The following is a 56,604-nucleotide window of genomic DNA, read 5'->3' as shown; positions in this document are numbered from 1 at the left end:
GCTTTCAGGCCGGCGACTACGCACAGCTCAAGGGCGAGCCCGCGGAGGACGACGGCGGCCGCGTCACCTTCACTAGGCTCACCGCCTCCTGAGGGACGCTCTGCGTCATCCTTGCTTCAGGCGCCGACAGCGGACGAAAGCGATACCGGCCATCGGCGCTGCCAGCGCCAACGGGGCGCCCAAGGAAGTTCCGAGGGAACCGCCCGACAGATAGGAAGCGGCAAAACATCCGGCATACAAGATCACGAACACCACGATGATCTGAAGCATCGCTCGACGAACAGTCGGCACGTCTTCGCCCTCGCTCACTGTCGCTGCCTGGTGCTTACGGCAGCGACGCTTCTACTCCGGTAAGGGTGTTCGCACCCGCTTGAGTGTGCCCCCGGCCTCCCGGTTGAAGCCTGTGTCCACTCCGGCGGTCGAGGTGACCGACAGGCGCAAGAGGCCGTTGTGGAAGAGCAGGCGTCCCGGAGCTTGCTCCGCTCGCTCGGGTCCGTGGAACCGTACGGGCCCCGGTAGGTCTCGGCGCCGACGGTCAGCGAGGTCGGTCGGGAGTGGTCGGACCACCTCTCGGCGGTGCGGGTGCCCTCGGCGGTGGGGGCGGCGGCCTCGTTGCGTGCCGATGACGAGACCCCGGACCCACCACCGCGGTGCGCTACCGGTCCGGCCCGGAGCCGTGCTGTTCCCATCGGTCCCAGTGCAGGACGTGCTCGCGGGGGATCCGCCGGGCCGGCCTGAAGTCGGTGCCGATGGTGTAGGCGAGCGGGAGGAAGGCGGCCAGCATGATGTCGTCGTGAGGAACGCCGAGGATCTCGGCGAGTTCCCGTTCCAGCGGTCCTTGCGCTGTCGTCCAGGTGGTGCCCAGACCGCGTGCGCGGGCGGCCAGCATGAAGCTCCACACCGCCGGCAGGATCGAGCCCCACGTCCCCGCCTGCTCGGCCACCGGAGCGCCGTCGGTACGTCCCTCCACTCCGGGGATGACGAAGGCGGGCACGCGGTGGATGTGGGCGGCCAGGTGGCGCAGTCCGTCGAAGACCCGTTCCGTGGAGTCGGCGTGGTAGTTCATGCGCCAGGCGTCGCGTTCGGTCAAGGGGTGCCCGGTGGTCAGCGGCAAGGCACGCAGGAAGATGTCGGCCACGGCACGCCGCTGGGCCTCCTCGGTGACGACGAGGAAGTGCCAGCGCTGCCGGTTCCGGCCGGTCGGCGCCTGGGTCGCCAGGTCCACGCACTCCTCGATCAGGGAGCGCGGGACCGGGCGGTCGAAGTCGAGGCGTTTGCGTACGGCGCGGGTGGTCGACAGCAGTTGGTCGGGGGTGAGATCCAGGGTCATGGCCGGTCCTCTGTTCCGGTGGTACGGGTCGACGGTCCTCTGCGAGGCCGATCAGCCGATCAGATGGGGCCCGCCGAGCCGGGCAACACCGCGGTGCGCGGCGGCACCAGGGCCGGCCGCTCCTGGTCGGCGGGCATGACCACAGCGGACCTCAGCCGGTCTCCATCTTCACACAGATAATCAGCAGCAAGATGATTGAAGAGCATACGAATCTCATAGGTGCCGCGCAAACAATCTGGGCGAAGACGATTCCTTGGTACGGTCGGTCGAGACGCACCCCCGCCGTGCCCGCAGACCCGCAGAGAGGTGGACCGCATGCCGCCCAAGGCCGCGGACCGTGAGGCCGCGTACTTCCCGAGACTCGCCGCGGAGCGCCTGGACATCGCCCTGTGCCGGGCCTCGGCCGCGGTCGCCCGCGCCGCGGAAGCCCGGGCCGGCGAATCCGGCATCGGCGTCGGGCAGCATCTGGTGCTCAAGATGCTCGCCGAGGTCGGCCCCAGCTCGCAGCGCGTACTGAGCGACCAACTGCGGATCGACCGCAGTGTCATGGTCGGCATCTGCGACAGCCTGGAGAAGGCGGGGCACGTACGGCGCGAACGCGACACGGACGACCGCCGCGCCTACGCGGTCACCCTGACCCGCTCCGGCCGTCGGCTCCTCGCCCGCGCCGAGGACGCGGTACCCGAATTCCTCGACGACACCTTCGGGAACCTCACCCCGGCCGAACGCGAGCGGCTCTCCACCCTGCTCACCAAGTGCCTGGGGCTGCGCTCCTGAGGCGCTTCGCCCCTCATCTCGGGGCCGCGCAAGCGATCTCGCGAGTTCGGCCGCCCTATGCTCGACGGCCGCTTGCTCCCGGCCGAGCAGTCAACCGAGCAGTCGACCGAGACGCGCGCGACGGTCAGCGCTGACCGCTCAGATCCCGGGCCGCGGAGCGCGGTCGGAGGACGCTAGCCGTTCGGCTGCGCCGCGACGGTACGGGAGGCGGACCGGAAACGGCCCGGCGGTACGCCTCGTTGGCGGCGGAAGGCGCGGCTGAAGGCGTAGACCGAGGTGTAGCCGACATCCCGCGCGATCTGTTCGAGGGGATCATCGGTGTCACGGAGGCGGCGTGCGGAGAGGTCGAGGCGGCGCCGGGTGAGGTAGGCGGCGGGCGTCTCGCCCAGGGTGGCGGGGAAGCGGCGGGCCAGAGTCGCCCGCGAGACGGCGGTCGCGCGGGCGAGTTCCGTGGTCGTCCAGGCGCGGCCGGGTTCCGCGTCGATCATGGCCATCGCCGTACTGACGACGGGGTCGCGCAGTGCGTGCAGCGGGGATGCCGAGCCGCCGTCGTCGCGTTCGAGCCAGTCGCGCAGGGCCTGCACGAGGAGCACATCGACGAGACGGGCGAGGACGACCTGGCTCCCCGGGCCCGGCGAGGTCAGTTCGCGGCCCACGAGGCGGACGGTCTCGGCGAGCCCTCCGCCGTCGCCCCGGCCGCGGAGCAGGACGGTCTCGGGCAGCGCCGCCAGAATGGACGCGGAGGCCGTGGGGTCGTGCGAGAAGTGCGCGCAGAGGATGTGCGTGTGCGCCTGCCCCTGCCCCATCCGCACCGTGCCGTCGCCGGTGAGGGTGTAGCCGTCGGAACGCTCCGGTGAGGTGCGGGCGAGTGCGTCGGGGTCGCCCGCGAGGGCGTGGGCGCGACCGCTCGGGAGCAACAGGACGTCACCGGCACGGAGTTGCAGCGGTGCGAAGCCCTCGGGGGCGACCCACACCGCGCCCGAGGTCACCGCGTGGAAGGCGGCCCCGGGCCCCTGGACCGACCACCAGCCCCAGTCGTCCCCCGCGGCGATGCGCGCGCCGAGCACACCGCGCACCACCTGCGCGTCGATGAGTCCGGTCAGGGCATCCATAGTGCGCACACGCTAACAGGAGGAGCTGTGATGAGCTGTACGGATATCTCATTGAGCAGATCTGTCATTGAGACACGCATTCGCGAATCCTACGGTGGTGGTCATGAAGATCGAAGGAAGCATCGCACTCGTCACCGGCGCCAACCGCGGCCTCGGCCGGCACTTCGTCCAGCAGCTCCTCGACCGGGGCGCCGCGAAGGTCTACGCCGCCGCCCGCAGGCCGGAGACCGTCGACGTACCCGGCGCGATCCCGCTGGCGCTCGACATCACCGACCCGGCCGCGGTGGCCGCCGCCGCGGCCGGCGCCCCCGATCTGACCCTGCTGGTGAACAACGCCGGCACCACCACGGGCAGCCACCTCGTCACCGGCGACCTCACGACGATCAGGCAGGAGATCGACACGAACTTCTACGGTCCGCTGGCGATGATCCGCGCGTTCGCACCGATCCTGGCCCGCAACGGCGGTGGCGGCATCCTCAACGTGAACTCCCGCCTGTCCTGGCTCTCGTACCCCGGCGCCGGCGCCTACGCCGCCTCGAAGGCCGCCGCGTGGAGCATGACCAACGGGGTACGCCTGGAACTCGCCGGGCAGGGCACCCAGGTCACCGGCCTCTACCTCAGCGCCACCGACACCGACATGATGGCCGGTTGGGACATCCCCAAGAACGACCCGGCCGACGTCGTGACCGTCGCACTCGACGGCCTGGAGGCTGGCGCACCGGAGGTGCTCGCCGACCAGGAGACCAGGGAGACCAAGGCCGCACTCGCCACCTGAACCGAGCCGAAGACCGTCAGATCACGGCCCTCCCCCACCTCAACTCCGGCTTTTCCTCGCGAGGTTGACGTACGGGTATCCCATCCCGGGTTGCGCACCGCGCTGGTCACCGTCGCCGGATCGATGTCAGGCGACTGCCGCACCGTGCCGGGTGAGCCAGAAGTCGAGGAGGGCGGAAGCCGCTTCAGCGGGTTTGTGCACATTGGGGGAATGCCCGCCGCCCTCGATCCGGACGTACCTGGCTCCCAGTTGACGGGCCATCCGCTCCACGCCGTCAGGGTCCCATGTCTCGTCAGGGGTGCCGGAGATCACCGATACGGGAACGCTCATGCGGGCCAAGTCAGCCGTAGCGTCGGTCTCGTCCAGCATGTGTTGCGCGACAGCCGCCAACTGGATCGGGCTGTTGCTCATCCATCTGCGCTCGAGGAAGCGTTCGACATGCTCGGGCACGGACTCGTTCTTGCTTCGCACCAACGGCCAGATCTCGGCCAGGGACATCGATTCCACGGCGGAGAGCAACAGGCGCAGGCGTTCCCGCTGCCAAGAAGAGACTGCGCCGGGACCGAAGTTCATCAGGGTGACCGACGCCCATAGTGAGGGATCCCCCTGGGTCGCGATGACCGCCGCGCGCACAAGACTTCCCCCGTACGAATGACCCAGCAGATGCACCGGCCCAGTGCCCAGGGAACGAGCAACAGCTACCAGATCACGGGCCAAGTCGTCCCGGGAGTGCGAGGGCGCCGGGGAAGCATCGCCGGTCTCGTACTGGCCTCGGCAGTCCAGGGCCAGTACACGTACACCGTCGGCGCTCAGGGCGGGCAGCATGGGGAGGAAGTCCTCTTTGCTGCCCATGAAGCCAGGTACGAGCAGGGCCGTCCCCCGCACCGGGTCATGCCCGGCAGGTGGAACATCCAGGGCGGCGAAGACGCCCCGCTCCGTGTGGAGACGCACCGGACGCGCATGGTCCGGGGTCTCCAGGCTCAGCAACTGACTCATGAACAGCATGATAGGTGCGGCCCCCGCGCAGATGTTGCCACCGCTTTGAGCGACGGCAACACACAACCTGTTTGCCTCAAGGCGCAGTTCGCGGATACTTCTACCCTTCGGATTCTCCGCGTGGTTCAGGCACCCTCGCCTGCGATTCATGGCGGTGCCAGCCGCCGAAGCGCCCGAGAGCCTTCCAGAACCTCTTCTCACTGTTGCGCTCGGTCTGCCGGGTGGACTCCCAGGTGAGGATCTCCCGCCCGTAGACACCCCGAGCCAATTCGTTCACGTCGCTCTCGATAAGGCGCAGGTGTTTCCCCAGCCTCTGGATTCCGTCGTTGCTGTCCCGCAGGTACAAGTAGGCGACCAGGAGCACCAGCCCGACAAGCAGGATTCGCCACAACCCGAGGCCACTGCCGAGAGTTGCCGCGATGGCGGTGGCCGCGCCAGCGTATCCGGCCAGTTGTTGTCGGGCTCCGATCCTCTGGACCACTTCAGACCGCAGGGATTCGTACTCCTTCATGCGAAGACCGATGATCTCGACAGCCTTCTCGTGCTCACTTGTGCTCGCGCCCACGGCACCCCCTTGTCGCCGTGCATAATGCCCATTCCCGAGGACGGCCACGCCTACTCCGCAGCTCTGAGAGAGGTGAAAGCTTTCCCTGACCCTGCTAGTCATTTTGTCTTACCGGATCAACACCGCAGGGGCGTCGCCGGCGACCGTCGGGAGGCCAGGATCAACAGTGCCGCGATCGACCGGACGCCAGCACCCGAGCACAACTACAGATCGAAAAGATCGCGAAGGAATGTCGCCGCTGCCAACTGGAAATCCGCCGCGCATTCTCCGTTCGCGAACTTCACTGTCCGCCTCGGATCTCTTCCGGGGAACCCTCCAGTGCTCCGTACCCCTCGGAAGACAGCCGTACTTGCTCGGTGAACCAAAAGCAACGAGGACACATGGTCACAAAGCTCGGCTACGAGCCGCTGCGCCGCCACAGCCGCCGAGGCAGCCCTCGGGCCCCCACCTGGCCCCCAGGAATGGCCAAGGGCCGGTTTCGGAAATCTCCGAAACCGGCCCTGAACTGCGACTGTCTCCAGTCGGGACGACAGGATTTGAACCTGCGACCCCTTGACCCCCAGTCAAGTGCGCTACCAAGCTGCGCCACGTCCCGGCCGCATGTCCCGGGCGGCTCGCGCTCGTGATCATGCGTGCAGAACTTTACCCCACCTCGGGGCCTGGCTCCGAATTCGGGGCCCGCCGGGGTATCGGCCCCGCGCCCCTCGCGCCGCCACCCGCGACAATCGGAGCATGAGCCACACCCCGGACCGCCCCCGTGACCGTGACCCCGAGGGCCGTGCCCGCAGCGCGCGGCCCCGTGACGGGCTCGGCCGGCCGCTGCCGTACGGCGCCGAGGGGGTCGCGCGGCAGCCGGAGGGGCTGGTGCGCACGCCGGAGCAGACGGTCGACGAGGCGCAGGGGCTCCTCGACAGGGGCCGCCCCTTCCACGCGCACGAGGTCTTCGAGGACGCCTGGAAGTCGGGACCGGCCGGGGAGGAGCAGCTCTGGCGCTCGCTCGCCCAGCTCGCCGTGGGGCTGACCCACGCGGCCCGCGGCAACCGTACGGGCGGGCCCAGGCTGCTCCGCCGGGGCGCCGACGGGCTCGCCGAGTGGGCGGACCGCACCGGGACCCCGGAGCCGTACGGGCTCGCCCTCCCCGGACTCCTCGACTGGGCACGGGAGTTGGCCGACCGTACGGAGCACGGACAGGCCCCGGTGGACGCGGGGGCCGAGGCACCCCGGCTGCGCTGAGCCACCCGGCAGCCGCGGAAGAAGTGCGGAAGAACCGCGGAGAACACCGGCCACCGTGTCCACCGGGGCCCGCCCGTCACCGGAGCGGACCGCCCCGCATGCAGGGCCCGCCGGGCGGTGTGAGGCTGGCTGCTGTGACGACGACGGAGGACGCCCCGAGCGCGGCGGAGCGCGGGCCCGCCGCAGTGCCGGCGCCTCCGGTGCTCGACGCCCGGCGGCGGAACATCGTCTTCGGGACGGTCATGCTCGGGGTGCTGCTCGCCGCGCTGGACCAGACGATCGTGGGCACCGCGCTGCCGACGATCGTCTCCGATCTCGGCGGCGCCTCGCACATGTCCTGGGTGGTCACCTCGTATCTGCTCGCGGAGACGGTGTCGACCGTGCTGGTCGGCAAGTTCGGGGACCTCTTCGGGCGCAAGCTCGTCTTCCAGGTCTCGGCCCTGATCTTCATCTCGGGGTCGTTCCTGTGCGGCCTGGCCACCAATATGCCGCTGCTCATCGCCTGGCGGGCGCTGCAGGGCATCGGGGCGGGCGGTCTGATGGTCACCGCGATGGCGCTGATCGCCGATGTGATCCCCCTGCGGGAGCGCGGCAAGTACCAGGGCGCGATCGGTGCCGTCTTCGGGGTGGCGACCGTGGTCGGGCCGCTGCTGGGCGGGCTGTTCACCGACCATCTGACCTGGCGGTGGGCCTTCTACATCAACGTCCCGCTCGCGATCCTGGTCGTCGTGGCCGCCGCCCGGACCATCCCGCATCTGCGCTCGGCCGTCCGGCCCGCGATCGACTACCTCGGCATCGCCCTGGTCGCCGCCGGGGCGAGCGCGCTGATCCTCGCGACGAGCTGGGGCGGCAACGAGTACGGCTGGGGTTCGCCGGTCATCCTCGCGCTGTTCGCCAGCGGGCTGCTGGCCCTCGCGCTGTTCTGCCGGGTGGAGACCCGGGCGGCGGAACCGATGCTGCCCATGCGGCTGTTCGCCAACCCGGTGGTCGCCGTCTGCTCGGTGCTCAGCTTCATCGTCGGCTTCGCCATGCTGGGCGCGCTGATCTTCCTGCCGACCTATCTGCAGTACGTGGACGGGGACTCGGCGACCCTCTCCGGGGTCCGCACCCTGCCGATGGTGATCGGCCTGCTCATCGCCTCGGTCGCCAGCGGCAACGTGGTCAGCCGCACCGGGCACTACCGCAGCTTCCCGATCGTCGGTGCCCTGGTGATGTGCCTGGGCCTGTTCCTGCTCTCGCTGATGGAGCGCGGCACCGGCGCCTGGGCGGCCTCGCTGTACATGTTCGTCCTCGGTGCCGGGATCGGCCTGTCCATGCAGGTGCTGACCATCGCCGTACAGAACACCGTGGACTACGCCGACCTCGGCACCGCCACCTCCGGGGTCACCTTCTTCCGTACGCTCGGCAGCGCCTTCGGCACGGCGGTCTTCGGGACCATCTACGCCAATACGCTCGGGCCCAACCTCGAACAGGGGGTGGCCGAGGCGGCCCGGGCCTCCGGGACCGGGGCGGGGCGGATCGCCTCGGCCGCGCGGAGCCCGGAGGGGGTGCACGGGCTGCCGGACGCCGCCGCGGTGCCGGTCATCGACGCCTACGCCGACTCCGTCCACACCGTCTTCCTGTGGACGGTGCCGGTCGCCGCCGTGGGGTTCTTCGTGGCCCTCTTCCTCAAGCAGGTCCGGCTGCGGGACACCGCACGCGTCGGCGGCAACGACATGGGCGAGGCCTTCGCCCAGCCCTCCGGGCCCGGTTCGGCGCCGCTGCTCGAACTCTCCGTGGCGAAGATCCTGCGCACCACCCGCCCCGGCACGCTGCGCAGTGTGCTCCGGGGCGCCGACACCCGGCTCGATGTCGCCGGGGCCTGGGCGATCATGCAGGTCGAGCTGTTCACGCGCCTGGTGGGGCACGCGAGTCTGGGGCTGATCGCCGCGCGCCGCCAGCTGCCGCCCGAGGTCCTGGTGCCGGTCTTCGACCGCATGGTCGAGGAGGGCTATCTGACCCGGGACGGACTCCTCTTCGCGCATACCCGGGCGGGCGCGCGGGAGGCCAGGGTCCTTTCGGAGGCCTGGGCGCAGTGGCTCGGCGGGCAGCTGGAACACGACATGCCCCGGCCCGACGACCGGCAGCTGCGCGCCGCCGTCGACACCATCGCCGGGCGTCTGCTCGCCGAGGACCTCGCGGCCGCCCTGCCTCCGCACGAACCCTCGTTCGCGGGGTCCAGCAGCAGCCGCTGAGCAGAAGGGGCAGGGCTGCTCGGGAGCCGCCACGCAAGGGGCCGGGCTTCTCGCCGTACGGCCGAACCGGTACGGGGCTGCCCCGCACGGCCGAGCAGGGGCGGGGCCGCTCACGCACGGCCGAGCGGGGGGCGGGGCCGCTCCCGTACGTATGCGCCCCGCCCCGGAGTTCAGCCGCGTTCGACGAGTACCGCCGAGCCCTGGCCGACGCCGACGCACATGGTGGCGAGGCCCTTGGCGGCGTCGTTGCGGCGCATCCGGTGCAGCAGGGTGGTGAGGATGCGCGCCCCGGAGGAGCCGAGGGGGTGGCCGAGGGCGAGGGCGCCGCCGGTGGGGTTCACCCGCTCCGGGTCCACACCGAGGGTGTCGACGCTGGCGAGCGCCTGGGAGGCGAAGGCCTCGTTGAACTCCGTCTCGTCCAGGTCGGCCAGGGACCAGCCGGTGCGCGCGAGCGCCTTGCGGGTGGCGGGGACCGGCCCGATGCCCATGACGTCGGGGTCGACCCCGGCCGAGGCCCCGGCCACGTACCGGCCGAGGGACTCCAGGCCCAGTTCCTCCAGGACCTCCTCGGAGACCAGGAGCAGACCGGCAGCACCGTCGTTCATCGGCGAGCTGTTGCCCGCGGTCACGGTGCCGCCCTGGCGGAACACCGGCTTGAGCGAGCCGAGTTTGTCCAGGGTGGTGCTCTCGCGGATGCACTCGTCGGCGTCCACCACCACCCCGTCGGGCCGGGTGACGGGGAGGATCTCCGCGTCGAAGAGGCCGTTCTTGCGGGCGTCGGCGGCGCGCTGGTGGCTGCGGAGCGCGAAGGCGTCCTGGCGTTCACGGCTGATCGCGTAGCGCTGGGCCACCTCCTCGGCCGTCTCACCCATGGCGAGGACGCCGTGCAGGTCCTTCATCCGCGGATTGGTGAGCCGCCAGCCGAGCCGGGTGTCGAAGGTCTCCATCCTGTGCGGCAGCGCCTCGTCCGGGCGGGGCAGTACGAAGGGGGCCCGGCTCATCGACTCGGAGCCGCCCGCGAGGACGACCTCGGCCTCCCCGCAGGCGACCATGCGCGCGGCGCTGGTCACCGCCTCCATGCCGGAGGCGCAGAGCCGGTTGACGGTGGCGCCCGGCACCGAGTCCGGCAGGCCCGCGAGCAGGGCCGCCATCCGGGCGATGTTGCGGTTGTCCTCGCCGGCCTGGTTGGCGGCGCCCCAGTACACGTCGTCGATACGCGCGGGGTCGAGTGCGGGCACCGAGGCGAGGAGCCCCTTGATGAGGCCCGCGGCCAGGTCGTCGGGGCGTACGGAGGAGAGCGAACCGCGCAGCTTGCCGATCGGGGTGCGGCGGGCAGCGGCGAAGTGGACGGGACGCACGAGGGGGTCTCCTAGTCGACGGTCCGAAGGCCCGGGCGTCCGGTGGGGCGCCGGGTACGGAGGGTGGCGTACCCCTCCGCGCGGACGAACAGTCATTAATTAGCACTGGTAGTTTAGGACTATAGTCCGCGACCGACACGGGCGGAAGGCCCGGTTCGGCACCGCCAACCCGCCCTGCCGCACCGGGAAGCCGCCGGAAAAGGGGTGCGCGACCACCACCGCGAGTGCGGTATGGTTTCTGTGCGCGTTCGGCCAGGGGAAAGCCCAGGTCAGACGAGCAACGGGACGTGGCGCAGCTTGGTAGCGCACTTGACTGGGGGTCAAGGGGTCGCAGGTTCAAATCCTGTCGTCCCGACATATGTCGGAGGGCTTCGTGCCCGGATCAGGGCTCTGCTCTCACTTCGGTGAGGCAGGGCCCTCGCTCGTTTCCGGGTCCCTGTCGCGCCCCCTCCCCGGGAGCGCACCGGAGAGGCCGCGGGGAACCTGCCCGTTCGGACCCGGGCCGTGCCCGCCTGCTGACCGAGAGCCCCGGGCCGGGAGCCGACGGGGTGTGAGTGGGCGCGGCCGGGAATGCTCTCCCGGACCGGAACACCCGCCGAGCACGGGGGGACGCGCCTTGGTGCGAGACGCATGGACCACCATCGAGCTGGACACCGCGCAGGCCGCCGCGGCCCGCGAGTTGACCGCCGCGCTGGCACGTGAGCATCCCGCACCCGACGACGAGGACTTCCTGCGCACGGTACGCGGCCGGGCCGCCGCCCTGCCGCCGCACCTGGTGCGGGGCCTGACCCGGCTGCGGTACGACGACGGGCCCCCGGCGGTGCTCGTCCGCGGCTTCCCGGTGTCCGGGGACGTGGGGCCGACCCCCGCGCACTGGCGGGAGCGGGACCCCGGGGCGACCCTGCTCCAGGACTACTGGCTGGCGCTGCTCGCCTCGCTCACCGGGGAGCCGTTCGGCTGGTCGACCCTGCAGGACGGGCGGCTCTTCCACGACGTCCTGCCCATCCGCGGCGACGAGCGGGCGCAGACCGGGCACGGCAGCAGCGCCCTGCTCGAATTCCACACCGAGGACGCCTTCCACGAGCACCGCTGCGACCATCTGCTGCTGCTCGCCCTGCGCAACCCGGACCGGGTCCCGACGACCCTCGCCTCGGTACGGGACGTGCGGCTCACGTCGGGCGAGCGGGAGGTGCTGTTCCGGCCCCGGTTCCTGGTACGGCCGGACGCGGAGCACCTGCGGCACATGGACACCGAGGAGGCCGCCGCGTACGAGCGGCCGGTCGCGGTGCTCTTCGGGGACCGCGCCGACCCCTCGGTGCGGATCGACCCGCCGTACATGGCGGCGCTGCCCAGCGACCGGGAGGCGGCCGCGGCGCTGGAGCGGCTGCGCGCCGGACTCGCCGCGCGCCTGGCCGAGGTGGTGCTGGAACCGGGCGACGCGCTGGTCGTGGACAACCAGCGCTGTGTGCACGGCCGGGCGGCCTTCCGGGCCCGGCTCGACGGCACCGACCGCTGGCTGCGGAAGCTGACGGTCACCCGGGACCTGCGCCGCTCGGCGGGCCGGCGCACCGGCACCGCCTCCCGGGTGCTGCTCGGCTGAACCGGCCCGGTCCGGCCCGCGCCCCCTGTGATCGGCCCTCCCCCACCGCGACCAGACCCCCAAGGAGATCCCCGTGCGCATAGCGCTCGTCTCGGGTGACGGACTGCCCCTGTCCGGCCTGCTCACCGTCTTCCGCAACATCCTGGAGACCGGCCGCGAACTGGGCCTGGTGGACGGGCAGGTGCCGACCGACCTCGGCTACGCCTGGCGGCCGGACAAGGAGGGGTACTTCCCCGCGGGCGGCCCCCGGCCGCTGCACTCACCGTGGATGGAGCCGACGCGCCACCGCCTGCGGGACGGACTGGACGACGCCGAGCGCGGCCGCCGCCTGCTGGCGGTACGGGACGCGGTGGCCGCCTGGGACACCCTGGACGCCGGGGCGCGGGCGGAGACCAGGCGGCGGACGGCCGCGCTCACCGCCCCCTTCGAGGAGTACTTCACCGCCTGGCTGGCGGAGCACCGGCCGGACTGGGTGGTCGCGATCAATATGACGCTCTCGGACGGGGTGCCCGCGACGGCGGGGCTGCACGCGGCGGCAGGGACGTACTTCGCGGACCGGCCGGGCGGTGTCGTCTTCTGGGACCACGACCTCTTCGGCAGCTGCGCGATCCGCGATCCGGACACGGGGGCACGGGTCTATCCGCCGGAGCCGAACGAGCTGACCCCGCTGCCGCAGGACACACCGCACACGCGCTGGGTGGTGATCTCGGAGGGGCTGGCGAAGGAGACCGCGGGCTACCCGACGGACGCGGCGCCCAGGGTCCTGTCGAACCTGCTGCCCCGGGTGCCCGCGGGGGCGCCGGAGGAGCGGCACCGGGAGTTCGCGCGGCAGCAGGGGCTGGCGGAGGGGCGCCCGCTGCTGCTCGACCCGGTGCGGGTGTTCCAGGTGAAGGGGGTGGACGTGGCGGTGCGGCTGCTCGCGGAGATGAAGGAGATGGCGCGCGCGGCGGGCGATCCGGTGCCGTATCTGCTGGTCTTCGGCGGGCTGGACGAGGACCCCCGGTACGCGCGGGAGGTGGTGGCGCTGAGCGAACGGCTCGGGGTGGCGGAGGACGTGCGGTTCCTGGACGGGGTGCCGCTGTCCAGCTTCCGGGACGACGAGGGGCGGTGGCGGCTCGACGAGGTGGATCTGCTGCGGCTCGCGGCCTCGCGCGCGGGCGGTGTGGTCTTCACGCCGGGGGTGAGCGACGTGGAGACGATGGGCCTCGGGCCCGCGCTGGCGGCGGTCGCGGGCATGCCGTGTGCGGTGACGGAGTACGACGTGTTCGCCCCCGTCTACGGAGAGGGCTTCGGCCGGGTGCGGCTGGGGACGGGCGAGGCGGAGCTGCGCGCGGGCGCGGCGGCCTTCTGCGAGGTGCTGCGGCGCCACCGGGCCGGGGACCCGGCACTGCGCGCGGAACTGGCGGCGAACCGGCGGGCGGTGGAGGACCGGTTCCCGCGCGAGCCCTGGGAGCGGTTCTGGCGCGAACTGGCGGAGGACGTCGGGGAGTAGTCCGGGGCCGGGCACGGGGTGAGGGCCCTGTTCCCCCCCATCTGTGGGAGGGAACAGGGCCCTCAGCGGTGTCCGGGGCTGAGTCCGGGCCGAGCCGCGCGGGCCGGGTCGGCCGTGCGGCGCGTGGCGGGACAGCCGGGCCGCGCGGGCCGTTCCGTCAGATCAGTACGTTCTTGTGGAAGACGTTGGCGTAGCGGTTGATGTTGCCGACGCTGGTGCGGGAGGCGAAGCCGAAGCAGAGGCGGACCTCGCCGCCGGAGGTGCGCATGATGGCCATGCCCTCCGGCTCGCGGTAGACCAGCGACTTCCCGGCCTTGGTGAGGAAGCGTTCGACGACCTTGCCGGTGTTCAGATCGATGCTGGTGACATAGGAGTTGATGTCCGCCGCGTCGGCGTGGCCGGTGCCGTCCAGGGTGTAGAGGTAGCTGCCGAGGACGGTGTAGCCCTGGAAGGTCACCGAGCCGTTGCCGAGCGTGGGCTGGGTGATCTTCGCCAGTTCCTTGGTGAAGGTGCCGTTCTCCACATCGATGCTGGAGAAGTCGTACAGCCGGAAGGTCATCTTGCCCGATTCCTTGCGGCGGACCAGGATGCGGCTGTTGACGGGGTCGGTGGCGCAGGTGATCGTGTCGCTGCCGGTGAAGAACTTCTTGATGCCCGAAGGGGCCGCGCCGGCCACGAACTTGAAGCGGGCGAGGGCGGTGCCCCGGCCGCTGTCGTCGCTGCTGTCCGCGTCGCACTCCACCCATACGTAGGAGTCCTTGCCCACCGGCTCGACGCCGATCGAGACTCCGTGGCCCGCCTTGTCGAGGTGCATCGAGCCGACGACCTTGCCGGACTCGTCGAGCTGGTTGATGCAGAGGTCGTCGCCCGAACTGCCGTCGCGGATCTGGACGATGAACAGCCGCCGGTTGACGGCGTCGAAGGCCATGCCCTGCATGGCGTGGTGCGCCTCGTCGAGCATGACGCCGCGGAAGACGTCGTAGGAGGGCTCGGAGAGGTCGAAGCGCTGGGAGGCGGGCACCGCCGCCCGGGCGCTGCCCGCGGTGAGGGTGCCGAGCACCCCCGCGGAGAGCAGTCCCGCACCGCCCGCTCTGAGGACTCCGCGCCGAGAGAACTTCGCCTGTGCCATTCCGGCTCCCCGTGACTGTGGCTCGTGGTTTCCTGGGCGGTTCAAGATCCTGGCACGTGCGAGACAGCCTGTCAGCGGGTGCCGGAATCCCGGGGAGAGGTCCGACCGGGCGCCGTATGCCCGGTTCTGACGGTGTGACACATGGCATGTCCATGAAAATTTCTGGGTGGCGCGGTGTGCCCGGCCGACCCTCGGGAATGGTGCCAGCGAGGCCGCCCCGAAGCTGCTGCCTCCCGTACCGCGTCCCCCCACACACGCGAGGATCACCACGTGCCGCCCCTCTCCCTTCCGCTGTCCGGCGCCCGTATCGCCTCGGCCGTGAGCGCCCTCGCGCTCCTCGCCGCCACCCAGGCCCTCGGCCCCTCCCCCGCCCGGGCCGCCGCCCCGCGGGCCGAGGTCTGGGTCACCACCCCCGACGGCGGCCGGAAGCTGGCGCACGCCGCGAGCCTCGGCTTCGACACCTCCCCCGGCCCCGGCGACATCAGCATCGACCCCGAGGACAAGGAGCAGCGCTTCACCGGCGCCGGAGCCTCCCTCACCGAGGCCTCCGCCAAGCTCCTCGGGCAGCTCCCCGAGGAGCGGCGGGACCAACTGATGGAGGACCTCTTCGCCACCGGCGAGGACGGCATCGGCCTCGACTACCTCCGCCAGCCCCTCGGCGGCAACGACTTCGTCGCCCGGCTGCCCTACTTCTCGTACGAGGACACCAAGGGCTCCTTCTCCATCGCCCGCGACGAGAAGGAGGTGCTGCCGCTGCTGCGGCAGGCCCGGAAGATCAACCCCGGGATCCGCATCATGGCCTCGCCCTGGTCGGCCCCGGGCTGGATGAAGGAGAACGACAGCCTCAGCGGCGGCCGGCTCGCGCCCGAGCACCAGGAGGACTTCGCGGACTACCTGGTCCGCGCCCTCAAGGCGTACGCGAAGGCCGGTGTCCCCGTCCAGGACCTCACCGTCGCCAACGAGCCGCTCTTCCAGGCGATCTACCCCTCGATGCTGATGTCCTCGGGGCAGCAGACCGCGCTCTTCGAGATCCTGGACCGCAAGCTCACCGCGGCCGGTCTGGACACCGGGCTCTGGGCCTTCGACCACAACTGGGACCACCCCGAGTACGCCCTCGACGTCCTGCGCAGGACCGCGGACATCGAGCGGGTGCGCGGCGCCTCCTTCCACTGCTACGGCGGCCGGCCCGAGCAGCAGCTGGACGTGCGCGAGGCGGGCGAGCGGGTGCTGTTCACCGAGTGCTCCGGGACCGACGGCGAGGACGGCGTCCAGGACTTCTCCCGGGCGCTCGGCTGGCAGACCGCCAACTGGCTGATCAGGACGCTGCGTTCGGGCGCCGAGACGGTCGTGCTGTGGAATCTCGCCCTGGACCCGGAGGGCAAGCCGCACTTCGGGTACTGCCGGGGCTGCAACGGCGTGGTGCAGGTGGACGGCGAGAACGTGCACAAGAACGCGGAGTTCTATGTGCTCGGCCACCTCTCGAAGTTCGTGGACCGGGGCGCCCGGCGCATCGGCTCCACCAGCGAGGGGTCCGGCGGGGTGCAGACCGTGGCCTTCCAGAACCCGGACGGCAGCCGCGTCTGCCTGGTGCTCAACGGCACCGGGAAGAGCCGGAGCTTCACCCTCACCGACGAGGGCAAGTCGCTCTCGTACAAGCTGCCCCGGGGCGCGGTGGCCACCTTCGCCTGGCCCGGCGGGAAGGGCTGAGGCAGCGGGAGAGCGGAGCGGCCGAAGGGCCCGGCGGCAAGGACGCGAGGGCCGCGGACACCCGGGGGTGTCCGCGGCCGTCACCGCTTCGTGCGGGCCGGTGCCTCAGGCGAGGGTGGCCAGCGCCTGGTTGAGGGTCGCGGAGGGGCGCATGACCGCCGCGGCCTTGGCCGTCTCGGGCTGGTAGTAGCCGCCGATGTCGGCCGGGGAGCCCTGCACCGCGAGGAGTTCGTCGACGATGGTCTGCTCCTGCTCGGCGAGAGTCTTGGCGAGCGGGGCGAAGGCCTCGGCGAGCTTGGCGTCCTCGGTCTGCTTGGCCAGCTCCTGGGCCCAGTAGAGCGCCAGGTAGAAGTGGCTGCCGCGGTTGTCGATGCCGCCCAGCTTGCGGCTCGGGGACTTGTCCTCGTTGAGGAAGGTCGCCGTGGCGCGGTCCAGGGTGTCGGCGAGGACCTGGGCGCGGGCGTTGCCGGTGGTCTGCGCGAGGTGCTCGAAGCTCACCGCGAGGGCGAGGAACTCACCGAGGCTGTCCCAGCGCAGGTAGTTCTCCTTGACCAGCTGCTGGACGTGCTTGGGCGCGGAGCCGCCGGCGCCCGTCTCGAAGAGGCCGCCGCCGTTCATGAGCGGGACCACGGAGAGCATCTTGGCGCTGGTGCCCAGCTCCAGGATCGGGAACAGGTCGGTGAGGTAGTCGCGCAGGACGTTGCCGGTGACCGAGATGGTGTTCTCGCCGCGGCGGATGCGGTCCAGGGAGAAGGTGATCGCGTCCACCGGGGACTTGATCTCGATCTGCAGGCCCGCCGTGTCGTGCTCCGGCAGGTACTGCTCCACCTTCGCGATGAGGTTGGCGTCGTGGGCGCGGCCCTCGTCGAGCCAGAACACGGCCGGGTCGCCGGTGGCGCGGGCGCGGGTGACGGCGAGCTTGACCCAGTCCTTGACGGGCGCGTCCTTGGTCTGGCACATCCGGAAGATGTCCCCGGCGCTGACCGTCTGCTCCAGGACCGCCTTGCCCGCGCCGTCGAGGACCCGCACGGTGCCGGTGACCGGGACCTCGAAGGTCTTGTCGTGGCTGCCGTACTCCTCGGCCTTCTGCGCCATCAGGCCGACGTTCGGGACCGAGCCCATGGTGGCGGGGTCGTAGGCGCCGTGCGCGCGGCAGTCCTCGATCACGGCCTGGTAGATGCCCGCGTAGCTGCTGTCGGGCAGCACCGCGAGAGTGTCCGCCTCCTCGCCGTCCGGGCCCCACATGTGGCCGGAGGTGCGGATCATGGCCGGCATGGAGGCGTCGACGATGACATCGCTCGGCACGTGCAGGTTGGTGATGCCGCGGTCGGAGTCGACCATGGCCAGCTCGGGGCCCTCGGCCAGCTCGGCCTCGAAGGAGGCCTTGATCGCCGCGCCCTCGGGCAGCGACTCGACGCCCTTGAGGATGCCGCCCAGACCGTCGTTGGGGGTCAGGCCCGCCTCGGCGAGGACCTTGCCGTACTCGGCGAAGGTCTTCGGGAAGAAGGCGCGCACCACGTGGCCGAAGATGATCGGGTCGGAGACCTTCATCATGGTGGCCTTCAGGTGGACGGAGAAGAGCACGCCCTCCGCCTTGGCCCGGGCGACCTGCTCGGTGAGGAACTCGCGCAGCGCGGCCACCCGCATCACGGAGGCGTCCACGACCTCGCCGGCCAGTACCGGTACCGCCTCGCGCAGCACGGTGGTGGAGCCGTCGTCCCCGGCCAGCTCGATGCGCAGGGCGCCGTCCTCGGCGATGACCACGGACTTCTCGGTGCTGCGGAAGTCGTCGGTGCCCATGGTGGTGACGTTGGTCTTCGACTCGGGGCTCCAGGCGCCCATGCGGTGCGGGTGCGCCTTGGCGTAGTTCTTGACCGAGGCGGGGGCGCGGCGGTCCGAGTTGCCCTCGCGCAGGACCGGGTTGACGGCGCTGCCCTTGACCTTGTCGTAGCGGGCGCGGATGTCCCGCTCCTCGTCGGTCTTCGGGTCGTCCGGGTAGTCCGGCAGCGCGTAGCCCTGCTTCTGCAGCTCGGCGACGGCGGCCTTCAGCTGCGGGATCGAGGCCGAGATGTTCGGCAGCTTGATGATGTTCGCGCCCGGCGTCTTCGCCAGCTCGCCCAGCTCGGCGAGGGCGTCGTCGATCCGCTGGCTCTCCTGGAGCCGCTCCGGGAAACTGGCGATGATCCGCCCCGCCAGAGAGATGTCACGGCTCTCCACGCGCACTCCTGCCGTGGAGGCGTATGCCTCGATCACCGGCAGGAACGAATACGTCGCCAGGGCCGGGGCCTCGTCAGTGTGCGTGTAGATGATGGTCGAGTCAGTCACCGGGTGCTCCGCTCCACGTCTGCAACATTGCTCGACATCAAGATATCCCCTGCCGGAGCGACCTCTCGTCGGACCCTGCCCCGAGCGGCGCCCCATGGACCCCTGGCGCCCGCGCAGGCGCCGGTGAGCTGCGGTTTCACGAAATCATTCCGCCGTGGGGACGCCCAGGCCCGGGTGGGCGTCGAGCAGGGCGGGCCCGGCGGCCTGGCGCCAGGAATCCGCCAGGATGTCGTACAACTCCTGTTCGTCCTCCAGGGCGGCAAGGCGGACCCGGATCCAGGCGAAGGAGGCCTCGTGGTCCGCGATCCAGAACTTCTCCGGTTCGGCGCGCACCAGCTCGTTGCCCTCCTCCTTGGGGCAGCGCACCGCCATCGAGGTCTCCTCCTCGGGCAGGGTGGCGAACATCCGCCCGGAGACCCGGAAGGTGGGCATGCTCCAGGCGACCTTCTCGACCGTGTCGGGCAGCGAGAGCGCGATACGGCGCACATCCTCGGCGTCAGGCATGGAAGGAACCGTAGCCGCCGCCACCGACAATGCCCCGCCGCAAGGCCCCGGGTCAGCGGACGCTGTCCCCCGCCGCCTCGCCGAGGGCCCGCAGGACCGGCCTGATCAGGGGGTGCTGCTCGGCCCCGCAGCGCACCGCGGCGAAGACCCGGCGGGTGGGGGCGATCCCCTCCACCGGCCGCACCGCCACGCCCCGCAGATCCATCCCGTGCAGGGCCGAGCGCGGGACGAGGGCGACGCCCGCGCCCGCCGAGGCGAGGGAGACCACGGCCCGGAAATCGTCCGAGGAGTGCTCCATCTTCGGCTGGAATCCGGCGTTCTCGCAGGCGAGGACCACCACGTCGTGGCAGGGGTTGCCCGGGTACGGGCCGATCCAGGACTGGCCGGCGAGTTCGGCCAGCGGGACCCGGCCCGCGGTGCACAGGGCGTGTCCCGCGGGGACCACCGCGTCGAAGGGCTCCGCGTAGAGCGCGACCCGGGTCAGGCGGGGGTCGTCGGCGCCCGGGCCGCCGCGGTACTCCACGGCGACGGCCACGTCGACCTGCCGGTCGAGGACCATCGGCAGGCTCGCGTCCCCCTCGGCGTCGCGCACCCGGACCCGGATGCCCGGCGCGCTTCCGGCGAGCCGTACCACCGCGGGGGCGACGACCAGGCCGATGCCGGTGGCGAAGGCCGCGACGGTGACGGTGCCCGCCTCGCCGGAGCCGTAGCGGGCCAGTTCCGCCTCGGCGCGTTCGAGCTGGGCGAGGACGGTGTTGGTGTGGCTGAGCAGGATCTCGCCCGCCGGGGTCAGCCGCACCCCGCGGGCGCTGCGCTCCACGAGGCGGTGGCCGGTCTCCTGCTCCAGGGCGGTGAGCTGCTGGGAGACGGCGGAGGGGGTGAGATAGAGCGCGGCGGCCGCGGCCGTGAGGGTGCGGTGGTCGGCCACCGCACGGAGGATGTGCAGCCGCCGCGCTTCGATCATGCCGCCGATTCTCCCAGGGGGGCCGCCTCCAGTTCCGCGCGGGCCGACACGAAGGCCTCGACGGCCCGGTTCACGTCCTCGGTGGAGTGCGCCGCGGAGAGCTGCACCCGGATCCTGGCCTGACCCTGCGGGACCACCGGGTAGGAGAAGCCGATCACGTACACCCCGCGTTCCAGGAGGAGTTCGGCCATCCGTCCGGCGACCGCCGCGTCGCCGATCATCACCGGGGCGATGGCGTGCTCGCCGGGCAGCACGTCGAAGCCCTCCTCGGTCATCCGGGTGCGGAAGAGCGCGGTGTTCGCGTTCAGCCGCTCGCGCAGCTCGCCCGCGGACTCCAGGAGGTCGAGGACCTTCAGGGAGGCGGCGGCGATCACCGGGGCGAGGGTGTTGGAGAAGAGGTACGGGCGCGAGCGCTGGCGCAGCAGGGCGACGATCTCGGTGCGCGCGGCGACATAGCCGCCGGAGGCGCCGCCGAGGGCCTTGCCGAGGGTGCCGGTGAGGATGTCGACGCGGTCCATGACGCCGTGCAGCTCGGGGGTGCCGCGGCCGCCCTCGCCGACGAAGCCGACGGCGTGCGAGTCGTCCACCATGACCATCGCGTCGTAGCGCTCGGCCAGGTCGCAGATCTCGCGCAGCGGGGCGAGGTAGCCGTCCATCGAGAAGACGCCGTCGGTGACGATCAGGCGGCGGCGCGCGTCCCCGGCCTCCTTCAGGCGCTGCTCCAGCTCGCCCATGTCGCGGTTGGCGTAGCGCAGGCGGCGGGCCTTGGAGAGGCGGATGCCGTCGATGATGGAGGCGTGGTTGAGGGCGTCGGAGATGACCGCGTCCTCCTCGCCGAGCAGGGTCTCGAAGACGCCGCCGTTGGCGTCGAAGCAGGAGGAGTAGAGGATCGTGTCCTCCTGGCCGAGGAAGGAGGACAGCCGGCGTTCCAGCTCCTTGTGCACCTCCTGCGTACCGCAGATGAAGCGCACCGAGGCCATCCCGTAGCCCCAGCGGTCGAGCGCCTCGTGGGCGGCGGCGAGGATCTCGGGGTGGTCGGCGAGGCCGAGGTAGTTGTTGGCGCAGAAGTTGAGCACCTCGCCGGGCTGCCCGCCCGCGGTCACGGCGACGGCGCGGGACTGCGGGGTGGAGATGACGCGCTCGGGCTTGTGCAGACCGGCCGAGCGGATCTCGTCCAGGGTGGCCCGCAGGTCGGCGCGTACGGAGTCGAACATGTGGCTGTCTCCAACGGTGAGGTGGGGTCAGGAGGTCCAGTCGAGGATGACCTTGCCGCCGCGTCCGGCGGCCGCGTCCTCGAAGGCGGCCTCGTGGTCGCGGAAGCCGTAGCGGCCGGTGATGACCGGGGAGAGGTCGAGCCCGCCCTCGATGAGGACGGTCATGGCGTACCAGGTCTCGAACATCTCCCGGCCGTAGATGCCCTTCAGGGTGAGCATCGAGGTGACCACGCGGGCCCAGTCGACCGCGAACTCCTCGGCGGGCAGGCCGAGCATGGCGATCCGGCCGCCGTGCGTCATATTGGCGATCATGTCGCGCAGGGCCGAGGGGTGGCCGGACATCTCCAGGCCGATGTCGAAGCCCTCGCGCAGGCCGAGCTGCCGCTGGCCTTCGGCGATGCCGGACTCCGCGACGTTCAGGGCGAGGCTGACCCCGATCTTGCGGGCCAGTTCGAGGCGGTCCTCGCTCACATCGGTGATGACGACATTGCGGGCACCCGCGTGCCGGGCCACCGCGGCGGCCATCAGGCCGATCGGTCCGGCGCCGGTGATCAGGACGTCCTCGCCGACGAGCGGGAAGGAGAGCGCGGTGTGCACGGCGTTGCCGAAGGGGTCGAAGATCGCGGCGACATCAAGGTCGACCGGGGCCCGGTGCACCCAGACATTGGAGGCGGGCAGCGCCACGTACTCGGCGAAGGCGCCGTCCCGGCCGACCCCGAGCCCGACGGTGGCCCGGCACAGATGCCGCCGGCCGGCCAGGCAGTTGCGGCACTTCCCGCAGACCAGGTGGCCCTCGCCGCTGACCCGGTCGCCGACCGCGGTCTCGGTGACGTCGCGGCCGGTCTCGACGACCTCGCCGACGAACTCGTGGCCGAGGACCAGCGGGGTGGTGATGGTCTGCTGGGCCCAGCCGTCCCAGGACCTGATGTGCAGGTCGGTGCCGCAGATCCCGGTCCGCTGGACCTTGATGAGCACCTCGGACGGCCCGATCACCGGCTCGGGCACGTCCATGAGCCACAGACCGGGCTCGGCCTTCTCCTTCACCAGCGCCTTCACGTCACGGCTCCTGTCGTACGGCTCACGGCGCGCGGGCACGAAGAGGACCTGGCCGTGGACAAGGGGTGGGGTTGCCAGCACGGGGCACGCTAGTCGCGGCGTGCCGGAACGTCCGTTGCGGCTCGCGGCGCGTGCCCGGCCGGCAGGGGAAAATCTGCCGTACGGCGGCGGCCCCGGTCCATCGAGGATTTCTTAACCGGCGTTGCAGCTTTCCTACACCCCGGCACCCGGGCGCCTCGGCACCCCGGCCCCTCGACGTCCGCCTGCCTCAGATCCCGTGGTCCCGGCTGAGGATCCGCTCGGTCAGCTCCGCGGCCATCGCCTTGATGACCGCGAGGCCCTGGCCGCCCCAGCGGCGCGGGGCCACGTCGAGCACGCAGACGGTGCCGAGCGCGAGCCCGGAGCGGTCCAGGAGCGGGGCGCCGAGGTAGGAGCGCACGCCGAAGCCGTCGACCACCGGGTTCTGCGCGAAGCGCGGGTAGTCCCGTACGTCCTCCAGGGCCAGTGCCCTGCGGCGTACCACCACGTGCGGGCAGTAGCCGTGGTCGCGGCCGAGTGAGCGCTGGGCGAAGACGTCAAGGGAGGCGGCGGCGCCCGCGCGGGCGGAGGGCCAGTGCAGTCCGGCGAGGAACTGCCGCTCCGCGTCGAGGAAGTTGACCATCGCCCAGGGTGCCGAGTGGGCCACGGCCAGGTGCTCGGCGAAGCGGTCGAAGTCCGGTTCGGCGCGCTCCAGGAGGCCGAGGGCGCGCAGCCGTTCGGCGCGTTCGGCGCCCTGGCCGTCCTCGGGGGTCAGCAGCAGGCGTCCGGTCGGGGACCCCGTCATGAGCGGACGCCTTCGGGGGCCGAGGGCGCGTGCGCGAGCAGGTGCCCGACGAGAGCGAGCAGGGTCTGGACGGCGGAGCTGGAGATCCGGGCGTCGCAGCGCACCACCGGCACCGCGGGGTCCAGGTCGATGGCGGCCCGGACCTCCTCGGGGTGGTAGCGGTGCGAGCCGTCGAACTCGTTGACGGCGACGATGAATCCGAGCCCGCGCTCCTCGAAGAAGTCCACCGCGGCGAAGCACTCCTCCAGGCGGCGGGTGTCGGCGAGGACGACCGCGCCGAGCGCGCCGGTGCACAGCTCGTCCCAGAGGAACCAGAAGCGCTCCTGGCCGGGCGTGCCGAAGAGGTAGAGCACATGGCGCCGGTCGAGGGTGAGCCTGCCGAAGTCCATCGCGACGGTGGTCTCGCGCTTGCGCTCGATGCCCTCCAGGCTGTCGGTGGCGGCTCCCGCGCTGGTCAGCAGCTCCTCCGTGGACAGCGGGTCGATCTCGCTGACGGCGCCGACGAAGGTGGTCTTGCCGACACCGAACCCGCCCGCGACAAGGATCTTCAGTGCCGTCGGGAACGGGTCAGAGCTGGCGTCGTAGTCCATCGAGCACCGCCTCCAGGAGGGACCGGTCGGAGTCAGTCGGGGTGTGGTGGTGGGCCGGCGCCCTGGTGGTCAGGGCGCCACAGTCGACGAGGTCGGACAGGAGCACCTTGGTGACCGCCGCGGGCAGCTTCAGCTGGGCCGCGATCTCCGCGACCGAGACGGGCGCCTCGCACAGGCGCAGCGCCTGGGCGTGCTCGGGGCCGAGATAGCCGAGCGGGGTCGAGCCGGTGACCATGACCTGCGAGAGCAGGTCGAGCGCGGCGGTGGGACGGGTCCGGCCGTTGCTGATCGTGTAGGGGCGTACGAGGCGCCCGGCCGCGGCGTCCCGCCAGGGCCCGTCCTGCACTCTGGCCACGGCTCAGGGCCTCGGGGCGCCGGGCCGCGCGGCGCTGTGCCGCGGCGCGGTCGCCAGATACGGGCGGACGCTCTTGACCAGCATCGCCATCTCGTAGCCGAGGACGGCGGGGTCGGCCTCCCGCTCGGCGAGTACGGCGAGACAGGTGCCGGCGCCCGCGGAGGAGACGAAGAGCAGCGCGGTGTCGAGTTCGACGACGACCTGGCGCACCTGGCCGCCCTCGGCGAAGCGCACCCCCGCGCTGCGGCTCAGCGAGTGCAGCCCGGAGGCGAGCGCGGCCAGATGGTCGGCGCTGTCGGTGTCGAGTCCGTGGACGGACTTCACCAGACCGTCCGAGGACAGCAGGACGGCGCTGCGGGTGCCCGGCACGCGCTGCGCGAGGCCGCTGAGCAGCCAGTCGAGATCGGCGCTGCGCTCGCCGGTCGTATCGCTCACCATGGTGGGTCGGCTCCTTGCGGGGTGGGCGGGCTCGGCGGCCCGGCAGAGGCGGTTCGTCCGGCGGCGGCAGAGGCCGTTCATCCGGTAGCCCGGCGGGGGCGGTTCATCCGGTCGGGGCGCTCCCCCGCCGCGCGGCTCCCGGATCGGCGGCGAGCGGTTCCTCCTCCGCGGGGCCGCCCGGGGTACGGGCCGGTGGCCGCTGCGCCTCGGCGCGGCTGACCCCGCTGCGGAAGGCGGCCATCAGCCCGGGGTCGTGCACGGCCCCCGGTCCGGTCTCCTCCGGGCGGCGCGCGGGTGTCTCCCGCAGCTGCGGGGCGAGGCTCTGCTGCGCCCGGCGGCGGGGCAGCCGGGGCGGCCGCTCCGCGGGCGCCGCCGGGGTCTCGCCGCCGGGCTCCGGGCGGGGGGCGCGGGCCGGGGGCACCGACCCCGCCCGGACGCCGGCGATCCGGGCGCCCGCCTTCGCGATACCCGGCGCCGAACCACCCATCGGCAGCGCGGTCTCCACCTCCCGCTCCCGCCCGTCCCGGCGGTGCTCCACCGGGACGGGGGTGCCCCGCGCGGGGGTGCCCCGGGCAGGGGTCGGGGTGCCGTGCGCGGGCGTGCCGTGCGCGGGCGTGCCGTGCGCAGGTGTGCCCGTGACGGGCGGCGTACGAGGGCTGAGGGCCGCGGGCCGGGCGGGGCCGGGCAGCGGGGTGCCGTGCGCCGGAGTGCCCTGGCCCGGAGTGTCGTGTGCCGGAGTGCCCTGGCCCGGAGTGTCGTGTGCCGGAGTGCCCTGGGCGAGGGCGGCTCCGGGGCTCGCGGCGGCCGGGGTCTGTTCGGGGGCGGCGGAGGTCTCGCCGCCGGTGCCGACGAGGGAGCCCGGCAGGACGAGCACGGCCTGCACTCCCCCGTAGATATTGGCCTGCAGCCGCACCGCGATGCCGTGCCTGCGGGCCAGCTGGGAGACCACGTAGAGGCCGATGCGCCCGTCCTGGAGGAGCGAGGCGACGTTGACCTGGGCGGGGTCGGCGAGCAGGGCGTTCATCCGGCTCTGCTCGTCGCCGGGCATGCCGAGGCCGCGGTCCTCCACCTCGACGGCGAGTCCGGCGGCCACCGGATTCACCCGCAGCAGCACCTCGGTCTTCGGGGCGGAGAACACCGTGGCGTTCTCGACGAGTTCGGCGAGCAGGTGGATCACATCGGCGACCGCGTGCCCGCGCACCGTGCCCTGCACCGGCGGCACCAGTTTCACCCTGGCGTACTGCTCCACCTCCGCGACCGCCGAGCGCAGCACCTCGGTCATGCTGACCGGATGGCTCCACTGGCGCCGGGACATCGACCCGCCGAGCACGGCGAGGTTCTCCGCGTGGCGGCGGATCCGGGTGGCCAGGTGGTCCACGTGGAAGAGGCCCTTGAGGAGGTCGGGGTCCTCCACCTCGTTCTCCAGCTCGTCGAGCAGGGAGATCTCGCGGTGCACCAGGGACTGCAGCCGCCGCGCCAGGGAGACGAAGACCTCCAGCTTCTGCTCGCTGCCGGTGCGGCTGGGCAGCCGGGCGGCCTGGGTCACCGCGGCCACCGCGGCCTCGTGCGCGCGGGCCGCCTCCCCGGCGAGCAGGTCGAAGCTGTCGCCGCCGGGCTCGCGGGCCTCCGGGCGGTGGGGCTCGGGCGGGGCCTCGCCCCTGCCGAGCGCCTCGACCAGGCGGCGCAGCTCGCGCTGGCCGCGTGCCGTGCTCCGGCGCAGTGCTCCTATCCGCTCCTGGAGGCGGTGTGCGCCGCGCCGGGCGGCGAGGACCGCACCCGCGCAGCCCCCGAGGGCGCACAGGACGGCGAGGACGAGCAGGCCCCAGCCGCCGGCTCCCGGGGCGGGCGCGGTGAGGACCAGCGCCAGGAGTGCCGCGAGGGTGCCGAGTGCCACGGTCGCGGCCGGGATCAGGGCGAGGCGCAGCAGCTGCGCCCGTATCGGGGTCTCCGGCAGTGCCGTGGCGCTGCGGCCGGCCGGGCGGCCGTGGCGGGCGCCCTCACGGCGGTCCGCACGCTCGCCCGGTGCGCGTAGGTCAGACATCGGCGTCCTCTGCAGAGTGCTCCCAAGTCCCTGGGGACCGGGGGGAATCGGGCTCCTGCCGCGCGGTGGGCAGCGGGCGCGGGGGCCCGGCTCGTCAGGCACGGGACCGCCCTGCCGCTGCGTCGCGCGGCGGACACTCACGGTAGTCGCGCCAGGGCCCGGCTCGATACGAAGTTGACAAACTCCGGCACACAACGCCCCACTCTGGTATGAGAGTTCGCACACGCGGACGAAAGGGCAGAGGTACGACTTCTGCCGGTGCGCGCTGCCGGGCCTCAAGCTGAGCCGCGAGGCTCCGGCCGCCCAGGGGAGACACGGACGGGGGCGGCCCCCGGTGCTCCGGGAACCGCCCCCGTCCTCTCGTTCGCCGCGCTGCGGCGCGGGGTCGCTCAGTGGGCGACGGGCGCTGCCTGGGGCTCTCCGCTGCCGTCGGCCACGGGGCCGCCCGCCTCGGGCCAGCCGCCCTGGGGCTGGACGGCGGCCTCGCGCCACCAGGGCCGCTCCGGCACCGCCCCGGCGCCGGGCTCGAACGGCCGCCCCGGCAGCGGGACGGCCACCCGCACCCCGGCCGGGCCCGCTGCGGCGAGGGTGCCTTCGGCGGGCTCGGCCCACGGGTGCGGGGCGAGGTTGAAGGTGGCCCAGTGGATGGGCAGCAGCACTCCCCCGCCGGATCCGCCCTGCAGGTCGAGGTGGCTGCGTACGCCCTGCTCGGGAGTCATGTGCACATCGGGCCAGAACTCGCTGTAGGCGCCGATCTGGATCATCGTCGCGTCGAAGGGGCCGTGCGCGCCGCCGATCTCCGCGAAGCCCCCGAAGTAGCCGGTGTCGCCGCTGTGGAAGATCCGGTGCTCGCTGCCGCGCACCGCCCAGGAGGCCCACAGGGCGTGCTGCTGGTTGCGCACTCCGCGCCCGCAGAAGTGCCGGGCGGGGGTCGCGGTCAGGGTCAGGCCCGCGATCCGGGTCGAGTCGTGCCAGTCGAGTTCGTGGATCCGGTCGGCGGGGACGCCCCAGCGCTCCAGGTGCGCGCCGACGCCCAGCGGCACGGCGAAGGCGGTCCGCGTCCCCGCCAGCGCCTTGACGGTCGGCATGTCCAGATGGTCGTAGTGGTCGTGGGAGATCACCACCACGTCCACCGGGCCCAGCTCGGCCAGCGGCAGCGGTACGGGGTGCAGCCGCCGGGGGCCGATGAAGCCGAAGGGGGAACACCGCTCGCCCCACACCGGGTCGAAGAGCACCCGTGCGCCGTCGATCTCGGCGAAGACGGTGGAATGGCCCGTCCAGGTGAGCCTCAGCCCGCTCGCGGGCGGCGCGGAGAGCTCGGCACGGCTCGGCCGGTGGAGCGGGATCTCGCCCGCGGGCACCCGGAGCAGCCGGGCCCGCTTGCGGAAGTACGTCCTGGCCAGCTCCAGGGTGGAGCCGGAGGGGCCGCTGCGGGTGGGCTCGGGGTTCTGGAAGGAACCGTCAGCGAAGTGCGGGGATCTGCGTATGCGTGCCAGGCGCTCACCGGCGGGATCCGCGCCGAAGGCGGCGGGCCTCAGTGAGCGGAGCCCGGAGCGCAGGGAACGGGTACCGGCCACGGGACCTCCAGGTGATGTCGGTCGGACAATCCATTATGTGCGCAGTAACAGCGACACCGGGGGTCACATTTCCGGGCGCCCGTTCCGTCGTACCCACCCCGGCTCGCGCGAACGCGCACCCGGGAGGAGCAGCCGCCCCGCGGGGGTCCCGGCCCCGGTCACAGCGGCAGCAGGTCCGGCCGCTTGGCCGCCGCGTGGTCGCCGCTGGACTCGCCGCGCAGCCGCCGCCCGATCCAGGGCACCAGGTACTCCCGGGCCCACTGGACATCGTCCCGCCTGCCCTCCAGCGGGGTGCGGGGCGGCATCGGCGGCCAGGGCTGCTCCGGGTCGGCGGGCACCTCGATGCCGAGCAGCTGCCCGGCCCTGAGGGCGACCCGGGTGTGCCCCTCGGGCGAGAGGTGCAGCCGGTCCGCGTCCCAAGCCCTGCGGTCCTGCACGGACTTGAGGGACCACAGGTCGAGCACCCGGCACTGGTAGCGGTCGGCCACCGCGCGCAGATGCCCGTTGTACGTCGCGATCTTCCCGCGCAGATGCCGCAGGACCGGTACGCCCCGGGTGTCGAAGCCGGTGGCGACGACGATGGTGCCGACCGCGTTCGACAGCGAGGCGATGGCCTCCTCGAAGCGCTCCGCGGCGTCGTCGGGATCGGTGCCGGGCCGGATCATGTCGTTGCCGCCCGCGCAGACGGTCACCAGATCGGGGGCGAGTTCCCTGGCGCGCGGCACCTGGTCGGCGACGATCTGGTCGAGGAGTTTTCCCCGTACCGCGAGATTGGCATAGCGGAGACTGTGTTCCGGTGTCCGGTCCGCGAGCAGAACGGCCAGCCGGTCGGCCCAGCCGACACAGCTGCCGTCGGGGCCCGGATCACCCACCCCTTCGGTGAAACTGTCGCCGAGCGCTGCGTAGGACCTGAATTCGTCACGTCTGAAGGATGTCGGATCTGCTGCCACGTCGGGCTATTTTTCTCCTTCGCCCGTGACCTACGCCACCGTAATAGGGGGTTGACGGCTCGTGAGATACGCCACCGGGAAAATCTCCGTCAACTCGGAATAAGCACAGGGGAGTCGGCGGCACGCGAGAGCGGGGCGAGACGGACGGCGAGGACCGCACCCGGTGCGGGTGCGGTCCTCGCGGTGCGCGGTGTCCGGTCGGTCAGACGTCCACGCCGTGGGCGCGCAGGTAGCCCAGCGGGTCGAGGTCCGAGCCGTAGTCCGGGGTGCTGCGGATCTCGAAGTGCAGGTGCGGGCCGGTCACATTGCCGGTGGCGCCGGAGAGCCCGACCTGCTGGCCGCCGCTCACCTGCTGGCCGGCCGAGACGGAGAGCTGCGAGAGGTGGGCGTACTGGGCGTAGCGCCCGTCCTCCAGCTGGAGCACGACCTGGTTGCCGTAGGCGCCGCCCCAGCCCGCCGAGACCACGGTCGCCGGGCCGACGGCCTTCAGGCTGGTGCCGGTCGGGACCACGAAGTCCACGCCGGTGTGGTAGCCGCTGGACCACATGCTGCCGGACTGGTGGTAGGGGGTGCCGACCGAGGAACCGGCGACCGGGAGGGTGTAGCCGCCGGTGTTCTCGGCCTTCTTCGCCGGGGCCGCCTTCTTCACCACGGGCTTCTCGGCCTTGGCGGGCTTCTCGGCCTTCTTCTCGGCCGGGGCCTCGGACTTCTTCGCCGGGGTCTCGGCCTTGGCGCCGAGGGTGAGCTTCAGACCGGGGCGGATCAGGGCGGGGTCGGAGCCGACGGCCTCGCGGTTGTCCGCGTACAGCTTCTTCCAGCCGCCGCGTACGTCCTGCGCCTTGGCGATCTTCGCGAGCGAGTCACCGGGGGCGACCGTGTAGCGCTCGGCCTTGTCGCCGTTCTTGCCGTCCTTCGCGGCGGCCTCGGTGGCGCCGGCCTTCGCGACCGCGGCGTCGTGGGGGCTCGCGGCGTGGGCACCGGCGGCGCCCATGAGCGGCAGGGCCAGTGCGGCGCCACCGGTTCCGGCGACGGCCAGGGAACGCAGCAGACGGCTCGACTTCGTACGGCGGTGCTTGCCCTTGACAGGCATGGTGAATTCCTCTCCGGCGCCTGCGAGGTGAGCTGTCGGGTTAGGGCTGGAGATGCCCCGCCGCGCGATCACGCGGCTTCACCCCGAGCCGTCCCCTTGAACCGGGGAAACGGCGTACTGCCTGTGGATCCCCCGCTCCTGCCGTTTCACGGGTGAGTGTGTGGAAACCGGACGGCGGCAGGATTCGGCGTCCATCCGGAGTGAGCGAGACGTTAAGCGAACCGGAATGGGCGGGACAAGCGGTGAATTCACCGCCGCATTCCTTTTCTTGATCCTCGGCGAAAAGGACGGTGACGCTGTGTGGAACATTGATCTTCCGGCTTCTTCGGCACCCTTGCCGGGCTTGCCCGTACGGCCGAAAGTCCCGGCCACCGACCGTCACGAATATGAGCCTCCTCACGCACATCACGGCCAGGAGTCTTTATTTCGGGCGGGAGGGGACACGGGGCAAAGAGGATGAGAAGCACGGGCAATTCCGGCAATACGGGTCACCGGGGCGGCGAGGTGACGGCCGCACCCGGTGCACGTCCATGGCCTCCGGGGGCACCCGGCGGCGATGATGGCGGCCACGGCAGGTGCCGTATCGTCGGAAAACGTGACCGGCCGCGATCAGCGCGGGCGGCCCACTGGGAGGAGTCCTAGGTGACGCAGCAGGTCCCGTCGACAGAGCCGCGGCTGACCGGGGTACGCAATTTCCGTGACGTGGGCGGGCTGCCGACCGTGGACGGCAAACGCGTCAGGGCGGGCCGTCTCTACCGCAGCGGACACCTCGCGCACGCCGACGAGCAGGACGCCGCCTTCCTCGGCTCCCTGAAGCTGCACACCGTCTTCGACTTCCGCAACGCCGGTGACCAGGCCCTGGAGGGCCCCGACATCGAGCTGCCCGGGGTGCGCAACCTCAACCTGCCGCTCACCGACCCGGCCTCCGGGGTGGAGTTCTGGTCGATGGTCCGCGACGGCGACATCGCCCAGCTGCGGGAGCTGCTCGCCGACGGCAGGGCCGAGGCCCGGATGAAGGGCTCCTACCGGGCGATCATCACCGGCCGTACGGCGGAGCACAGCCGGGTCCTGCGCGAGATGGCCGACGGCGGGCTGCCCGCGCTGATGCACTGCGCCGCGGGCAAGGACCGGGCCGGACTCTCCGTCGCGGTCAGCCTGCTCGCCCTCGGTGTGGAGCGCACGGCGATCGAGGAGGACTACCTCAAGTCCAATGCCGCGCACCGGCGTTACAAGGTCCGCCGCAGCGCCGACGCCCCCGGCGGCACCTCCCCCGAGGTGATGGAACTGCTCAGCCCGATGTTCGACGCGCGCCTGGAGTACCTCGACGCCGCCTTCGAGGCCATCGAGGAGACCTGGGGCGACGTCGAGACCTACCTCGGCCGGGGCCTCGGCCTCACCCCCGAGGTGCGGGAGCGGCTGCGCGCGGACTTCCTCGACTGAGGAACGCGGCGGCGGGACCGGGGCCCCGTCCCCCGGGCCCCGGCCGCCTCGGACCCGGTCCTCAGCGGCCCGAGACCGCCTGCTTGACCAGGGTCCTGCCGAAGTCCCACATCAGGCCCCCGCCGCTGTGCGCCTCGTCCATGACCGCCCGGAAGGCGGTGACGAAGCGGTCCACGTCCGCCTCGTCGACGACCAGCGGCGGGATCAGCTTGATCACCTCCAGATGGTCCCCGGAGACCTGGGTGAGGATGTGGTGCTTCTGCAGCAGCGGCACCACGACCATCTGCGCGAACAGCCCTTTGCGGGCGGCCTGCAGCATCGTCCAGCGCCCGCGCAGCCGCAGCGAGGAGGGCCTGCCGAACTCGATGCCGATCATCAGGCCCCGGCCGCGCACCTCGCTGAGCAGCTCGTACTCGTCCACCAGCGCGGCGAGGCGGCTGCGAAGCAGTTCGCCGGTGACGCAGGCGTGCGCGACGATCTGCTCGTTCTCCATGACGGAGAGCACCGCGAGCCCCGCGGCCATCGCCTGGGCGTTGGCGCCGAAGCTCGCCGAGTGCACCAGGACGCGGTCCATCGAGGAGTAGACCTTCTTGAAGATCCACTCCTTGCCGAGGGTGGCGCCCACCGGTACGTACCCGCCGGAGAGCGCCTTGGCCACGCAGACCAGGTCCGGCTCCACCCCGTCCTCGTGCTGGTAGGCGTAGAAGTCCCCGGTACGGCCGAGGCCGGTCTGCACCTCGTCGGCGATGAGCAGCGCCTTGTGCCGGTGCAGGAGTTCCTGCGCCTGCCGCAGATAGCCGGGCGGGCTCTCGTGCACCCCCTTGCCCTGGATGGGCTCCACGATCAGCGCGGCCACGTCCCCGCGCAGCAACTCCCGCCGCAGCGCGTCCAGATCGCCGAGCGGCACCGCGGTGTCCGGGAGCAGCGGGGCGAAGCCCTCCCGGAAGCCGTCCTCGCCGTTGACGGAGAGGGAGCCGGTGGTCAGCCCGTGGAAGGCGTGGGTGCAGTACAGGACCCTGGGCCGGCCGGTGGCGTACCGGGCGAACTTCAGGGCGGTCTCGACCGCCTCGGTGCCGCTGCTGCCGAAGAAGACGCGGTCCAGGTGCGGGCTGTGCGTGAGGAGTTGCTCGGCGAGCAGGCCGGGCAGCGGGGGGCAGTCGAAGCGGGTCAGGTCGGCGAGCGAGGCGTCCAGGACGTCGTGCAGCGCCTTGCGGACGACCGGGTGGTGGCGGCCGAGCCCCATCACCCCGAATCCGGCGAGCATGTCGAGGTAGTCGTTGCCCTCGGCGTCCCAGAAGTGCGCGCCCTCGGCCCGCTCGTAGACCTTGTCGAAGCCGATGGTGTGCAGCATGCGCGGAAGCTGGTGGTTCAGGTGCTTCTCGTGCAGTGCGTAGCGTTCGGCGCCGCGCGCGGCCAGCAGCTGGCCGAGGTCGAACTCCTTGCTCATTCCTGCCCCTTCTTCACGACGGGCCGCACGGGGAGCGGGACGCGGCTCCGCCCCGCCGCGTCCGTCGTGCGCCCCCTCGGCGCCGGTGCCGCCCGGCCGGATGTCCGGCCGGGCGGCGGGTGGTGGCGGTGTGTCCGCCTCAGCTCGCGACGCTCTCGCGGACCGCGCGCAGGGACTCCTTCAGGGAACCCATGGTGGCGAGCACCGCCGTGGGCTCGTAGCCGCAGTGCGCCATGCAGTTGTCGCAGCGCTCGTCCTTGCCGCGGCCGTAGGCGTCCCAGTCGGTCTTCTCCAGGAGGTCCTTGTACGTGGTGACATAGCCGTCGTTCATCAGATAGCAGGGTTTCTGCCAGCCGAAGAGCGAGTAGTTGGGGATCGCCCAGGCCGTGCACGGGAAGTCGACCTTGCCCTCCAGGAAGTCCAGGAAGAGCGGCGAGTGGTTGAGCCGCCACCGGCGCCGGTTCCCGCCGGAGAAGGCCTTCTTGAAGAGTTCCCTGGTCTGCTCGACGCCGAGGAAGTGCTCTTGGTCCGGCGCCTTCTCGTAGGCATAGGCGGGCGAGATCATCATCTCGTCCACCTTCAGGTCGTCATTGAGGAAGTTCAACACCTCGACGATCGTCTGCGGGGTGTCGGTGTTGAAGAAGGTGGAGTTGGTGGTGACCCGGAAGCCGCGCCGCTTGGCCTCCTTGATCGCCTCCACCGCCTCGTCGAAGACGCCCTCCTTCGCCACCGACTCGTCGTGCCGCTCGCGCAGCCCGTCGATGTGCACCGCGAAGGCGAAGTACGGCGAGGGCGTGAACTTCTTCAGCTTCTTGCGCAGCAGCACGGCGTTGGTGCACAGGAAGACGAACTTCTTGCGCTCCACCAACTGCCGTACGATCTCGTCGATCTGAGGGTGCATCAGCGGTTCGCCACCGGCGATGGAGACCATCGGCGCCCCGGATTCGAGCACCGCCCCCACCGCCTGCGCCACCGGCATGCGCTGCTTCAGCACGCCTGCCGGGTGCTGGATCTTTCCGCAGCCCTCGCACGCCAGATTGCAGGCGAAGAGCGGTTCGAGTTCCACGATGAGCGGGAACTTCTCGCGCTTGCGGACCTTTTGTTCCAGCAGATACGTAGCGACCTTGATGGACTGGCGCAGCGGCATGGCCATCTGGCTCACCTCCGAGGGAGCAGCAAGTTACGGTGCCATTCGAAAAACGCGGGGAGTAGGGAACGCAGGACCCGGAAGGCGGTTATGCCGCCGCCGAGGGTGGAGAGTCGGACCAGTTCGTGCTCGGGGGCGTCCACGACGACCCGGACCGCCGCCACCGGACGCCCCGCCGCGCGCGCCGCGCAGCGCAGTGTCGCCGCGGACTCCATGTCCACCGCGAGGGCTCCGGTGGCGCGCAGGGCGGTGCGTTCGGCGCCGCGGACGATGTGGTCGGAACCGGTGAGCGGGCCGGTGTGCACCGTGCGCCCGGGGGCCAGGCGCAGGATCTCCTCGACCAGGAGTCCGGTACCGGTGCAGGCGGTGGTGGTGTCCGCGCGCACCTCGTCGGCGACGACCACGTCCCCGGGGTGCATGCCGGGCTCAAGACCGGCGCAGAAGCCGGTCGCGAGCACCGGCGCCTCGCGCAGCGCGGGCCGCGCGAGGGCACGGGTGAGGGCGCGTTCGGCGGCCTGCGGGCCCATCCCCGTCTTGAGCAGGGTGAGCGGCCCGTGGGCCCCGCTGCGGTCCCCGAGGCGCAGCGCGAACTTCTCGATGCCCAGGGCGCAGGCGACGAGCAACGGCGGGGGCCCGGGGTCCGGTGCCGGTGGTGCCGGGGCCATCAGCTCCCCTTGCCGGCGGAGGGCTCCGGGTGGAGGTACCGGCCGAGCGCGGTCAGCGGGAACACCTGCCGGTACAGGTGGTAGTTGATGGAGAAGTCCCAGGGGAAACCGGTTCCTGTGAAGTACGGCTCGTCCCAACTGCCGTCCTCCGCCTGGGTGCTGGCCAGGAACTCCACCCCGCGCGCGGTCGCCGCGGACTCCCGCTCCCCCGCGGCGAGCAGGGCGAGCAGCGCCCAGGCGGTCTGCGAGGCGGTGGACTCCCCGACGCCGTGCCAGGCGGTGCCGGGCTGGTAGGAGCGCAGGTCCTCGCCCCAACCGCCGTCCTTGTTCTGCACCTTCTCCAGCCAGGCCACGGCGCGCCGGATCGCCGGGTGCCCGGGGGCAAGTCCGGCGGCCACCAGGGCGGGGACCACCGAGCCTGTGCCGTATACGTAGTTGACGCCCCAGCGGCCGAACCAGGCGCCGCTGGGCTCCTGTTCGGACAGCAGCCAGCGGACTCCGCGGCGGGTGCGCGGGTCCTCGGACTTTCCCTCGTGGGCCAGCATCTCCACCATGTGCGCGGTGACGTCCGAGGAGGGCGGGTCGATGACCTCGCCGAAGTCGCAGAAGGGCAACCGGGTCGGCATGACACTGGTGTTGTCGACGTCGAAGGCGCCCCAGCCGCCGTTCCGCGACTGCATCCCGAGGCTCCAGCGGACCCCGCGGGAGACCGCCGCGTCCACCCGCCCGGGGTCGGGGTGCTCGACCCGCCGCAGCGCGAGGATCACTTCGGCGGTGTCGTCGGTGTCCGGGTAGTTGTCGTTGTGGAACTCGAACGCCCAGCCGCCCGGCGGCAGTTGAGGGCGGCTCAGGGACCAGTCCCCCGGGCGGACGACCTGTTCGCCGAGCATCCAGTCGGCGGCCTTCACCAACTGCGGGTGGTCGGCGGGCAGTCCGGCGTCGGCGAGCGCGATGGTGGCCAGACAGGTGTCCCAGACCGGGGACTGGCAGGCCTCGATCATCCGGGCGCCGTCCTCGCGCCAGACCGCGAAGTTGTCCAGGGCCTCCAGACCGGCCCGCAGCACCGGGTGGTCCAGGTCGTAGCCGAGCAGGTGCAGGGCGATCACCGAGTACACGGCGGGGGGCTGGATGCCGCCCCAGCAGCCGTCGTTCTCCTGGCGTTCGACGATCCACCGGGCGGCGGAGCGCATCGCCGCCTTGCGGACCCTGCGCGGGGCGACCTTGCGGTAGGCGCGGACCACCTTGTCCAGGCGCTGGAAGACGCCGTCCCAGCTGGCCGCGGGGGCGAGCGGCTGCGGCGGCACGGGCACCGCCGGGTCGGTGTGCAGCTCGTCGAGGCCGAAGGGGGCGGGCCGTACCGGGCGCTTGGCGGAGACGATGGTCAGCGGCACGATGGTCTGCCGTGCCCAGCAGCCGAAGCGGTAGATGTTGAGCGGGAACCACTGCGGGAAGTAGATGAGTTCCGGCGGGAGTTCGGGCAGGTCGTCGTAGCTCCACCAGCCGAAGAGGGCCAGCCAGATCCGGGTGAAGACACGGCTCGCGGCGATGCCGCCCTGCTCCCTGACCCAGGCGGCGGCCTTCGCCATGTGCGGGGCCTCGGGCTCGTCACCGGCGAGCCGGAGCGCGACATAGGCCTCGACGGTGGTCGAGAGGTCACCGGGCCCCCCGTAGAAGGTGGCCCAGGTGCCGTCCTCGCGCTGCTCGCCGCGGATGAAGAGCGCGGCGGCCCGGGTGGTCTTCTCGTCCCGGATGCCGAGGAACTGACGCAGCATCAGGTCTTCGGCGTCCATGGTGACGTTGGTCTCCAGGTCGCCCTTCCACCAGCCCTCGGCGTCCTGTCTGGCGAGCAGGAAGTCGGTGGCGCGCCGCACCGCCTCGGCGGCCGCGCCCCCGGTGCGGTGCGGTTCGTGCTCGGTGGCCGCGGCAGCGAGCGGAGTCGTGGCTCCGGTGCTTCCGTCGGTCGTCGCTGTCATGGCTTCCCCTTCGTGCAGTGTTCCTTCTGCTGGGTCCGCCGTCGGTCTGGTCCGGGACCGGGAGACCGGCGACTTGTCAGGGGTGCGCGCACTCACCCCGGACGAGGCTGCGTGGTACCGAAGCGCTCACCGCTTCCGTACGACGACGAAGTCGGCGAGGGCGGTGAGCTGCTCGCGTACCCGCTGGTCCATCTCGACCTCGTCGAGCGCGTCCAGCGCGACGGCGTGCTGGCGGCGGGCCTCCTCGGCCGTCCAGCGCCGTCCGCCGGCCTCCTCGATGAGGGCCGCGCGGGCGGCGAACTCCTCCTCCGAGAAGCTCTCGAAGTCGTTGCTCTTGGCGTCCGCGGCGAGGAGTTCGCCGAGCTGCTCGGAGGCCGGGCCCCCGGCGGCGAGCGCCGCGACCACCGGCAGCGACTTCTTGCGCTGGCGCAGATCGCTCCAGGTCTGCTTGCCGGTGGCCACCGGGTCGCCCCAGATGCCGAGCAGGTCGTCGACCGCCTGGAAGGCGAGCCCCAGGTGGTGGCCGTACTTCTCCAGGACGTCCGCGGTGCGGTCGTCCGCCCCGCCGAGCACGGCCCCGATGGAGACCGCGCAGGCGAGCAGCGCGCCGGTCTTGTTGCCCTCCATCTCCAGGCACTCCTCGACGGTGACCCGCTCGCGGTGCTCGTAGGAGATGTCCTGGGCCTGGCCGTCGATGAGCTTGCGGGTGGCGGTGGTCAGCCGCCGGGTCGCGCGGCCCGCCTCGGCGGTGCCGAGTTCGAGGAGGATCTCGTTGGCCAGGGCGAACAGGGCGTCGCCGACCAGGATCGCCTGCGCCGGGCCGTGCACCTTCCAGACGGTGTCCCGGTGGCGGCGCTGCTCGTCGCCGTCCATCAGGTCGTCGTGCAGCAGCGAGAAGTTGTGCACCAGCTCCACGGCCACCGCGCCGGGCACGCCCGTCTCGGGCTCGGCGCCCGCGGCCTGGGCGGAGATCAGCGCGAGGGCGGGCCGCACCGCCTTGCCGCCGTCGGCGTCGGAGGGCCTGCCCTCGGCGTCGATCCAGCCGAAGTGGTAGGCGGCGACGGTGTCCATCGGGGAGGCCAGCCGGTCCACCGCGGCCTTCAGGACCGGGGTGGCCAGGGTCCGGCCGCGCTCCAGGAGCGCGGTCACGTCCACCGCGTCGGCAGTCGGTTCAGCCGAGGGCACAGTGGGCACAGTTTCTCCTCTTGTCGCGGCAGCGGGGCGGGGGCCGGGGCCCCGGAGTCCGAGTGTCATGCGGCCTCCTCGAAGAGGCGCTCGCGGGGCCTTCGCCCCAGGGAGACCAGGGCGGCCTCCGCCGCTCGGACCCCGCTGCGCACCGCGCTCTCCATGGTTGCGGGCCAGCCGGTGGCCGTCCACGCTCCGGCAAGGTACAGCCCGTCGAGGCGGGTGCGCGCACCGGGCCGCAGCAGGCCGGACCCGGGCGCGGGCGCGAAGGTGGCGGTGCGCTCCCGGGTGACGAAGAAGTCCCGTACCCCGGCGCCGCGGGCGGCGGGCAGCAGCCGCTGGAGTTCCGGCAGGTAGCGGGCGCGCAGTTCGGCGACCGGCAGGTCGATCTCGTCCTGGGCGGCGGACTGGGAGACGGCGAGGTACTGCCCCTCGGTGAGCCCGGAGGCCTCGGTGCGGTCGAACACCCATTGCACGGGCGAGCCGAGCGCGGCGAAGAAGGGCTGCCGCAGCACCCTGCGGTCGTAGACCACATGGACGTTGAGGATCGGCGCGGTGTCGAGGGCGAGCAGGTCGCCGGGGCGGTCGAGCGCGCCGGGCGGCAGCAGCGCGTGGGTCTCGTGCTGCGGTACGGCGAGGACCAGGGCGTCGGCCTCGATGCGGCGGCCGGACAGCTCGGCGCTCCAGCGCCCGTCGTCACCCCGGGTCAACGACTGGACACGGGTGCGCAGCTCGGTACGGACCCCCGCGGCGTCCAGGGCCCGGCGGGCCCGCTCGTCGTGCAGCTCGCCCAGCGGTACCCGGGCCCAGCCGATGTCGGCCGCGCCGGGATCGGTGAGCAGTCCGGTGCGGAAGACCATGGCGGCGAGGGCGAGGGAGCAGTCCCGGGCGCGGGCGTTGAGGGTGGCGACGGCGACCAGGTCCCACAGCGCCTCGACGGCCCGCGGCGACTGCCCGTGCGCGGCGAGCCAGCTGCCGAAGTCCTGGCCGTCCAGGGCCGGGTCGGCGGGGTCGAGCGCGCGCAGGGCGAAGGCGGCCCGCCCGGCCTTCAGCCGCTCGGCGAAGGAGAGGTGCGGGTAGGCGGCGAGGCTCCGGCCGAGGTGCAGCGGCACCGGCAGGGGGTCGCGGCGCAGCCTGCCGAGCCGCAGTCCGTGGTGGCGGGCGGCGGGGTCCGCTCCGGCGGCGTCGAGGACCGGGATGTCGAGGCGGTCCTGGAGCGGCGCGAGCGCGGCGGCACCGATCCGGTCGAGGAACCAGCGGTAGGCGGTGCAGCAGCGCAGATAGACGTGCTGGCCGTTGTCGACGGTGAGCGCGCCGCGGGTGAAGGAGAAGGCGAGGCCGCCGAGCCGGGGCCGGCCCTCGGCGAGGGTCACCTGGAGACCGGCGTCGGCCAGCGAGAGCGCCGCGGTGATCCCGGCGAGACCGCCGCCGACCACCAGCGCGCTCGCGGGCCCGCCGCCCGCCCGGGCGTCCCTGTCCTGGCTGCTCATGCGCTCCTCCACGCGGACGTACGAGATCCGGGCGCCGCCGCGGGGTGTGCGCGACGGGCCGACGCCGTCTCTGACGCCGTACGCGGGCGCGGGGTTGAGCGGGGTGCCGCGAGGCCTGTGCCCGAGGGTCTCCGAGGGCTCAACAGACGCGCGCCCGAGGGTTTCTGAGGGCTCATCAGGCGCGCCTCCTGAGGTTCGGTCGCAGGCCGCCGCGGGCATCGAGGCCGGACAGGCCGCGTACGGCGACGAGGGCCTTCTCCCGCCCCGGCAGCGAGACCCGGCCGCGCAGCACCGACTCCGGCTCGCGCTCGATGCGGTCGAGCAGCCGCCGGTAGATCCCGGCCATGGCGGCGACACAGGCGCCGCTGCGGCGGTCGAGCAGGGGCAGCAGCCGGTAGCCCTCGGTGAACAGGGCCCGGGCGCGGCGTACTTCGAAGTGCACGAGCCCGGCGAAGTCGGATCCGGGCGGCGGCTCCTCGCCGTGGAAGCCGGTGGCGCAGCCGAACTTGGCGAGGTCGTCGGCGGGCAGATAGGTGCGCCCGTTGCCCGCGTCCTCGCGGACGTCGCGCAGGATGTTGGTCAACTGCAGGGCGAGGCCGAGGGTGTCGGCGTACTCGGCGGCGCGTTCGGAGTGGCGCGCGGCCTCCTCGGTGCCGAAGATGCCGAGCGAGAGGCGGCCGATCGAGCCCGCGACGCAGCGGCAGTAGACCTTGAGGTCCTCCCAGGTCTCGTAGGTCTCGCCGTGCACGTCCATCAGGACGCCGTCGATCAGCTCGTCGAGACCGCCGAGCGGCAGCGGGAAGGCGGTGGCGGTGTGGGCGAGGGCGACGGCCACCGGGTCGGTGTCGTCCTCGGCGACATCCCGGCGACGTACACGTGTCAGCAGGTCACGGGTCTCCTCGAGGCGCTTGGTCTTCTCCGCGGCGTCCAGGGTGCCGTCGCCGATGTCGTCGACCCGGCGGGAGAAGGCGTACAGCGCCGACATGGCGCGCCGCTTGGGGGCCGGCAGCAGCCGGATGCCGTAGGCGAAGTTGCGGGCCTGCTGCCCGGTCACCGTCTCGCAGTAGCTGTATGCGGCGAGTACCGGTGCCGACAGGTGTTGCTCCGGCTCCACGCTCCGCCTCACCCCTCTCCTCGCAGAGTCGCGCCCACCTCGCGCAGCAGCCGGACCTTGGTGGGCTTGGGAGGTCCGGGGAGTACGTCGAACGAAGCGGCCGCGACGGCGCCGAGGGCGGAGCGGCCGCCGGCCACGAACCCGGCGAGCAGCAGCCGCAGCCTGCCGTGCACGCTGGCCACCAACGGGCTTCCCTCGTCGAGGAGTTGATGCGCCCGGGCGGCTTCGAAGGCGATCAGCGCGCGCACCGAGGCGTTCGCCGAGGGAGCCTTGAGGTCGGCCTCCTCGACCCGGAACCGGCGCAGGTCCTCGGCGGGCAGGTAGATCCGGTCGCGCGCCAGGTCCTCGGTGACGTCCTGGAGGTGTTCCACGATCTGCAGGGCGGTGCAGATGCGGTCCGAGAGCCGGATCCGCTCGGGGGTCGCGGTGCCGGTGACGGCGAGCACCAGGCGGCCCACGGGGTCGGCGGAGAGCGCGCAGTAGGCCCGCAGCTCCTCGTACGTCTCGTAGCGGCCGGTGGTCTGGTCCTGGCGGTTGGCCGCGATGAGGTCGAGGAAGGGCTCGGGGGTCAGCGCGCGGCGGCGGACCACCGGGACGAGGCGCCGGAGCAGCGGGTGCCGCGGGGTGCCCGCGAAGACGCGCCGCAGATCGGCCTCGAAGGCGTCGAGCAGGGCGATCCGGTCCTCGCCCCCGGCGGTGACGGCGCCCTCGGCGCCGAGCAGGCGGGCGTCGGCGCCGCCGGGGGCGAGGTCGCCGTCGCCGATGTCGTCGACCAGGCGCGCGAAGCCGTAGACGGCCATCAGGTCCGCGCGCCAGACCCGGGGCAGGAAGAACGGGGCCACGGGGAAGTTCTCGTCCGCGGCCTTGTCGAGCGTGGCGCGCTCCGCCGTACGCGGAGTTCCGGCTCCGCTCACCGGGCGCCGCCCATGACGGGGGCGGCGGATGCGTCGCGGAGCCGGAGAGTATCCGTAGCCATGGCCGTCACATCTCCCGTTCTACACTGCCGACACAATACAGCCCATTTCGGACACGCCGCCTGGACGGCGGTCCCTCGCCGCCGTCTCGGCGGCGGGCAGTCACAGGGCGCGCCCGGACCGCGCATCAGCACCGGCACAGCCTATGTTCTACAACGCGTGTCGGAGCTGCGAGTGGCCAGGAGATCACAACAACACACCGTTTCGCTTCAAGATTCCCCACGGCGGCGGAAGTTGACCCGGAAATTGCCCGAGCCCCGCCGGGCAGGACGCCGACGGGGCTCAGTGGTTACCGCGCGATTACCGGCTACTTGCCGGTGAACTTCTCGTACGCCTTGATGACCTCGTCGGTGGCGCCGTCCATGCGCAGCTCGCCGCGCTCCAGCCACAGGACCCGGTCGCAGGTGTCCCGGATCGATTTGTTGTTGTGGCTGACCAGGAAGACGGTGCCGGCCTCCTTGCGCAGCTCCCTGATGCGCGCCTCGGAGCGCTTCTGGAAGGAGCGGTCGCCGGTCGCCAGGGCCTCGTCGATCATCAGGACGTCGTGGTCCTTGGCGGCCGCGATGGAGAAGCGGAGCCGGGCGGCCATGCCGGAGGAGTAGGTGCGCATCGGCAGGGTGATGAAGTCGCCCTTCTCGTTGATGCCGGAGAAGTCGACGATGTCCTGGTAGCGGGACTTGATCTGCTCCCGCGACATGCCCATGGCCAGCCCGCCGAGGATGACGTTGCGCTCGCCGGTGAGGTCGTTCATCAGGGCCGCGTTCACACCGAGCAGCGAGGGCTGGCCGTCGGTGTAGACCTTGCCCTTCTCGGCGGGCAGCAGACCGGCGATGGCCCGCAGCAGGGTCGACTTGCCCGAGCCGTTGGAGCCGATCAGGCCGATCGCCTCGCCCCGGTAGGCGGTGAAGCTGACCCCGCGCACGGCGTGCACCTTGCGTACGCCGCGCTCCTCGCCGCGCTTGACGATGCGGCTCAGGGCCGCCGTCGCCGAGCCCTTGCCGGTCTTGGCGCCGTTGACGCGGTAGACGATGTGCAGCTCGTCCGCGATGACGGTGGGGATCTTCGCCCCGGTGTAGTCCTCAGCCACGGCCGTACTTCTCCTCTGCCTTCCAGAAGTACACGAAGCCGCCGACGGCCACCAGCACGGCCCAGCCCAGGGCGACCGCCCAGACGTGCGGGGGCAGGTTGCTCGATCCGTAGCCGTCGACCAGCGCGAAGCGCATCAGGTCCATGTAGACGGCCGCCGGGTTCCACTGCAGCAGGTCGGCGACCCAGGGCTCCTGGTCGTCCAGCATGACGGGGATGGAGAACATCACGCCCGAGCCGTACATCCAGGTGCGCATCACGAAGGGCATCAGCTGCGCGAGGTCGGGGGTCTTGCTGCCGAGCCGGGCCATGATCAGCGCGAGGCCGGTGTTGAAGAGGAACTGGAGCGCCAGGATCGGGACGATCAGCAGCCAGGACAGGCTCGGGTAGCTGCCGAAGCTCACCGCCACGATGAACATCACGATCATCGAGAACAGCAGCTGCTGGAGCTGCTGGAGCGAGAAGGAGATGGGCAGCGAGGCGCGCGGGAAGTGCAGGGCCCGCACCAGGCCGAGGTTGCCCGCGATCGCCCGTACGCCCGCCATCACCGAACTCTGGGTGAAGGTGAAGACGAAGACGCCGGTGACCAGGAAGGGCACGTAGACCTCGCGCTCCATGCCCCGGTCGGCCTTGAGGATCAGGCCGAAGATCAGGAAGTAGACCAGCGCGTTCAGCAGGGGGGTGGCCACCTGCCACAGCTGACCGAGCTTGGCCTGGCTGTACTGGGCCGTCAGCTTGGCCTGCGAGAACGCGAGAATGAAGTGGCGCCGCCCCCACATCTGGCGGACGTACTCGCGCAGGCTGGGCCGGGCACCGCTCACGGCCAGTCCGTATTTGCCGGCGAGCTCCGCCGGCGTGAGGCCGTCATCGGGTGACGGAGGAGCGGTCACCGCAACACCGCCGTCATGCGTTGTCTCACTCACAGATGGAAACTTTCGTCCTCAAAATATGCATCCCGGCCGGGCGTAGGCCCAGGGCCAGGGACCGGGATACGGCCGAATGCTCTCAGACCCGAGCTTGTCAGATGACGGGAGGTCGGCCCAGTCGAGTCAGGCGCCACACCGTACGCCACTTCATCGGTTCACGGGAGCCGCAGGGCGTGCTCCAGCCTTCGCGAAAGCCCCCGAACCAGGCCTTCAGCGCGGGCCGCGAGGGGCGTCGTACCAGGGTGAGCAGCAGCCAGACGCCCAGATACACCGGTACGAGAGTGGCGGGAAGGTTTCGGCGGGCCAGCCACACCCGGTTCCGGGCGACCATCCGGTGGTAGACCGCGTGCCGGGACGGCGCGGTCGTCGGGTGGTGCAGGACCATGTCCGCGCGGTAGTCGATCATCCAGCCCGCGTCCAGCGCCCGCCAGGCGAGGTCGGTCTCCTCGTGGGCGTAGAAGAACTCCTCGGGCAGCGCCCCCACCTGGGCGAAGACCTCGGTGCGTACGGCGTTGGCGCCGCCGAGGAAGGTGGTCACCCGCGAGGAGCGCATCGGGTCGGCCGCGCGCAGCCGCGGCACATGGCGGCGCTGGGTCTCGCCGGTGTCCGGGTCGGCGATACGGAAGCTGACGATGCCCAGCTCCGGGTCGGCGGCGAAGGCCTCGCGGCAGAGTTCCGCGGTGTCCTTGCGGGCGAGCAGCCCGTCGTCGTCGAGGAAGAGCAGGATGTCGACCTCGCGGCCGCCCGGTCCGAAGGCCTCGATGCCGACGTTGCGGCCGCCGGGGATGCCGAGGTTCTCCGGCAGTTCGACGGTCCTGACCCCGGCCGGGACCTCGGGCACCGGGGAGCCGTTGCCGACGACCACGACCTGGACGGGCTCGCCGTCCTGCCCGGCGACCGAGTCGAGCAGGGCGCGCAGCTCCTCGGGGCGGTTGCCCATCGTGATGATCACCGCGCCCACCCGGAGGGCGCCGGTCCCGGGCCCGGTCACTTGAGCCTGCTGGAGGCGAGGACGGACACGAGGTGCAGCAGGGTCTGCAGCAGCGCGATGCCCGCGAGGACGGCGACAGCGAGGCGGGAGAAGAAGAGGTCGTCCCGGACCGCGTCGAGGACCGCGGCGGCCAGGATCAGGAAGGACGCCTCCACGCAGAGCACCAGGCGGTGGAACTTCAGGGCCGCCGCCGCCTTGCGGGCCAGCGCCATTCCGGAGGAGCGCGGCTCGGAGGCCGCCTCCTGGACCGGCGGCAGCCCGCCCTGGTGGCGGGCCACCCCGACGAGGTCCGTCTCGGCCTTGATCAGGATGGCGCCGAGCGCGGCCAGGGTGCCGAGGAAGGCCCAGAGCCAGTCGATCCGACCCTCGCCGAACAGGTCCGCGGCGCGCAGCCCGAAGCCGACCAGGACCGCGGCGTCGCAGAGGTAGGCGCCGACCCGGTCCAGGTAGACCCCGCCGAGCGAGAACTGCTTCTTCCAGCGGGCGATCTCGCCGTCCACGCAGTCCAGGAGCAGGTAGAGCTGCACCATGAGCACGCCGAGCAGGGCCCCGGGGATGCCGGGGACCAGCAGGGCGGGTGCGGCGAGGACGCCCGCGAGGGTCATCAGGTAGGTCAGCTGGTTGGGGGTGACCCGGGTGTTCACCAGGTGCCGGTCCACACGCAGCGAGAGCTCGCGCATGTAGAGGCGTCCCGCCCAGTGCTCGCCGCTGCGCCGGTCCTTCACCCCCGGGGGGTGGACGACGGGGCGGAGCTCAGCTACCGATGGCCTTGGCATAGTCGGCGTATGCGTCCTTGATCTGGTGGGTGGACATGGCAAGGTGCTCGAGGATCGTGTAGCGGCCCGGCCTGGTCTGCGGAGCGAACTCCACGACCTGCACGAACTCCTCCACGGTGAACCCGATCTCCCGCGGCAGTACGGGCAGCCCGTGGCGCCGGAGGACCTCGGCCATGTGGGCCGACTCCTCGTGCGCGCCGCGCAGGTGCATCGCGAAGGCCGCGCCGAGACCGACCTGCTCGCCGTGCGAGGCGGCGCGCTTGGGGAAGAGCAGGTCGAAGGCGTGGTTGATCTCGTGGCAGGCGCCGGAGGCCGGGCGGGAGTCGCCGGCCACCGACATGGAGATGCCGGTGAGGACCAGGCCCTCCGCGAGCACGGTGAGGAAGCTGTCGTCGCCGACGCCGCCGGGGTGGCGCAGCACGGCCTCGCCGGCCTGGCGGGCCATGGCCGCGGCCAGTCCGTCGATCGCCTCGCCGGTCTCCCGGTTGGACAGCTCCCAGTCGGCGATGCAGGAGATGTTCGAGACGGCGTCGCCGATGCCCGAGCGTACGAAGCGCACCGGCGCCTCGCGGATCACGTCCAGGTCGATGACGACCGCGATCGGGTTGGGCACCCCGTAGGAGCCGCGGCCCGCGTCGTTGTCCAGGGTGGCCACCGGGGAGCACAGCCCGTCGTGCGAGAGGTTGGTGGCCACGGCCACCAGCGGCAGGCCGACCCGGGCCGCCGCGAACTTCGCACAGTCGATGATCTTGCCGCCGCCGAGCCCGACCACCGCGTCGTACCGGCCGCCCCGCTTCATCGCGTCGGCGAGGCTGACCGCGTCGTCCAGGGTGCCGCCGCCGACCTCGTACCAGTCGGCACCCGGCAGGGCCGGGGCGAGCCGGTCGCGCAGGGCGGCGCCGGAGCCGCCGCTGATGGCGAAGGCGAGCTTGCCCGAGGCCGAGATGCGCTGGTCCGCGAGGACGACCGCGAGGTCGTTCAGCGCACCCGGCCTGATGTCGACGACGAGCGGCGAGGGGATCAGCCGGGTCAGTACTGGCATGCGATCTCACGGCCCTTGGCGAGGTCCTCGTGGTTGTCGATCTCGACCCACTTGACCTCGCCGATCGGCGCCACGTCGATCTTGAAGCCGCGGTTCACCAGCTCCTGGTAGCCGTCCTCGTAGTAGAGGTCGGGGTCCCGCTCGAAGGTGGTCTTCAGGGCGTCGGCCAGTTCCTCGGCCGCCTCGCCCTCGATCAGGGTGACGCCGATGTACTCGCCGGTGGCCTCGGCGGGGTCCATCAGCTTGGTGATGCGCTGGACGCCCTTCTCGGGGTCCACGACGACCTTCATCTCCTCGTCGGCCAGGTTCTTGACCGTGTCGAGCGCCAGGATGATGCGCTTGCCGTCACCGCGGGCGGCGAGCAGCGTCTTCTCGACGGAGACGGGGTGCACGGTGTCGCCGTTGGCGAGGATCACGCTGTGCTTGATCGAGTCGCGACCGCACCACAGGGAGTAGGCGTTGTTCCACTCCTCGGCCTTGTCGTTGTCGATGAGGGTGAGCTTCAGGCCGTACTTGGCCTCCAGGGCGGCCTTGCGCTCGTAGACGGCTTCCTTGCGGTAGCCGACGATGATCGCGACCTCGGTCAGACCGATCTCGGCGAAGTTGCCGAGCGTGAGGTCGAGGACCGTGAGGCTCTCCTCGTTGCCCTCGGGGCCCACCGGCACCAGAGCCTTCGGCAGGGTGTCGGTGTACGGGCGCAGACGCCGGCCGGCGCCGGCCGCAAGCACGAGGCCGATCATGCGGGTTCTCCTTCATCGTGTACGGCGGGTGCCTGCGAGGACACCCAGAAGCGGATGCTCTCGGCGAGCACCACGGCAGCCACGGCCACGGCGAGCACCGTGAGCGCGACAGTGAAACCTGAGGGGGCGAGCAGCGCGGCCAGCACGGTGACCAGCAGGATCCTGCCCTCGTGCCCGCCGACCGTGCGCACCAGCCACTGCGGGGGCGCACCGGTACCGCCACGGATGCGGTAGACGGTGTCGTAGTGATGGTAGGCGACGGCGGACACCAGTCCGAAAGCCGCCGGCAAGGCACCGTTCACCTCCGCCCGCGCGGCGAGGATCAGGACGGCGCTGTACTCGGCGGCCCGGAAGACCGGCGGGACCAGCCAGTCCAGGCTGCCGCCGAGCGGGCGGGCGACGGCGAGGCCCGAGGTCAGGCAGTAGACGCAGGCGGCGACGATCGGCCAGGTGGTGCCGAAGCCGGTGAAGGCGCTCACCGTGACGAGCAGCACGCCGCCCGCGAGCGCGAGCAGTACGGGGGCGAGGGCGGGCAGCCGCCGGACGGCCTCGCGGCCCGCGGCGGCGAAGGAGTCGGCGAGCAGTCCGGTGTCGCACAGTTCGGCGAGCGCCCGCTTGGCGCGTTCGCTGCGCTCGGCGCGGCGGGTGACCGAGCGCAGCACCCGTCCCGCGGTGGTGTAGAGCGCGGCGAGCGCGCAGCCCACGAGCAGCACCAGGAAGGTGATCCGGGGGGTGGTCAGGGCGGTGAGGACCGCGATGAGCGCCCAGCGTTCGCCGATCGGCAGCACGATCATGCGCCGCAGCCAGACGGTCCAGCCGAGTCCGTCGAGCCGGTCGGAGAGCGCGGCGGTGGGGCTGGTGTTGGCCGTGGCGTCGTGGTTGGCCTCGTTGAAGGCGAAGTCGACGACATGGCGGCAGCTCTGGAGCACCATCGCGCCGAGCGCCAGCGCCCACACATCGTCACCACCGCCGTCGGCGGCCGCGGCCCCGAGCGCGAGACCGGCGTAGAAGGCGTACTCCTTGGCGCGGTCGAAGGTGGCGTCGAGCCAGGCGCCGAGGGTGGAGTACTGGAGCGAGTAGCGGGCGAGCTGGCCGTCCGCGCAGTCCAGGACGAAGGAGAGCAGGAGCAGCACCCCGGCGGCGACGAAGCCCGGGCGGGTGCCGGGGGCCGCGCAGCCCGCCGCGAGCAGGGCGGTGAGCAGCGAGGCGGTGGTCACCTGGTTCGGGGTGAGCCCGCGCCGCGCGCACCAGCGCGCCACATAGCGCGAGTAGGGGCTGATGCAGTACGTGGTGAAGAAGCCGTCGCGCGCCTTGACGGCGCTGCGCAGCCGGATCTCCTCCTCGTCGACCGCCGCGACGGCCTGCCGGGCCTCGTTGCGGGCCTGCGGGTCGGCGGGCACCTCGGCGACCAGGCGGCCGAGTTCGGGGCGGTGGACCTCGGTGCCCCGGGCGAGCAGTCCCTCGGCGAGCCGGTCGGCGAGCGAGCCGACCGCGAGGAGCGCGCCGGAGCCGCGGCCCTCGCCGCCGGCGTCCTCGGCGAGCGCCGCGTCGAGGGCGGGGCGGGCCTCGGGCTTGACGGTCACGGCGCCGCGGACCGCCGAGGCGGCGAAGCGCGGGTCGGTGAGGGCGAGCCGGAGGGCGTGGGCATGGCCGACGAAACCGCTGTCGACCACCGCGATGCGCTGTCCGGCGGGGACTTGGGAGGCCTCATGGGCCGTCCCGGCCGCGTCCGCGGCGTGCCGCACCTCGAATCCCAGTGCCTTCAGATCGCCCTCCAGCGGGGATCCGGGCACCGCGGAACCGGTGACGATGGCGGTCGACAGACGAACTCACTCCTCGAATACGACGCTCTGCCGCGCCGGATCATTGCTGCTGGAACGCCTCCGCCGGGTCGGCCGGGCGGCGATTCGGCAGAGGGTATCGGATGCGGAAGAGCGTACGTTCATCACACGTTCATGATCCGATAAACACGGCCTGGTTTTCCGGCCGTCACGATCATCATCACGGATCGGCACCCTGGCCGACAAACTCGCCTCGCATACCGCGGCAATTGCGACACCACGGCGAGAGGGCCCCGCAAGGCCGCCGCCGACGGGGGCGAGCGCGGCGCCGATACAGCACCGTTCAAGCGCTCACGGCTCCGGCCGTACGCCCTCGGGCCGCCCAAATGGGGCCGCGCGCCGCGCCCTTGGCTCCACCATCGCAGCCGCCCGACGGCCCAGCCGGGAATCGCGTCTGCCGCGAGGTGCGGATCACCGCTGTCACCTACGCGCCCGAGCTTCGCCGATTTGCTTCCGCAGGGCGGGAATTGGAGCACCGGGCGGTCATAGCACCGTACGCCGGGGTGAGTCCGCCGCAGAGGCGGGGAGCGACGGGGGCGTGCAGGGTACAACCGTGCGCCCCCGGTGGGCGGATACGGCGCCGGTCCACCTCTCCGACATCGGGAGTGAGAGAGCGGATTCCGCTTCGCGAAGCCGCCGGGCGCTCTTGGGCAACAGCCACCCAGACCGTACGTACAGGAAGTGCGGCCCTCGCAGAAGACCCCCGACGCGACCGGCCGACTCCGCCTCGCACAACACCGCGGACAGCACAGGAAGCGACCGCCCTCACCCCCACCGGAAAGCGGAATCCACCCCTCCGCCCATTCCCCCGACCATCCTCATTTCCGCAGGTCAGAGCATATGACAACGGTGTTCAGTGCCGTGTTGCTCTCGGGTGCGGGGACGTAGTTCACTGTCCGCGTGCCGGGGGATCCGGCGGCCCGCGGGAGCGGGCGGGAGGCGGGAGCGGACGGAGGTGGCGGCATGGGTGCGGGGCACGACCACGGGCACGCGCACGGAACCTCCGGGGCGACGCTCAGCGCGGGCTACCGGGGACGGCTGCGGCTGGCCCTCGGCATCACCCTGACCGTGATGGTGGTCGAGATCGTCGGCGGTCTGGTGGCCGACTCCCTCGCCCTGATCGCGGACGCCGCGCACATGGCCACGGACGCGCTCGGGCTCGCCATGGCCCTGCTCGCGATCCACTTCGCCTCGCTGCCCCCGAGCGACCGGCGCACCTTCGGCTACGCGCGCGCCGAGATCCTCGCCGCGCTCGCCAACTGCCTTCTGCTGCTCGGCGTCGGCGGCTATGTGCTCTACGAGGCCATCGACCGCTTCCTCACCCCGGCCGCGACCGAGGGCGGCCCGGTCGTGGTCTTCGCCCTGGTCGGCCTGGTGGCGAACCTCATCTCGATGCTGATCCTGATCCGCGGCCAGCAGGAGAGCCTCAATGTCCGCGGGGCCTTCCTGGAGGTCGTGGCCGACGCGCTCGGCTCGGTGGCGGTACTGGTCTCCGCGGTTGTGATCATGACCACGGGCTGGCAGGCCGCGGACCCCCTCGCCTCGCTCCTGATCGCCCTGATGATCGTGCCGCGCACCGTCAAGCTGCTGCGCGAGACCCTCGACGTGCTCCTGGAGGCGGCACCCAAGGGGGTGGACATCGCGGAGGTGCGGGCGCACATACTGGCCCTCGACGGCGTCGAGGACGTGCACGATCTGCACGCCTGGACCATCACCTCGGGAATGCCCGTGCTCTCCGCGCACGTGGTGGTGGCCCCGGACTTCCTCAGCGGCATCGGCAACGAGAAGATGCTGCACGAGCTCCAGGGCTGCCTCGGCGACCACTTCGACGTCGAGCACTGCACCTTCCAGCTGGAACCCAGCGGTCACGCCGAACACGAGGCGCGGCTCTGCCACTGAGGCGGGCCCGGCGCGGTGAATGGACCCTGCCGTTCGGGGCATCCGTTCCGGAGATCCTCCCGGCTACCGGTCGCCAAACGACCGAAAAGCCCATCGGAGGGCAAAGAACCGGGACGGGAGGGAACTCGGACCCCTTCGACTACGTCTGTACGGATGCGGGGGTGGTGACGGCGCGATGCCGCCATGCACAACCGTTCGTTCTTGTCGACACCCGCGGCGCTTGCCCGGTGGACCCGGGGCCACGCCGGACACCGGGCCGGTGCAAGCCGAAGGAGGAACCGTGCTCGTCCCCGTCTGCCCGACCTGTGGACGCGTCAGGTGCATCTGCGGTTGACGCGCTCGACACCCGCCTGAACCTCCGGGTTCGGCCCGGCCGCCCCTGGGGGCGGCCCTCGTGCTTTCCGCCCGCTCTCCCGCCGGGGCACGGGCGGATCAAGCCCTCCGCACCCTCCGGTTCCCGCCGCCGCGCACCGCGTACGCGGGTCCCGGGGACGCGGCCCCTCTCACCCCGCCCCGCCCGGCAGGGGCGTACGCGCGTCCCGCGCACCCCTGTTCCCGCCGCGCGACCCCGGATGCCACCCGTCCGGGACGCTTCCCGGGCCGGGGTGCCGGGCACGATGCCGGAGCCGGTCAGCCGCCTGGCCGGTGCCCCGCCGCCCGTTCGCCGGACGCGTCCGGAAGAGGACATGCGGAAGCCGCCGAAGGCCCACCTCCCGCGACCCGGTACGGCAGACTTGGGGCGCAGAGACGAGCGAAGGATGGGCATGCCGATCACACCTGCCACCGCGACGCACAGCGCACCCGAGTCCGGCACGGACACGATCCTCCTCGAGCTGGTCGACGAGGAGGGACGCACCACGGGAACGGCCGAGAAACTCGCCGCGCACCAGGCCCCGGGGCAACTGCATCGCGCCTTCTCCGTCTTCCTCTTCGACGAGCAGGGCCGCCTCCTGCTCCAGCAGCGGGCCCTCGGCAAGTACCACTCCCCCGGCGTCTGGTCGAACACCTGCTGCGGGCACCCCTACCCCGGGGAGTCGCCGTTCGCCGCCGCGGCCCGCCGCACCTACGAGGAGCTGGGTGTCTCCCCCTCGCTGCTCGCCGAGGCGGGCACGGTCCGCTACAACCACCCGGACCCCGACTCCGGACTGGTCGAGCAGGAGTTCAACCACCTCTTCGTCGGCATGGTGCAGTCCACGCTGCGCCCGGACCCGGACGAGGTCGCGCAGACGGTCTTCGTCACGGCCGCCGAGCTGGCCGACCGGCACTCTCGGGACACCTTCTCCGCCTGGTTCATGACCGTCCTGGACGCCGCGCGGCCCGCGGTACGCGAGCTGACGGGCTCCGCCGCGGGCTGGTGAGCACGGCCCGCTCACGGTGCGCCGCCCCCTGGGATCCGGGGGGGGCGGCCCCGCTTTTCAGTACCGGCCGAGCGTGGTCAGCGGCAGCGCCGCCCAGATGACCTTGCCGCCGGCGGCCGTCTGCTCCACATCGCAGACGCCGCCCGCCTCCTTGGTGATCTCCCGGACGAGCAGCAGCCCGCGCCCGCCGGTCTGCCCGTGGTCGGCCACCAGCGCGGTGGGCCGGTAGGGGTGGTTGTCCTCGACGGAGACCCGCACCCACTCCGCGCCGACCGCGACCTCCACCGCGAGCAGCGGCGAGAGCAGGGCCGCGTGCCGTACCGCGTTGGTGGCGAGTTCCGAGACGATCAGGAGCAGCCCCTGCACCACCTCGTCGGCGACCGGCACCTCCTGCCTGCGCAGCAGATCGCGCACCGCGTGCCGGGCCATCGGGACCGAGGCCTCCTCGGCCTGCGCGGTGAAGCGCCACACGCCCTCGTACGGCAGCGGTTCGCGCGCCACGGCCCTCGCGGGCCCCGGGATCCGCTGCGCCCCGCCACCCGGCCGTGGCAGCGTCCCCCACCCGCGGTCCTCCATCGTCCGGTCGCCACCCCTGTACTCGATTGTCGCCACAGGGAGAGTCTTGGGAACAGATCGGTCGGTGCCCCCTAGATGACCACAACTCGCCGATTATCGCCGCCATATGACCGTTCCGGCCCGCCTGCGCCCCTGGGAGGACCGGGTACGCCCGGGTTGTTCCGGATTCCCTCGGGTGTCCGCTTGTGCGGATTTGCCGGGAGCGTACCGGCGGTAGCCCCCGGCCCCCCGCGCCGCCCGCTGTGAGGCACGGCACCCGGCAATCATGATCTCCCCGGCGGCGCCGCCGGATAGCATCCGCCGCATGGAGCCCCAGCTGCTGCACAGCGTCACCGACGCGGTCGCCACCGTCGTGATCCACCACCCCGCCAAGCGCAACGCCATGACGGCCGGGATGTGGGCGGCCCTCCCGCCGCTGCTCGACGAACTGGCCGCCGAGGAGTCGGTACGGGCCCTGGTCCTCACCGGCGAGGGCGCCACCTTCTGCGCGGGCGCCGACATCTCCACCCTGCGCGGCGCGGACGGCTCCCCCGCCGACGCCCAGGACCTGGCGGTACGGGCCGAGGAGGCGCTGGCGCACTTCCCCAAGCCGACGCTGGCGGCGATCCGCGGCTACTGCGTCGGCGGCGGAGCCCAGCTGGCCGGCGCCTGCGACCTCCGATTCTGCGAGGAGGGCACGCGGTTCGGGGTGACCCCGGCCAAGCTCGGCATCGTCTACCCGGCCTCCTCGACCGCGCGGCTGGTCTCCCTGGTCGGCCCGGCGGCGGCGAAGTACCTGCTCTTCTCCGGCGAACTCATCGACTCCGCCCGGGCCTTGCGCACCGGTCTCGCCGACGAGGTGCTGGCGGCGGGTGAACTCGACAAGAGGGTCGCCGAGTTCACCCAGATCCTGGTCTCGCGCTCCCTGCTCACCCAGTCCGCGGCCAAGGAGTTCGCGGCGGGCCGGCTCGACCGCGCCGACCACTGGTCGGCCCAGGCCCACCGGGCACCGGAGGCCGCGGAGGGCATCGGCGCCTTCCTGGAGCGGCGGACACCGCGCTTCACCTGGACCGCCCCGGCCTGAGGCACGGGCCGCCGCTCCCGCCCTGGACTGAGGCATGGGACGCTTCTCGCCCTGGCCTGAGGCACGGGGCGCCTTTCGCCCCGGCCCGAGGGCGCGGGCCGTCTCCCGCCCCACCCGCCCGCACGTCACCGCCCCGCCGCGACGCCGGGTGGTGCCGCACACCCCGCCCGCTCCCCGCGCACTTCCGTGCGCTCGCGTACGCACCCCCCGCGCCTGGGCATCTCCTCCCCGGTACCCATGGGCTCCGCCCCGCTGCACGGCGGAGTGCCCGGTGTTCTGCGAGGGGGAGGTGCGCGGTGCACGGACCGGCGTCCGCTGCCTGGCTGCTGGTGGCCGTCTGCCTCGCGGCCGGGGCGTACTGCCTGCTGCGGATGCGCAGCGGGGTCGCGGCCCAGCGCCGGGCCGCCGGTGCCGAGGCCGTGATGGGCGCGGGGATGGCCGCGATGGCCGTGCCCGCCTCGGTGCTCTCGCCCGGCCGCGGGGCCTGGTCCTGCGCCGCCCTCGTCTTCGCGGTGCTGGCCCTGCGGCACGCCTGGTCCGCGCGGCGGGAGCGGCACCACCTCCACCACCTCGTGGGCAGCGGCGCCATGGCGTACATGGCGGTGGCGATGGCCGCGCGGCCGCCGGGCGCGCACGCCGCCCACACCGCGGCCGGGCTCCCGTATCTGACGGGCGCCCTGCTCCTGTACTTCACCGGCTATGTGCTCTGGAGCGGCGCCCGGCTGCTGCCCGCCGCCGCGGCCGTACCGGTCCCCGGGACCGCCGCCTGGGGCGACCGCCCCGAACTCGCCCAGGTGTGCAGGCTGTCCATGGGCCTCGGCATGCTCGCGATGCTGCTCGCCATGTGAGGGCGGTGCGTGCGCGGAGTATGCGGCCGGTACGGGTGCGGGGTGTGCGGGGTGCACGGCGGATGCTGACGCACGGTGCGCCGCCGGTGCGGGTGCAGGTGCGGCCGAGCGGTGCGAACGGCCGCGGGCGCGGGGCGCCGGTGTGAGGTCCGCCACCCGGGCCGTGGTGTCGGTCACTTAGTCCTATGGGTTGTATCCACAGGCGCCGGGCCGCTCATAGGCTGATTCCATGATGGTCCCCGTGGCACTGCTGCTGCTCGGCATCCTGATCGCCGCCCTCGCCCCGCGACTGCTCGCCCGGGCGGACTGGACCGAGCGGGAACCCGTGGTCGCCCTCTGGGTGTGGCAGTGCGTGGTCGCCGCCGTCCTGCTGTGCTGCGCGCTGTCGATGACGCTCAGCGCCGCCGGGGCCTGGCAGGCGGTCCGCGGCAATCTCTTCGCCCCGGCCCCGGCCACCGTCGTGGAGGCCTACGCGCTCGGTACCGAGGGCCCCTGGGCCGCCGGCACCGCCGTCCTGCTCGCCTGCGGCGGGGCCTGGACGGCCGCCATGCTGAGCCGGGAGATCTTCCGGGCCCGCTCGGGCCGGGGCCGCCGCCGCGCCGAACTCCTCGTACGGGCACCGCTGTTGCCGGGTGAGGAGCCGGGCTCCGACCGGCTCGTGGTCCTGGAGGGCGAGCGGCCGGACGCCTGGTGGCTGCCGGGTGCCGCGCCGCAGCTGGTGATCACCACCGCCGCGCTGCGCCGGCTGACCAAGCGCCAGCTGGACGCGGTCCTGGCGCACGAGCAGGGGCACGCACAGGCCCGGCACGACTGGCTGCTGCACTGCTCGGGGGCGCTGGCCAGCGGCTTCCCGCAGGTGCCGGTCTTCGAGGCCTTCCGCAGCCAGATGCACCGGCTGGTGGAACTCGCCGCCGACGATGTCGCCTCCCGCCGCTTCGGCCGCCTCACCACCGCGCTCGCCCTGGTCGAACTCAACGAGGACCGCGGGGTGTTCGGCCCCTGCCCGGTGCCGCACGCCCAGGTGCCGCAGCGGATCCACCGCCTGCTCGCCCCGGAGTCCCGGCTGACACCGGCCCGCAGGCTGCGGCTCACGGCGGCCGCCGCCCTGGTGCCGGTGGTGCCGCTCCTGGTGACCTTCGTGCCCGCGCTGCGCACCCTGGGCTGACGGCGCGCCCCCGGCGCACTGGCCAGGGGCCCCGACTCTGAGCGACGATCGGCGGCATGTCTTCGGCGTCCCCCACCCCCACCCGGCCCCCGGCCCACACCCTCGTGCGCAGAGCGGGCGAGACCGCCCTGCTGGCCGCGGCGGTCCTCCTGATGGTTCTCGTCGCGGCCGAATGGCGGCCGCTGATGGACGCCGACGAGTCGGTGGTGCGGACCTGGCACGACTGGGCCCTGGAGTACGAGCAGCTCACCGCCGTCCAGCGGCTGCTCTCCGACTGGGTCTGGGACACCTGGACGCTGCGCGCGCTGTGCGCGGCCGTCGTCCTGTGGCTGCTGCGGTACCGCGGCTGGCGTCCGGCCCTGTGGCTGGGGCTGACCTGCCTCGGCGGCGCCCTGGTCCAGCAGGCGCTCAAGGCCGCCGTGGACCGGCCGCGCCCGGTGCTGCCGCGCCCGGTGGACCACGCCCACTACGCCGCCTTCCCCTCCGGCCACGCGATGACCGCCACGGTGGTCTGCGGCGCGCTGCTCTGGCTGCTGCACCACTACGGGGCGAGCGGCACGGTACGGCGCTGGGCGCTGACCGGGGCGGTGGTCTCGGTGCTCGGCGTCGGGGTGACCCGGGTG

Annotated in this window: 51 protein-coding genes, 2 tRNA genes and 1 riboswitch (2 of these 54 only partly in view); of the genes, 16 read left to right on the top strand and 37 right to left on the bottom strand. The window is 72.3% G+C overall.

Features of this window, described 5'->3' with window-relative positions; translation table 11 throughout:
- Positions 1–92, top strand: partial view of a polysaccharide lyase family 7 protein gene (locus tag HFV08_RS12665; RefSeq protein WP_168538908.1) — the 3' end only. Its footprint begins 670 nt before the window's first position; only the last 92 of its 762 coding nucleotides appear in the window; the start codon falls outside the window, past its left edge; it ends in the stop codon at positions 90–92.
- A 13-nt stretch (positions 93–105) separates the two neighbouring features.
- Here HFV08_RS12665 and HFV08_RS12660 read toward each other — a convergent pair whose 3' ends face one another.
- Together HFV08_RS12660 and HFV08_RS12655 are read right to left on the bottom strand one after the other, a co-directional pair.
- Entirely contained in the window at positions 106–309 is a 204-nt protein-coding gene (locus HFV08_RS12660; protein ID WP_168538906.1) for a hypothetical protein, read from the bottom strand.
- 346 nt (positions 310–655) lie between these two features.
- A complete protein-coding gene (locus HFV08_RS12655) occupies positions 656–1,330 on the bottom strand; it encodes a nitroreductase family protein (protein ID WP_168538904.1) in 675 nt (224 codons plus the stop codon).
- 315 nt (positions 1,331–1,645) lie between these two features.
- On the opposite strand from HFV08_RS12655, the gene HFV08_RS12650 reads away from it, so the two are divergent.
- Positions 1,646–2,107, top strand: a complete 462-nt coding sequence (locus HFV08_RS12650) for a MarR family winged helix-turn-helix transcriptional regulator (protein ID WP_168538902.1) — start codon at positions 1,646–1,648, stop codon at positions 2,105–2,107.
- A gap of 173 nt (positions 2,108–2,280) precedes the next feature.
- Here the strand turns inward: HFV08_RS12650 and HFV08_RS12645 are convergent, their stop codons facing one another.
- A complete protein-coding gene (locus HFV08_RS12645) occupies positions 2,281–3,219 on the bottom strand; it encodes an AraC family transcriptional regulator (RefSeq protein ID WP_168538900.1) in 939 nt (312 codons plus the stop codon).
- A 103-nt stretch (positions 3,220–3,322) separates the two neighbouring features.
- On the opposite strand from HFV08_RS12645, the gene HFV08_RS12640 reads away from it, so the two are divergent.
- On the top strand, positions 3,323–3,994 hold the full coding sequence (locus HFV08_RS12640; RefSeq protein WP_168538898.1) for an SDR family oxidoreductase: 672 nt from the start codon (positions 3,323–3,325) through the stop codon (positions 3,992–3,994).
- A 126-nt stretch (positions 3,995–4,120) separates the two neighbouring features.
- Here HFV08_RS12640 and HFV08_RS12635 read toward each other — a convergent pair whose 3' ends face one another.
- From HFV08_RS12635 to HFV08_RS12625, 3 genes are all read right to left on the bottom strand, one after another.
- Complete coding sequence (locus HFV08_RS12635) at positions 4,121–4,990, bottom strand: alpha/beta fold hydrolase (protein WP_168538896.1); 870 nt, start codon at positions 4,988–4,990, stop codon at positions 4,121–4,123.
- Between the two features lie 100 nt (positions 4,991–5,090).
- Positions 5,091–5,555 (bottom strand): hypothetical protein, encoded by a 465-nt coding sequence (locus HFV08_RS12630; protein WP_168538894.1) that lies wholly within the window; start codon positions 5,553–5,555, stop codon positions 5,091–5,093.
- Positions 5,556–6,076: 521 nt separating this feature from the next.
- A tRNA-Pro gene (locus tag HFV08_RS12625) sits at positions 6,077–6,150 on the bottom strand.
- A 137-nt stretch (positions 6,151–6,287) separates the two neighbouring features.
- On the opposite strand from HFV08_RS12625, the gene HFV08_RS12620 reads away from it, so the two are divergent.
- Together HFV08_RS12620 and HFV08_RS12615 are read left to right on the top strand one after the other, a co-directional pair.
- Positions 6,288–6,788, top strand: coding sequence for a DUF309 domain-containing protein (locus HFV08_RS12620; protein ID WP_168538892.1), 501 nt, complete (start codon positions 6,288–6,290; stop codon positions 6,786–6,788).
- Positions 6,789–6,886: 98 nt separating this feature from the next.
- Positions 6,887–9,022 (top strand): MDR family MFS transporter, encoded by a 2,136-nt coding sequence (locus tag HFV08_RS12615; RefSeq protein WP_168538890.1) that lies wholly within the window; start codon positions 6,887–6,889, stop codon positions 9,020–9,022.
- 170 nt (positions 9,023–9,192) lie between these two features.
- Here HFV08_RS12615 and HFV08_RS12610 read toward each other — a convergent pair whose 3' ends face one another.
- The gene (locus HFV08_RS12610) at positions 9,193–10,380 is read right to left on the bottom strand and encodes a thiolase family protein (protein WP_168538888.1); all 1,188 of its coding nucleotides are present in this window, start codon (positions 10,378–10,380) and stop codon (positions 9,193–9,195) included.
- Between the two features lie 281 nt (positions 10,381–10,661).
- Between HFV08_RS12610 and HFV08_RS12605 the strand changes: the two genes are divergently transcribed.
- The 3 genes from HFV08_RS12605 to HFV08_RS12595 all read left to right on the top strand — a co-directional run bounded on the left by HFV08_RS12605 (position 10,662) and on the right by HFV08_RS12595 (position 13,472).
- Positions 10,662–10,735: transfer RNA gene (locus HFV08_RS12605), tRNA-Pro, on the top strand.
- Between the two features lie 264 nt (positions 10,736–10,999).
- Positions 11,000–11,980, top strand: a complete 981-nt coding sequence (gene gntD / locus HFV08_RS12600; protein WP_312885582.1) for a guanitoxin biosynthesis L-enduracididine beta-hydroxylase GntD — start codon at positions 11,000–11,002, stop codon at positions 11,978–11,980.
- Positions 11,981–12,053: 73 nt separating this feature from the next.
- Positions 12,054–13,472 (top strand): glycosyltransferase family protein, encoded by a 1,419-nt coding sequence (locus HFV08_RS12595; RefSeq protein WP_168538886.1) that lies wholly within the window; start codon positions 12,054–12,056, stop codon positions 13,470–13,472.
- A gap of 157 nt (positions 13,473–13,629) precedes the next feature.
- Here HFV08_RS12595 and HFV08_RS12590 read toward each other — a convergent pair whose 3' ends face one another.
- Positions 13,630–14,601, bottom strand: coding sequence for a phage baseplate protein (locus tag HFV08_RS12590; protein WP_168538884.1), 972 nt, complete (start codon positions 14,599–14,601; stop codon positions 13,630–13,632).
- A 270-nt stretch (positions 14,602–14,871) separates the two neighbouring features.
- Between HFV08_RS12590 and HFV08_RS12585 the strand changes: the two genes are divergently transcribed.
- The gene (locus tag HFV08_RS12585) at positions 14,872–16,308 is read left to right on the top strand and encodes a glycoside hydrolase family 30 protein (RefSeq protein WP_168538882.1); all 1,437 of its coding nucleotides are present in this window, start codon (positions 14,872–14,874) and stop codon (positions 16,306–16,308) included.
- Positions 16,309–16,413: 105 nt separating this feature from the next.
- On the opposite strand, the gene HFV08_RS12580 is transcribed toward HFV08_RS12585, so the two are convergent.
- The 13 genes from HFV08_RS12580 to HFV08_RS12520 all read right to left on the bottom strand — a co-directional run bounded on the left by HFV08_RS12580 (position 16,414) and on the right by HFV08_RS12520 (position 30,235).
- Positions 16,414–18,633, bottom strand: a complete 2,220-nt coding sequence (locus HFV08_RS12580; RefSeq protein ID WP_168538880.1) for an NADP-dependent isocitrate dehydrogenase — start codon at positions 18,631–18,633, stop codon at positions 16,414–16,416.
- 144 nt (positions 18,634–18,777) lie between these two features.
- Positions 18,778–19,137, bottom strand: coding sequence for an MmcQ/YjbR family DNA-binding protein (locus HFV08_RS12575; protein WP_040255386.1), 360 nt, complete (start codon positions 19,135–19,137; stop codon positions 18,778–18,780).
- Between the two features lie 52 nt (positions 19,138–19,189).
- The gene (locus HFV08_RS12570) at positions 19,190–20,101 is read right to left on the bottom strand and encodes a LysR family transcriptional regulator (RefSeq protein ID WP_168538878.1); all 912 of its coding nucleotides are present in this window, start codon (positions 20,099–20,101) and stop codon (positions 19,190–19,192) included.
- Positions 20,098–21,315 carry a glycine C-acetyltransferase gene (locus HFV08_RS12565; protein ID WP_168538876.1) on the bottom strand — a complete coding sequence of 406 codons (1,218 nt, stop codon included), beginning with the start codon at positions 21,313–21,315 and terminating at the stop codon, positions 20,098–20,100. The genes HFV08_RS12570 and HFV08_RS12565 overlap by 4 nt, the downstream gene beginning before the upstream one ends.
- Before the next feature lie 27 nt (positions 21,316–21,342).
- Complete coding sequence (gene tdh / locus HFV08_RS12560) at positions 21,343–22,371, bottom strand: L-threonine 3-dehydrogenase (RefSeq protein WP_168538874.1); 1,029 nt, start codon at positions 22,369–22,371, stop codon at positions 21,343–21,345.
- Positions 22,372–22,639: 268 nt separating this feature from the next.
- Complete coding sequence (locus tag HFV08_RS12555) at positions 22,640–23,194, bottom strand: GAF domain-containing protein (protein WP_168538872.1); 555 nt, start codon at positions 23,192–23,194, stop codon at positions 22,640–22,642.
- Complete coding sequence (locus HFV08_RS12550; RefSeq protein WP_168538870.1) at positions 23,191–23,784, bottom strand: GTP-binding protein; 594 nt, start codon at positions 23,782–23,784, stop codon at positions 23,191–23,193. The genes HFV08_RS12555 and HFV08_RS12550 overlap by 4 nt, the downstream gene beginning before the upstream one ends.
- Entirely contained in the window at positions 23,762–24,139 is a 378-nt protein-coding gene (locus HFV08_RS12545) for a DUF742 domain-containing protein (protein WP_040255380.1), read from the bottom strand. The genes HFV08_RS12550 and HFV08_RS12545 overlap by 23 nt, the downstream gene beginning before the upstream one ends.
- A gap of 3 nt (positions 24,140–24,142) precedes the next feature.
- Positions 24,143–24,577 (bottom strand): roadblock/LC7 domain-containing protein, encoded by a 435-nt coding sequence (locus HFV08_RS12540; RefSeq protein ID WP_168538868.1) that lies wholly within the window; start codon positions 24,575–24,577, stop codon positions 24,143–24,145.
- 103 nt (positions 24,578–24,680) lie between these two features.
- A complete protein-coding gene (locus HFV08_RS12535; protein ID WP_168538866.1) occupies positions 24,681–26,618 on the bottom strand; it encodes an ATP-binding protein in 1,938 nt (645 codons plus the stop codon).
- Between the two features lie 389 nt (positions 26,619–27,007).
- Entirely contained in the window at positions 27,008–28,195 is a 1,188-nt protein-coding gene (locus HFV08_RS12530) for an MBL fold metallo-hydrolase (RefSeq protein WP_168538864.1), read from the bottom strand.
- 158 nt (positions 28,196–28,353) lie between these two features.
- A complete protein-coding gene (locus tag HFV08_RS12525; RefSeq protein ID WP_168538862.1) occupies positions 28,354–29,145 on the bottom strand; it encodes an SGNH/GDSL hydrolase family protein in 792 nt (263 codons plus the stop codon).
- 202 nt (positions 29,146–29,347) lie between these two features.
- Positions 29,348–30,235 carry a M23 family metallopeptidase gene (locus tag HFV08_RS12520; RefSeq protein ID WP_168538860.1) on the bottom strand — a complete coding sequence of 296 codons (888 nt, stop codon included), beginning with the start codon at positions 30,233–30,235 and terminating at the stop codon, positions 29,348–29,350.
- Positions 30,236–30,237: 2 nt separating this feature from the next.
- Positions 30,238–30,404, bottom strand: a riboswitch (cyclic di-AMP (ydaO/yuaA leader).
- A 473-nt stretch (positions 30,405–30,877) separates the two neighbouring features.
- Here HFV08_RS12520 and HFV08_RS12515 point away from each other — a divergent pair.
- Complete coding sequence (locus HFV08_RS12515; RefSeq protein WP_168538858.1) at positions 30,878–31,675, top strand: tyrosine-protein phosphatase; 798 nt, start codon at positions 30,878–30,880, stop codon at positions 31,673–31,675.
- A gap of 61 nt (positions 31,676–31,736) precedes the next feature.
- Here HFV08_RS12515 and HFV08_RS12510 read toward each other — a convergent pair whose 3' ends face one another.
- The 15 genes from HFV08_RS12510 to HFV08_RS12440 all read right to left on the bottom strand — a co-directional run bounded on the left by HFV08_RS12510 (position 31,737) and on the right by HFV08_RS12440 (position 49,054).
- A complete protein-coding gene (locus tag HFV08_RS12510; protein ID WP_168538856.1) occupies positions 31,737–33,122 on the bottom strand; it encodes an aspartate aminotransferase family protein in 1,386 nt (461 codons plus the stop codon).
- A 139-nt stretch (positions 33,123–33,261) separates the two neighbouring features.
- Complete coding sequence (gene hpnH / locus HFV08_RS12505) at positions 33,262–34,275, bottom strand: adenosyl-hopene transferase HpnH (protein ID WP_168538854.1); 1,014 nt, start codon at positions 34,273–34,275, stop codon at positions 33,262–33,264.
- A 5-nt stretch (positions 34,276–34,280) separates the two neighbouring features.
- Positions 34,281–34,934 carry a phosphorylase family protein gene (locus tag HFV08_RS12500; RefSeq protein WP_168538852.1) on the bottom strand — a complete coding sequence of 218 codons (654 nt, stop codon included), beginning with the start codon at positions 34,932–34,934 and terminating at the stop codon, positions 34,281–34,283.
- Positions 34,934–36,907 (bottom strand): squalene--hopene cyclase, encoded by a 1,974-nt coding sequence (gene shc / locus HFV08_RS12495; protein ID WP_168538850.1) that lies wholly within the window; start codon positions 36,905–36,907, stop codon positions 34,934–34,936. Before shc ends, HFV08_RS12500 begins: the two co-directional genes overlap by 1 nt.
- A 126-nt stretch (positions 36,908–37,033) precedes the next feature.
- Positions 37,034–38,161 (bottom strand): polyprenyl synthetase family protein, encoded by a 1,128-nt coding sequence (locus HFV08_RS12490; protein WP_210430199.1) that lies wholly within the window; start codon positions 38,159–38,161, stop codon positions 37,034–37,036.
- The gene (gene hpnE, locus HFV08_RS12485) at positions 38,158–39,582 is read right to left on the bottom strand and encodes a hydroxysqualene dehydroxylase HpnE (RefSeq protein WP_168538846.1); all 1,425 of its coding nucleotides are present in this window, start codon (positions 39,580–39,582) and stop codon (positions 38,158–38,160) included. Before hpnE ends, HFV08_RS12490 begins: the two co-directional genes overlap by 4 nt.
- 175 nt (positions 39,583–39,757) lie before the next feature.
- Positions 39,758–40,708 carry a presqualene diphosphate synthase HpnD gene (gene hpnD, locus HFV08_RS12480; protein ID WP_168538844.1) on the bottom strand — a complete coding sequence of 317 codons (951 nt, stop codon included), beginning with the start codon at positions 40,706–40,708 and terminating at the stop codon, positions 39,758–39,760.
- Positions 40,705–41,610 carry a squalene synthase HpnC gene (gene hpnC / locus HFV08_RS12475; RefSeq protein WP_168538842.1) on the bottom strand — a complete coding sequence of 302 codons (906 nt, stop codon included), beginning with the start codon at positions 41,608–41,610 and terminating at the stop codon, positions 40,705–40,707. The genes hpnD and hpnC overlap by 4 nt, the downstream gene beginning before the upstream one ends.
- Before the next feature lie 367 nt (positions 41,611–41,977).
- Positions 41,978–42,757 carry an ABC transporter ATP-binding protein gene (locus HFV08_RS12470; RefSeq protein WP_168538840.1) on the bottom strand — a complete coding sequence of 260 codons (780 nt, stop codon included), beginning with the start codon at positions 42,755–42,757 and terminating at the stop codon, positions 41,978–41,980.
- Entirely contained in the window at positions 42,750–43,679 is a 930-nt protein-coding gene (locus HFV08_RS12465; RefSeq protein WP_040255366.1) for an ABC transporter permease, read from the bottom strand. The genes HFV08_RS12470 and HFV08_RS12465 overlap by 8 nt, the downstream gene beginning before the upstream one ends.
- 97 nt (positions 43,680–43,776) lie before the next feature.
- Positions 43,777–44,622 carry a glycosyltransferase family 2 protein gene (locus tag HFV08_RS12460; RefSeq protein WP_168539104.1) on the bottom strand — a complete coding sequence of 282 codons (846 nt, stop codon included), beginning with the start codon at positions 44,620–44,622 and terminating at the stop codon, positions 43,777–43,779.
- A gap of 47 nt (positions 44,623–44,669) precedes the next feature.
- A complete protein-coding gene (locus tag HFV08_RS12455) occupies positions 44,670–45,449 on the bottom strand; it encodes a CDP-alcohol phosphatidyltransferase family protein (RefSeq protein WP_052483273.1) in 780 nt (259 codons plus the stop codon).
- Positions 45,427–46,491, bottom strand: coding sequence for an iron-containing alcohol dehydrogenase family protein (locus tag HFV08_RS12450; RefSeq protein ID WP_040255364.1), 1,065 nt, complete (start codon positions 46,489–46,491; stop codon positions 45,427–45,429). Before HFV08_RS12450 ends, HFV08_RS12455 begins: the two co-directional genes overlap by 23 nt.
- Positions 46,479–47,231, bottom strand: a complete 753-nt coding sequence (locus tag HFV08_RS12445; protein ID WP_040255363.1) for a phosphocholine cytidylyltransferase family protein — start codon at positions 47,229–47,231, stop codon at positions 46,479–46,481. The genes HFV08_RS12450 and HFV08_RS12445 overlap by 13 nt, the downstream gene beginning before the upstream one ends.
- The gene (locus tag HFV08_RS12440) at positions 47,228–49,054 is read right to left on the bottom strand and encodes a DUF5941 domain-containing protein (protein ID WP_168539102.1); all 1,827 of its coding nucleotides are present in this window, start codon (positions 49,052–49,054) and stop codon (positions 47,228–47,230) included. The genes HFV08_RS12445 and HFV08_RS12440 overlap by 4 nt, the downstream gene beginning before the upstream one ends.
- Positions 49,055–50,035: 981 nt before the next feature.
- Here HFV08_RS12440 and HFV08_RS12435 point away from each other — a divergent pair.
- Both HFV08_RS12435 and idi read left to right on the top strand, forming a co-directional pair.
- Entirely contained in the window at positions 50,036–50,971 is a 936-nt protein-coding gene (locus tag HFV08_RS12435; RefSeq protein ID WP_168538838.1) for a cation diffusion facilitator family transporter, read from the top strand.
- Positions 50,972–51,735: 764 nt separating this feature from the next.
- Positions 51,736–52,329, top strand: coding sequence for an isopentenyl-diphosphate Delta-isomerase (idi, locus tag HFV08_RS12430; protein WP_168538836.1), 594 nt, complete (start codon positions 51,736–51,738; stop codon positions 52,327–52,329).
- 57 nt (positions 52,330–52,386) lie between these two features.
- Here the strand turns inward: idi and HFV08_RS12425 are convergent, their stop codons facing one another.
- Entirely contained in the window at positions 52,387–52,905 is a 519-nt protein-coding gene (locus tag HFV08_RS12425) for an ATP-binding protein (RefSeq protein WP_168539100.1), read from the bottom strand.
- Between the two features lie 304 nt (positions 52,906–53,209).
- Between HFV08_RS12425 and HFV08_RS12420 the strand changes: the two genes are divergently transcribed.
- The 4 genes from HFV08_RS12420 to HFV08_RS12405 all read left to right on the top strand — a co-directional run.
- Positions 53,210–53,968, top strand: coding sequence for an enoyl-CoA hydratase/isomerase family protein (locus tag HFV08_RS12420; protein WP_168538834.1), 759 nt, complete (start codon positions 53,210–53,212; stop codon positions 53,966–53,968).
- Positions 53,969–54,264: 296 nt separating this feature from the next.
- Complete coding sequence (locus tag HFV08_RS12415) at positions 54,265–54,816, top strand: DUF5134 domain-containing protein (RefSeq protein WP_168538832.1); 552 nt, start codon at positions 54,265–54,267, stop codon at positions 54,814–54,816.
- Positions 54,817–55,045: 229 nt separating this feature from the next.
- Positions 55,046–55,981 carry a M56 family metallopeptidase gene (locus HFV08_RS12410; protein WP_168538830.1) on the top strand — a complete coding sequence of 312 codons (936 nt, stop codon included), beginning with the start codon at positions 55,046–55,048 and terminating at the stop codon, positions 55,979–55,981.
- 56 nt (positions 55,982–56,037) lie between these two features.
- Positions 56,038–56,604, top strand: the 5' portion of a protein-coding gene (locus HFV08_RS12405) for a phosphatase PAP2 family protein (RefSeq protein ID WP_168538828.1). Its footprint extends 117 nt past the window's final position; only the first 567 of its 684 coding nucleotides appear in the window; it begins with the start codon at positions 56,038–56,040; its stop codon lies off the right edge, out of view.

The organism is Streptomyces physcomitrii (assembly GCF_012273655.1).
GTDB lineage: Bacteria > Actinomycetota > Actinomycetes > Streptomycetales > Streptomycetaceae > Streptomyces > Streptomyces physcomitrii.
This window is presented reverse-complemented; position numbering and strand designations above follow the sequence as displayed.

Excerpts from the sequence above, each read along its gene's own strand:
- shc (WP_168538850.1), bottom strand. The coding sequence starts at position 36,907 with ATGACAGCGACGACCGACGGAAGCACCGGAGCCACGACTCCGCTCGCT.
- HFV08_RS12500 (WP_168538852.1), bottom strand. The coding sequence starts at position 34,934 with ATGGCCCCGGCACCACCGGCACCGGACCCCGGGCCCCCGCCGTTGCTC.
- HFV08_RS12655 (WP_168538904.1), bottom strand. The coding sequence starts at position 1,330 with ATGACCCTGGATCTCACCCCCGACCAACTGCTGTCGACCACCCGCGCC.
- HFV08_RS12645 (WP_168538900.1), bottom strand. The coding sequence starts at position 3,219 with ATGGATGCCCTGACCGGACTCATCGACGCGCAGGTGGTGCGCGGTGTG.
- HFV08_RS12535 (WP_168538866.1), bottom strand. The coding sequence starts at position 26,618 with ATGTCTGACCTACGCGCACCGGGCGAGCGTGCGGACCGCCGTGAGGGC.
- HFV08_RS12650 (WP_168538902.1), top strand. The coding sequence starts at position 1,646 with ATGCCGCCCAAGGCCGCGGACCGTGAGGCCGCGTACTTCCCGAGACTC.
- HFV08_RS12435 (WP_168538838.1), top strand. The coding sequence starts at position 50,036 with ATGGGTGCGGGGCACGACCACGGGCACGCGCACGGAACCTCCGGGGCG.
- HFV08_RS12570 (WP_168538878.1), bottom strand. The coding sequence starts at position 20,101 with ATGATCGAAGCGCGGCGGCTGCACATCCTCCGTGCGGTGGCCGACCAC.
- HFV08_RS12615 (WP_168538890.1), top strand. The coding sequence starts at position 6,887 with ATGCAGGGCCCGCCGGGCGGTGTGAGGCTGGCTGCTGTGACGACGACG.
- hpnH (WP_168538854.1), bottom strand. The coding sequence starts at position 34,275 with ATGGCCATGCCGCTGCGCCAGTCCATCAAGGTCGCTACGTATCTGCTG.
- HFV08_RS12455 (WP_052483273.1), bottom strand. The coding sequence starts at position 45,449 with ATGCCAAGGCCATCGGTAGCTGAGCTCCGCCCCGTCGTCCACCCCCCG.
- HFV08_RS12540 (WP_168538868.1), bottom strand. The coding sequence starts at position 24,577 with ATGGTGAGCGATACGACCGGCGAGCGCAGCGCCGATCTCGACTGGCTG.
- HFV08_RS12445 (WP_040255363.1), bottom strand. The coding sequence starts at position 47,231 with ATGATCGGCCTCGTGCTTGCGGCCGGCGCCGGCCGGCGTCTGCGCCCG.
- HFV08_RS12520 (WP_168538860.1), bottom strand. The coding sequence starts at position 30,235 with ATGCCTGTCAAGGGCAAGCACCGCCGTACGAAGTCGAGCCGTCTGCTG.
- HFV08_RS12420 (WP_168538834.1), top strand. The coding sequence starts at position 53,210 with ATGGAGCCCCAGCTGCTGCACAGCGTCACCGACGCGGTCGCCACCGTC.
- HFV08_RS12640 (WP_168538898.1), top strand. The coding sequence starts at position 3,323 with ATGAAGATCGAAGGAAGCATCGCACTCGTCACCGGCGCCAACCGCGGC.
- HFV08_RS12635 (WP_168538896.1), bottom strand. The coding sequence starts at position 4,990 with ATGAGTCAGTTGCTGAGCCTGGAGACCCCGGACCATGCGCGTCCGGTG.
- HFV08_RS12575 (WP_040255386.1), bottom strand. The coding sequence starts at position 19,137 with ATGCCTGACGCCGAGGATGTGCGCCGTATCGCGCTCTCGCTGCCCGAC.
- HFV08_RS12550 (WP_168538870.1), bottom strand. The coding sequence starts at position 23,784 with ATGGACTACGACGCCAGCTCTGACCCGTTCCCGACGGCACTGAAGATC.
- HFV08_RS12510 (WP_168538856.1), bottom strand. The coding sequence starts at position 33,122 with ATGAGCAAGGAGTTCGACCTCGGCCAGCTGCTGGCCGCGCGCGGCGCC.
- HFV08_RS12460 (WP_168539104.1), bottom strand. The coding sequence starts at position 44,622 with ATGGGCAACCGCCCCGAGGAGCTGCGCGCCCTGCTCGACTCGGTCGCC.
- HFV08_RS12555 (WP_168538872.1), bottom strand. The coding sequence starts at position 23,194 with ATGACGGGGTCCCCGACCGGACGCCTGCTGCTGACCCCCGAGGACGGC.
- idi (WP_168538836.1), top strand. The coding sequence starts at position 51,736 with ATGCCGATCACACCTGCCACCGCGACGCACAGCGCACCCGAGTCCGGC.
- HFV08_RS12490 (WP_210430199.1), bottom strand. The coding sequence starts at position 38,161 with ATGACACTCGGACTCCGGGGCCCCGGCCCCCGCCCCGCTGCCGCGACA.
- HFV08_RS12565 (WP_168538876.1), bottom strand. The coding sequence starts at position 21,315 with ATGTTCGACTCCGTACGCGCCGACCTGCGGGCCACCCTGGACGAGATC.
- hpnE (WP_168538846.1), bottom strand. The coding sequence starts at position 39,582 with ATGAGCAGCCAGGACAGGGACGCCCGGGCGGGCGGCGGGCCCGCGAGC.
- HFV08_RS12410 (WP_168538830.1), top strand. The coding sequence starts at position 55,046 with ATGATGGTCCCCGTGGCACTGCTGCTGCTCGGCATCCTGATCGCCGCC.
- HFV08_RS12425 (WP_168539100.1), bottom strand. The coding sequence starts at position 52,905 with ATGGAGGACCGCGGGTGGGGGACGCTGCCACGGCCGGGTGGCGGGGCG.
- HFV08_RS12620 (WP_168538892.1), top strand. The coding sequence starts at position 6,288 with ATGAGCCACACCCCGGACCGCCCCCGTGACCGTGACCCCGAGGGCCGT.
- HFV08_RS12590 (WP_168538884.1), bottom strand. The coding sequence starts at position 14,601 with ATGGCACAGGCGAAGTTCTCTCGGCGCGGAGTCCTCAGAGCGGGCGGT.
- HFV08_RS12450 (WP_040255364.1), bottom strand. The coding sequence starts at position 46,491 with ATGCCAGTACTGACCCGGCTGATCCCCTCGCCGCTCGTCGTCGACATC.